Source organism: Clostridium sp. D43t1_170807_H7 (genome assembly GCF_015555905.1).
GTDB lineage: Bacteria > Bacillota > Clostridia > Clostridiales > Clostridiaceae > Clostridium.
The window spans coordinates 179,645-237,315 of record NZ_JADNLK010000001.1; the positions used below are offsets into that span (position 1 = coordinate 179,645).

The window sequence follows — 57,671 nt, forward strand, 5'->3', positions numbered from 1 at the left end:
TAAATTAAATTTATTTTAACATGTCTTTATTAATTAGATTTCTATTTTAATTCTACCCTAATATTATTTATTCTATTTCTATTATTAAAATCCTTTTTATTCTACAAAATTTATTATTCCCAATTCTTTGTATTATACAACTTTTTTTACTAATAAATTACAAACTTTGGTACATATATTTTATTAAATGTTGAGAGACAATAATCATCTGTCATTCCAGCAATATAATCTGCAACTCCTCTTTTTAATCCTTCTTCATTTACTATCTTTTGATATAGCTCTGGTAACTCTTCACTATGTTTATAATAATATTCTATTACATGAGTTAGAATAAACTTTGCTTTTTCTCTCTCCTCTTTTAATACATTGCCTAAATATATATTAGAAAACATATATTTTCTTAACTCTATCATGGCTTCCTTAACTTCATCACTTTGTTTTATATCATATATTCCATTTTTTAAATTTTTTTGTGTTTCCTCTATCATATCTGTAACCAAAATTTGAATTCTTTCAGAGTGACTATTTCCTAAAACACTAATAGCCTCTTTAGGTAAACATTCTTCCCTTAAAAGCCCTGCTCTAATGGAATCATCAATATCATGATTTAAATATGCTATTTTATCACTATATTTAACTATTCTACCTTCTAATGTTTTTGAATTATTATCCTTACTTCCCAATCCACTATGATTTAATATTCCATCAATAACTTCTCTTGTTAAATTTAATCCCTTTCCATTCCTTTCTAGCTTTTCAACAATTCTTACACTTTGTTCATTATGCCTAAATCCATTATCTAAAAAGCTATCAAGTACTTCTTCTCCATTATGAGCAAAAGCTACATGCCCCAAATCATGCCCTAAAGCTATCGCTTCTATTAACATCTCATTTAATCCTATTCCTACCCCAATGGTTCTTGCTATCTGCGCTACTTCTAGAGTGTGAGTAAGTCTAGTTCTATAATGATCTCCAAAAGTACGTATGTATACTTGGGTCTTATGTTTAAGCCTCCTGAAAGATTTACAGTGGATTATCCTATCTCTATCGACCATAAAACAAGTTCTAATATTATCAGCTTCCTCATATCGTAATCTTCCACTACTTTTATTACTATGAATAGCTTCTGGAATTAATGTCAAGTCTTCGTTTTTTTCTATTCTTTCTCTTATATTCACTTAACTCACCTCCAAATAACTTATTCTATATTTTTCTCAAAAACCCTCTATTTTATATCCTAATAATAAATTATTATATGGTAATTCATTTCTATGATATGTATATTTATATATTTTCCATAATATTATTATAATAAGAAATTTATACAAGGAGTTTTACAATGAGTAACGATAATAAGGTTATAGATATTGATAATATAAAAAAATATATATTGCCTAAATTTCTTTTACAAGATGCCACTATTACTATGGTAAAATTTAAAGATACTGAAAAACAAAGAGCCGTTTTTAAAGTAACTTCTAATAATAAAAATTATTGTTTAAAAAAAGTTTACTATGATGAAGAAAATTTACTTTTTGTTTACTCTGCAATGGAGTGGCTCTATAGAAATAATATAATGGTTCCTAAATTATTACCTTCTATAGATAATAGTAGATATATATATTACGAAGATATGCTATTTATATTAACCCCTTGGGTTGAAGGTGAAAAATGCAATTTTGACTCCCTTACTGATATAAGGCTTTCAATTAAAACTCTAGCTAAATTACATAAATGCTCTAAAAACTTTACACCAATTCCAGGAAGTACAAATAGAGTTGGATTAGAAAACTACTATTTATCTATAAATAAACATTTTAATGATCTCCTTCAAACTGCGAATTTAGCTTCAACATACAAGGATAAGTTTTCAAAACTTTATCTAAATAATTTAGATAGCAACTTATCTTTAGCAAAACTTTCACTTGAAATAGCTTCCTCAATAGATACCTCTAATTTAAATATATCTTTATGTCATGGTGACTATGTAAATAAAAATATATTAATAAATAATAATGATGTTTGGATAATAGATTTTGATAAATGTAAAATAGACTATTGCGCTCATGATTTGGCTTATTTTTTACGAAGACTTTTAAAAAGAGCAACTACAAATTGGAATGCTGCTCTAACTATAGATATAATTAATACTTATCTAAAAGTTAATAATTTAAATGATTGTGATCTAAAATATATTTTAGCTTATTTAGCATTTCCTCAAAAATTTTGGAAAATCTCTAAAGATTATTATAAAAATATAAATAAATGTAATAAAAATTCTTTTATTGCCTTATTTACTAAAGGTCTTGATAGATCAGCTGATCAGCTTGAGTATATTACTAACATGATTGAAATATTCCAAACCTACTACAACATCAAATTTTACTAAAGCGTTAATGCCGTGATGACGAAAATTAATGATATAACCTCCAGTAAGTCATATAATTTCGCTAAGAATTTATATAATACTTCCTTCCGGTAATATCATTAATTTTTCTCTATCACTGGCTTTAAAGCTTAGATCTACAAATTTCTGCATACCCCCTTAAAAGTTAGCTATAAAGGGGCACGTTATAAGCAGATACATGTAGAAAAAAAGGAACGCTTTCGCGTTCCTTTTTTATTATCTTGGATTTTTTACTTGTGCTTGTGCAGCTGCAAGTCTTGCAACTGGTACTCTAAATGGTGAACAAGATACATAGTTTAATCCAACATTATGGCAGAACTCAACTGATGATGGATCTCCACCATGTTCTCCACAAATACCTAACTTAATGTTTGGTCTTGTAGATCTACCCTTTTCTGCTGCAATTTTAACTAATTGTCCTACACCTGTTTGATCAAGCTTAGCAAATGGATCTTGTTCATATATCTTTCTTTCATAATAATCTGACAAGAATTTAGCAGCATCATCTCTTGAGAATCCAAATGTCATTTGTGTTAAGTCATTTGTTCCAAATGAGAAGAATTCAGCTTCTTTTGCTATCTCATCAGCTGTTATAGCTGCTCTAGGAATTTCAATCATTGTACCAACATGGTAGTCTAATTTAACTCCTTTTTCCTTCATAACTTCTTCTGCTGTTTTAACAACTATATCTTTAACAAACTTTAATTCTTTAACTTCACCAACTAATGGAATCATAATTTCAGGAACTATATCATACCCCTTAGAAGTTTTTACTTCTATAGCAGCTTCTATTACCGCTCTAGTTTGCATCTCTGCAATTTCAGGATAAGAAACAGCTAATCTACATCCTCTATGACCCATCATTGGATTGAACTCATGTAAGCTTTCAACTGTAGATTTTAGCTCTTCAAAAGCTAATCCCATAGTATTTGCAAGTTCTGCTATCTCATCATCTGTATGAGGTAGGAACTCATGTAGTGGTGGATCTAAGAATCTTATTGTAGCTGGCATTCCTTGAAGTGCTTCATAGATTCCAATAAAATCTTTCTTTTGCATTGGAAGTAATTTTTCAAGTGCTGCTCTTCTTTCCTCTTCATTCTTAGCTACTATCATTTCTCTCATAGCCATAATTCTATCTTCTTCAAAGAACATATGCTCTGTTCTACAAAGTCCTATACCTTCTGCTCCAAACTCAACAGCTTGCTTAGTATCTCTTGGATTATCAGCATTAGTTCTAACATTAAGTTTTCTTATTTCATCTGCCCATCCCATGAATGTTGCAAAATGACCAGAAATCTCTGGAGTAACAGTCTTAATAGCTTCTCCATATACACTTCCTGTAGAACCATCTATTGAAATATAATCATTAGTTGTATAAATTTTACCATTTGCTTCTAATGTTTTTTCTTCTTCGTTAACCTTTAAATCTCCACATCCAGCTACACAACAAGTACCCATACCTCTTGCTACAACTGCAGCATGAGAAGTCATACCTCCTCTAACTGTTAAGATACCTTCAGCAGCTATCATACCTTCAATATCTTCTGGAGAAGTTTCAAGTCTTACTAAAACAACCTTTTCTCCTTTTTCTGCTCTTTCCTTAGCTTCTTCTGCAGTAAATGCAACTTTACCACAAGCAGCTCCTGGAGATGCTGGAAGTCCTTTTGCTATTACAGTAGCTTTTTTCATTTCAGTTGCATCAAATGTTGGGTGTAATAAAGAATCTAATTGCTTAGGTTCAACCTTAAGAATAGCTTCTTCCTTTGTCAACATTCCTTCTTCAACTAAATCAACAGCAATTTTTAAAGCAGCTTGAGCTGTTCTCTTACCATTTCTTGTTTGTAAGAAATATAACTTACCTTCTTCAATAGTAAACTCCATATCTTGCATATCTCTATAATGATTTTCAAGCGTATTAACTATATCCATAAATTGTTTGTATATAGCTGGATTTTGCTCTTCTAGCTTAGCTATTGGAAGTGGTGTTCTAATACCAGCAACAACGTCTTCACCTTGTGCATTCATTAGATATTCACCATATATTTCCTTTTCTCCAGTTGCGGCATTTCTTGAGAATGCAACACCTGTTCCAGAAGTATTTCCTTTATTACCAAATACCATTTGTTGAACATTAACAGCTGTTCCCCATTCGCCTGGAATATCATTTAATCTTCTATAAACAATAGCTCTTGGGTTATCCCATGATCTAAATACAGCTGTAATAGCTTCAATCAATTGTACTGTTGGATTTTGTGGGAATTCTTCACCTTTTTCTTTTTTGTATAATTCTTTATACTTTACAACTAATTCCTTTAAATCATTTTCATCTAAATCAGTGTCATATTTAACACCTTTTGCTTCTTTTGCTTCATCTATTAAATTTTCAAATAATCTCTTTTCTATTCCCATAACAACATCTGAGAACATTTGAATAAATCTTCTATATGAATCATAAGCAAATCTTGGATTTCCTGTTGCTGTTGCAACAGCTTCTACTGCAACATCATTCAAACCAAGATTTAATATTGTATCCATCATACCTGGCATTGAAACTCTTGCCCCAGATCTTACAGAAACTAATAATGGATTTGTGTTGCTTCCGAATTCTTTTCCTGTTATTCTTTCTAATTCTTTAATATTTGCATGGATTTCTTCTACAACTGAATTTGTAATTTGCTTTCCATCCTCATAATACTTGTTACAAGCCTCAGTTGTAACTATAAATCCTTGAGGAACAGGAATCCCTATTCTAGTCATTTCTGCTAAATTTGCCCCTTTACCTCCAAGAAGGTTTCTCATTGAACCATCACCTTCACTAAAAAGGTAAACATACTTTTTCTTCTCCATCTCAATACTCCTCCGTTCATACAATAAATATATACTAACAAGACTTAGTCTCGTAGTTACCCTAGTTACCCTTTAAATTACCCTTAATTTGCTTCTCCAAGATTAACAAATAGTTTTGTTATGTTCGTCTTAGAAATTTTGCCAACTATTTTTAAATTAACTTTTCCATTGTCTGATTCGTAGGATTTTTCTACTATTGGTATACTATCAATTTCATGTTCTATTATTTTTTTAGCTAGTGAATAAGCACTATCCTCTGGATAGCCATAAATTATATTAGGCATTCTTGTCATGATGACACCAACTGGAACTTTATGTATATCTGTTCCTCCAATTGCTATCTTAAGAAAATCCTTTCTTGAGGCTGCTCCAACTAAATTACCATTGTTTTCAACAAATAATGTTCCTACATCATGTAAAAATAAATGAACAATTGCATCATATACAGTAGTATCATCGTTAACGGTTACAGGCTTTGACATGATATCCCCAACCTTTATTTTGGATAAATTCTCCAATATCTCCCCGTCAATCTTTTTCCCTAAATACACATAACCTACTTTAGGTCTAGCATCTAAAGTACCAGTCATTGTAAGTATTGCTAGGTCTGCTCTTAAAGCAGCTCTTGTAACTCCAAGTTTTTCCGCTATGGATTCACTTGTAATTGGCTGCCCATCTTTAACTATCTTAATTATTGCCTCTTGTCTTTTTGTAAACTTCAATGCTATCCCTCTCTTCGACTATTTAAGGAATATTCAGACAATTAAGAATGTTTTTTATTTACAGTATAATTATAACATTTTCTCATTTTTTGACTATGCTTAATTTTCTGAAAAATCACTCATTTTAACTGAATATCCCTATCCTTCCTAATTATTCTAGACTATATCATTGTTTTTCTTTTAATTTCTATTTTTTGCCATCTTCATCATTAAAATTTACAGTGTAAGTAAAAGTATTGCTTTCATCTTCTTCTTTTTCTTTAAATTTATTTGGCATCTTTATTCCATCTAAATTTACATCTTGAACTTTTTCCTTAACCTTATCTGCAAAATCATTTGCTTTATCTTTCGCTTCATTAACAGCAGCTGATATATACTTATTAACAACCTCTACTGTACCATCTGCTTTTGTTATTTCAATTGTAACTTGAGTCACTACTGCTGCTACTACAACAAATGCTAATATAGGTGGAATTATTATTGCTATAACGCCTGCAGCTATTCCTGCATTAACTGGAACATCAACTAACTTTTTCCCATCTTTAGTTATTTTAATTCTAGTAACATTTCCTTTATTTATTAAATCTTTTAACCATATCTTAAACTCATCAATAGTTTCAGATTTATTAGATTCATTTACATTATTATATTTTGATTTTTCTTCAAGTAATATAATTGCATTTAAAACATCTCCATTTGATATTTCTAATGCATTTTTTGCTTCTGCATAGCTTACTCCAGTTCTTTCTCTTACTTGATCAACTTTTTCCAATGTAATATCCATATTGCTCCCTACTCCTTTATATAATTTAGCATTTCTAAACTTTTTGGCTTTCTTGAATAATTTGAATTTATTATAAATGTTGTTACTTTTTCTATTTGCTTTTTTACATCTTTATTTATATTTAACCTATAAATTTTATCCATAGGTATATTATTTAAAAATCTTAAAGCATTATATCCTGCTCTTGAGATATAAAGTCCATGCTCTTTATTGCACTCTGTACATATACCTCCAAAATGAGACAATGAAATATAGTCACTAGTCCCTATTGTTTTTTTACAAATACTACATTTATCAAACTGCAATCCATATCCTGTTGCATTCAATAATCTCAACTCAAAGGCTCTTATTAATAACTCATAATCCATTGCATCAGTATTTAATAAATATAAACAAGTAATAAATTCTTTAAATAATGCTCTATTTACTTCCCCTTCTTGCACACATATATCTATTAATTCACAAATATATGATGAATAGGTAAGTTTATCTAAATTGTTTAGTAATCCTTGAAATGAATTTATAATTCGTCCTTCCTGAAGATTATATAAATTTCTTCCCTTAAAAAATATATAATCCCCAAAGCATAAGGGTAAAGTTAAGCTTAAATTTTTACTTTTGCTTTTCTTTGCCCCTCTAGCTATAAATGTTATTTTCCCTATTTCTTCACAATATGCCCATATAAGCTTATCATTTTCTTTATAATCTATAGCCTTAATTATTATAGCTTTAGTTTTTTCAATAGACAGAATACTCAACTCCTATCTACTTTGTCTTTTTATATCCTAGTTCCTTAAGTAAAAGTCCGTTATCTCTCCATTCTTTTCTTACTTTTACCCATATCTTTAAATTAACTTTAGCTTTTAAAAACCTTTCTATTTCGTATCTTGCAGTCTCTCCAATTTTCTTTAAAGATGCACCATTTTTTCCAATTATTATTCCTTTATGTGAGTCCTTTTCACATATTAGATCTACTTCTATATGATATGTTCCATTCTCCTTTTGTTTCATTTGAATAATATCAACAGCTATTCCATGAGGAATTTCATCTCTTAAATTCTTTAATGTTTTTTCTCTTACTATCTCTGCAACAATAAATCTTTCATTAACATCTGTAATCATATCTTCTGGATAGTATTGAGGTCCTTCTGGCATTTTTTCTACCATTAATCTCACAAGAGTATCTACGTTTTTTCCTTTTAATGCCGATATTGGTACTATCTCTGCAAAATCATACTCTTTTGAATACATATCAAGTGTTTTAGCAACCTTTTCATGGCTATTTTCATCAACCTTATTAACAACTAAAAATACAGGTGCTTTTTGTTGCTTTAATGCTTCTAATATAAACTTATCTCCTCTTCCAATTTCATCGCAAGGATTAATAATGAATACAACTAAATCCACTTCTTTTATAGAGCTAGTTGCTGCATTAACCATATAGTCTCCTAGCTTATTCTTTGGTTTATGTATTCCTGGAGTATCAACAAACACTAATTGATAATCATCTCCAGTTAATATTGTCTGTATGTTATTTCTTGTAGTTTGCGGTTTATTTGAAACTATTGATAATTTTTCTCCCATTATTTGATTAGTTAATGTTGATTTTCCTACATTTGGTCTTCCTACTATTGTTACAAATCCTGATTTATACATATTAGCCTCCTAGCCCTTTAAGTCTTTTTTTGAAAAAACACCTGGTAATATTTCTTCAAAAGTTTTCATTATATAGTCATTTTCATTTTTTATTATTATTACTGGAATTTTTTCATCCACTACAAATTCCGCAATTACTTGTCTGCATATTCCACATGGATAAGTATATGCACTAGTGTCTCCAACTACAGCCACAGCCTTTATCTCTCTATTCCCTTCATGTACGCCTTTAAAAATAGCTGTTCTTTCTGCACAGTTAGTTGCTCCAAAAGATGCATTTTCTATATTAGATCCTGTATATATTTTTCCATCTTCAAATAATATAGCTGCTCCAACTTTAAAATTAGAATATGGACAATAAGCTTTCTCTCTTGCTTCTAAAGCACTGTGTATTAATTCTTTATATTTCATTCTTAATTCCTCCATCTAAATAGTATATCACATATAAGCAAAATTCTAAATCTTCATTTATCTGAAACTCTCCATTTCTATTTAATTAAATTACTTCTACAAAGATTTAAATTCTAACTTAAATTTATAATTTAAATATGGTAAATATCAATAAAGTTAATAATATTCCCAATACGCCCCCCACTATAACCTCAAATACAGTATGAACCTCTGAATCAACTCTGCTCTGAGCGGTAATAAAAGCCATTAAATAAGCTAATATTATACAAATAGGCTTCTCTGTTATCAAAGCTATTGCTGTAGAAATAGAAAAGGCTAATGCACTATGTCCACTAGGCATTCCACCTTTCAAAGGTGTACCTTCTCCAAAAATAGCTTTTATTATAACAACAGCTAAAACAACTATAACTAATGCTATTAATATCATATATGGTTCTGAATGTTTAATCTTATAGATTACTTCAAAAGAAAAATTAGAAAGTTTATCCCAAAATACAATATACCCTACTAGCAATGCATTTATCGCTGTCACAAGTACTGCACCAGCTGCTGTATTTTTTGCAACCTTAGCTAATGGATGATAATAATTCGTATTTAAGTCTACTGCCGCTTCTACAGCTGTATTAACTAATTCAGCACTAATAACCATTGTAATTGTTATTGCTAATGCTAAAAACTCTGCCTTTGATACATTAAAGAAAAAACAAGCAATTAAAACACCAATTGATGATATTATATGAATTTTCATATTTCTCTGAGTTCTTACAGCATCAACTACTCCATTAATTGCATGATTAAAGCTCTCTAATAATTTTTTCATCTCCATAAATTACTCACCCTACCCTATATTTATCTAGTTATATTTAAATTTCCTAGAATTTCTTCTTCTCTTTCTCTCATTCTTTTCTTTTCTTCATCCTCCATATGATCATATCCTAATAAATGAAGAATTGAATGTACTACTAAATAGCATACTTCTCTATTAAATGAATGATTATACTCTATACTTTGCTCTTTTGCTCTCTCTAAAGATAAAACCATATCACCTAATACTAGTTCATCACCATCTAAATATATTTCATTAAATTTAGTATCTTTATAAACATCTTTAAAAACTTTATCTTTAGGATACTCTAACATCGGAAATGATAGCACATCAGTGGCCTTATCCATTCCCCTTGTATCTCTATTTATCTCTCTTATTTCTTCATTATCCACAAATAAAAGTGATATTTGATAAGGAACATTCATCTCTTCAGCCTTTAAAGACTGCTCGCAAACTTCATTTATAATATTAATAAGTTCATCATTTACTTCTATTTTATCCTGTCTATTATCAGTATATAACATAAGTTCTCCTTTCAATTTTTTCATAATTTAAATTATGTATATTTTAAATTAGCGTTTTTTATTATAATGCTTTTTTGTAAACTTCGCAATTTAGATAAAAAAGGAGGTAATCCTCCTTTTTTATTCTTTACCATTTTCTTTAGGATACTCTATTCTATGATGATAAATTCCCTTTAAAACCTTTAAGAAACAAGTCTTTATAGTTTCTAAATCTTTAAAAGTTAAATCACACTCATTTAGTTGATCCGAATTCAATTTATCTTTCACTATATTATTGACCATATTCTCAATCTTATCGAATGTAGGCTCCTGAATTGATCTTACAGCCGCTTCAACACTATCCGCCATCATAATTATAGCAGCTTCCTTAGTTTGAGGTTTAGGCCCTGGATACCTAAAATCCTCTTCCTTTATACTATCTGGATCATCACTATTATTTTTTAATGTATAATAAAAATATTTAACTAATGTTGTTCCATGATGCTGTATCATCATATCACTTACTACACTAGGGATATCATATTCTTTTGCTAACTCTAATCCATCTTTAACATGAGATATTATTATAGAGGTACTTAAACCTGGTGAAATCTTATCATGCGGATTTACTCCCCCTATCTGATTTTCTCCAAAGAAAAGTGGTCTTTTTATCTTACCTACATCATGATAATAAGCTCCAACCCTAACTAACATTGGATTAGCTCCAACCTCTTCTGCTGCAACCTCCGCTAAATTTGCAACCATAACACTATGGTGATATGTTCCTGGTGCCTCCATTAATAATCTTTTTAATAATGGACTATTCGGATTAGAAAGTTCTAATAACTTCATATTCGTAACTAAACTAAAACTCGATTCTAAGAATGGCAATAATCCCATAGCCAATATTCCTGAAATAAAAGCTCCTAATGCAGCCAATGCCATATCAAATAATATCTTTTTTATATTATTTGATAAAAGTATTCCACTTGATAAAACAACAACAGAAACAGAAATTGCAACATAAACAGTAGAATACAATATATCATTTCTTTGACTAACCTTCTTTAATGAAGTGGATGCCACAATGGTTCCTACTATCCCTACTAAAATAATCTGAGGATCAAAACCTGCTATAACTGCAATAAGCATTAAATTTAAAAAATTTATTATAACTGAGACTTTATAATCTAAAAATACAGTAATAAGTATTGGCGAACATGCTATTGGAATTAAAAACAACGACACAACTGCAAAAACTCTTGTTGTTACTAATGATAATAAGTTTAATAATAGTATTAAAAATACAAGCTTAGTATTAAGAAGAACTTCTTTTCTTTCTTTTTTCAGATACATATATTGCAAAGTCAATACAAATAATACGTAAAACGCTATTATTATACAAGTATATATATAATCATTACTTATTCCTTCACCAACTAACCCTAATTCCGTAAGTATAGTTATTTGCCTTTGTGTAATTGGTTCTCCCTCTTTTACTATGATTTGATTTTTCTTTATCATGACTTTCGAAACACTTTTTAAGGCTTCTTTAACTGCTTCATCTGTCTTGGTCTGATCAAAAAAGTAATTAGGTTGTACTTGGCTATCACAAATTTCTTTTAAAATAGCTTCAATATTACTATCTAAATTCTGACTTTCTAAATAATCTTCAACAGTTTTTTTTGCTGCTTCTATTTCCTCATTATTTCCTTCTTCTATTTGGTTTTCATAAGCCTTATCAATTGCTGCTAACGCTATCCATTGCAATTCTGTATCTTTATCAACAGTCAAATCTAACAATGTTTTATATTGACTATCTGAAAGTTTAACTGCCTCTATCTTTTTTAACTCACTAATTTTATCTTTTTCTTCTATTTCACTACTTTTCAAATTTATTAGCTTATCAAAAAAAGTCTTTATATTTTGACTGGCTTCAATTTTGACTTCATTTTTTAAGGTAAATTTTTTCTCCACTTTCGCTGTTACTTCCTGCTCTTTTGCATTAGTAGCTTCCTCATCAATAATATCTCTAGGAGCTTTTATATCAACGCTAGCAATATCACCTTCAATAAAATTATATCTCTTAGGCGTTACAGCCGTCATTATTATAAAATAAACCAAAATTGCTGTAACAGTAAATAAGAATATTCTTTTCCATTTATCTTTATGTATATTTTTACCTACATTATTTTTATCTTTCATTTTGTTCACCTTCTCATCTTACCCTAATAATTAATAGTTTACTGTATCCTCGCTTACTATGTTTTGTTCTACAACAAATACAACATTCACCAACAAATTTTCTTCATCCTTCATTTCTTTATCTACTAATTTATCTACTATCTTTGCATCTCTACTCAATTCATTTAACAAGGATTTTTCTAATTGGTTCACAGCACTTTCTATTGCATCATTTTCTGATAAATTTATATCTTCTTCTATTCTTTCATAATATAACACCTTATTAAATATTTTACCACTCAATTCTATTTTATCATAATGTGTAAAGTCTTTTATAGCCTTTTTTAGATAAATTTTTTTACCAAAAATATTTATAAATATATCGCTATCCTTTTCTCCACTTCTCTCAAGTTGAGTTCCACTAACCTTTACATTCATAGATTTTTCATAAAATGTATTTGCTATAACTATTCCTCTTGGTGGTAAAATATATTCTCCTCCTTCATTTCCATCTATGCCTTCTATTACAACATCTCCAGCTTTAACTAATTGTCCACTTTTAACTTTTGCTCTACCCGCAAAAGTGTAAACTCTCTTTATTTCACCATCCATAGTAGCAACTAAATTTCCATATTCATAACTTTGCTCTTGTGGCGGATTTATCTTTTCTTCTACTAAAACCTTTAAAGTAGATCCCTCAATTCTAACTCTTAACCATAATATTTCAGAACTCATATTTTCTAATTGCTTCTCTATTTCTTTTACATCAATAGAACTTTTAGCAATTCCCGGTTTAATACCTATACTATTTAATTGCTTTCTTATTTCAAATGGCGGTATATTCTGTTGAACATCTACTTCTACAGCCCATATGTAAGTAGATAAATAATATATAATACATAAAAACATTAGCCCACCAATAACCAATGATAACTTCTTTTTAATATTGCCTAAAAAGAATACGAATCCTTCACTTTTTATAATATTTATTCTACCACCTAAACTTTCTACACATTCCCTTACTTCTGAATAATTCAAATAATCAATCTCTAATATTAAGGTTGCAAAATCTTTTTTCTTAACTTTATAGACTCTTATGTTTTTTCTCCAAAATAAATTTAATATCCTTTCAGTATTTAATACCTTAATCTCAACTAATATTTTTCCCTTTTTCATCTTATCTAAAGCCATTTTCTATTCACCTCACATACTCAATTGAATCAAAATAACCCTTAATAGTTATAGTTGATGCGGCTATATATAATATTTCAAACTCATGGCCTTTTATTTCTATTGGTGACATATTTGTATTTATTTTTATTTTTTCTCTCTCAAATACCATAATCCCTTTATGATTTTCTATAGTTACTTCATTTCTTCCTATAACAATAATCTTAGGTACATCTAATAATACATCTTTAGGGAGATCAAGCTTTTCAACTAAAACTTCTTTACCTCTTTTAATTTTATTTTCCATCGTTTCTCTCCTTTAAATAATACTCTCTCAATGTACTTTATGATTTTATTTTAAAGAAAATCACAAAAATAAAAAAAGAACTCAATTTACATTGAGTTCTTTTAATTATTTACTATTTAAATACTCTTTAACAATCTGACTAACAAGTTTTCCGTCTGCTTTACCTACAACCTTTGGTCTAACTGCTGACATAAGCTTACCCATGTCTTTCATGTTATTGGCACCCACTTCTGTAGCTGTTTCTTTTACAATTTGTAAAATTTCTTCTTCACTTAATTGCTGAGGAAGGTAACCTAGCAAGATTTCAATCTCAGATTTATTCTGATTAACTAAATCCTGTCTATTTCCCTTTTCAAATTCAAGCATCGTCTCTTTACGTTGCTTGACTTCTTTTGCTAATATTTCTATAACCTTATCGTCCTCAAGCGTAACACCATCGGTTTTTTCTACTAGCAATACAGCAGACTTAGCACTGCTTAACACATTAGCTCTAAATTTATCTTTAGATTTTAATGCTTCTTTCCAGTCCTCTTGTAGCCTTTCCTTTATTGTTGGCATACTTAAATACCTTCTTTCAAAAATTAAAAACTACTTGAATTTTCTCTTTCTTGCAGCTTCTGATTTTTTCTTTCTCTTTACGCTTGGCTTTTCGTAATGTTCTCTCTTTCTAACTTCTGAAAGAACCCCAGCTCTTGCGCATTTTCTCTTAAATCTTCTTAATGCACTTTCTAGTGTTTCGTTTTCTCCAACTTTGATTTCTGACATCTATTATCCCTCCCTCCGCTAGCTCAAATTAGTATCTTTAAATCAGCTACGGGCTTAATAACACATATTGTATTATACAATAATGCTCACAAAAATGTCAATATTATTTATACTATTTTTCTATTAACCTGGTGGCCATTTTAATTCTCTTGAGCCTAATATATGAAAATGTATATGATTTACTGTTTGACCGCCATCAGCCCCGCAGTTATTTACAATTCTATAACCTGAATCAGCAATACCTAGTTCCTTTACTATTTTATTTATTACCATGAAGATATGTGAAACTATTTCACAATTTTCTTTAGTTAATTCATTTGCGCTAGAAATGTGCTCCTTTGGTATTACTAAAAAATGAACTGGTGCTTCTGGACTTATATCATAAAATGCAAGTACCTTATCATCTTCATATATCTTCTTAGATGGAATTTCTCCAGCTATAATTTTACAAAAAATACAATCTCCCATAAATTCACCTCCTTTATCTAGTGACAAATGGCAAGTTTTCAGTGACAAATTAAGGTTAAAACCCTAATAAGTTTCTTTAAAATATTCTTTTAACTCAGTTTACTAAATTTATAGATTAACTTGCCACTTGTCACTTATCACTTGTCACTCTCTAAACCATGCTTGCTATAGCATAATCTTCTACTGCTTCTTCAATCTTTACCTCTACTATTTTACCAGTAATATCAGCCGACATGCAATGCACTATTACTTTTATATAATTTCTCGTATATCCTTCATAGAAATCTGGTTTATCCTTTATTTCTTTTTCTATTAAAACATCCATTACTCTTCCAATAAACTTTTCAGTAAATGCATGCTCATTTTTATCATTTAACTCTATTAATGCCTTACTTCTTATATCTTTTATAGTTCCATCTAATTGGTTTGGCATATCTGCTGCCTTAGTTCCCTTTCTTGGACTGTACTTAAATACATGAGTTTTAGTTAAATGAATTCTTTTTAAATATTCATAAGTTTCATTGAATTCTTCTTCCGTTTCCCCCGGGAATCCAACAATTACATCTGTAGAAATTGATACATCTGGCAATGTTTCTCTTAACATATTGACAGCTGCTTCATATTCTTCAGCTGTATATCTTCTATTCATTCTTTTTAATGTTGCATCACAACCACTTTGAAGTGATAAATGGAAGTGTGGACATAGCTTTTTAAATCCCTTGATCTTTTCAACAACTTCTTCTGTAAAGAATGCTGGCTCAATTGATCCTATTCTAATTCTCTCTATTCCATCTATCTTTTCTATTTCTTCTATTATATTTATTAAATTTATATTACCTTCTAAATCTAGTCCGTATGAAGCCGTATGTATTCCTGAAAGTATAACTTCCTTAAATCCATGAGCTGCTAATTCTTTAACTTCTTCTAAAACCTTATTTGGATCCTTTGAACAAACTGATCCTCTAGCATAAGGTATTGTGCAGTATGTACAAAATCTATTACATCCATCTTGAATCTTTAAAAATGCTCTAGTTTTATCTTGATAATCTTCTATTTTTAAATCTTCAAACTTTTTATTTTGTAGTACAGGTTGAACATGCACTTGTGGCTGACCTTCATCCTTAGCCTTATTAACATAATAAACTACATCACCTTTATTTCTTGTACCTAGGACTACATCTACCCCTGGTATTTCAGAAACCTCTTTAGGCGCCATTTGAGAATAACATCCAACTGCTGCAATTATAGCATCGGGATTAGCTCTTCTTGCTCTACTTATTATTTGTCTTGATTTTTTATCTCCCATATTAGTAACTGTACAAGTATTTATTACATATACATCAGAAAACTCATTAAAATCCACTACTTCATATCCTTCTCTAATGAATTTTTCCGCCATGGCTTCTGATTCATATACATTAACTCTACATCCTAATGTAGCAAATGCAACTTTCATTAATCATTTCCTCCTAAATCACTAAGCTCATATTGTATTAAAGATGTTGCAACAAACCCAGCTGTTTCAGTCCTTAATATTCTTTTTCCAAGAGTAACTATATGAGCACCTTTATCTTTAAGTCTTTCAATTTCGTATTCTTCAATTCCGCCCTCTGGACCTACAAATATTCCAATATTTTTAATATTATCAATAGTATTACCTTTTCTTAATTCATTAATCAATGTCTTTATACCAAAATTATTTGCATTTTCATATGGAACTATTAATAAATCTAAAGAATTCATTTTTTCCAAAACTTCATCAAATTCAATAGGCTCTAAAACTTTTGGAATTATACTTCTCTTACTTTGCTTTGCAGCTTCTAAAGCTATTCTATTTAATCTATCTAGCTTTTTAAACTCACCTTTCAATTTAACATCTACTCTATGAGTTATTGTTGGAATAAATTCAGTAATTCCAAGTTCTGTTCCCTTCTGAACTATTAAATCCATCTTTTGAGATTTTGGTAGACCTTGAAATAAATATATCTTAACATCACTTTCATTGTTTGATTCCAATTTTTCTAATATTTCTATTAAAACCTCTTGTTTAGAAACAGATGTAACTTTTCCTAAATATTCAACACCTTCACAATTGTTTAATGTTACTTTCTCACCTTCAGAAATTCTAAGAACCTTATATATATGTTTTACATCATCACCAATTATTTTAGCTACATCTCCATTAATTAATTCTTTTGGAGTAAAAAATTTATGCATTACTTCATTCTCTCCTAAAAATTATTTTAATTTTGCAACTATGCAGTTCCATTCACCATCTCTATTTTTTTCTATAACTTCAAACCCAGTAGCTTCAAGTTTTTCACAAACCATATCAACTCTATCATGAATTATTCCTGATGTTATGAAAACTCCACCATCTTTTAATACTCTCTTGACATCATCTGTTAATATACAAATTATTTCTGCTAATATATTTGCAACAACTATATCAGCCTTTCCATCAATAACTTCTACAAGATTTCCATGAAGTATTTCAATGTTATTTAAATTATTATATCCAACATTTTCTATTGAAGATTCAACTGCAACTGGGTCTAAATCTACACCAACAGCTAATTTTGCTCCAAGTTTTGCTGCAGCTATAGCTAATATACCTGATCCACATCCAACATCAAATACTGTACTTTCTTCTTTAACATATCTTTCTAAAGCTTGAATACACATTCTTGTAGTTTCATGTGTTCCTGTTCCAAAAGCCATACCTGGATCTAAATCCACAACTAATTCTCCATCTTTAGCTTCATATTCTTCCCATATTGGTTTTACAACAATCTTTTCACCAACTTTTGATGGTTTATAATATTGTTTCCATGTATTAGCCCAGTCCTCTTCATGCATTTTTTCATGCTCAACTTTAGCTTCCCCTAAATCAAGTCCCATTTCCTTTAATTCTGACAATCTTTCCTTAACATATGCTAATACATCTTCAATATTATCTTCTTCTGCAAAATAAGCCTTTACAACTGCAACTTTTCCTTTATGCTCTAAAACATTTATATCTGCAAAATCCCATGTTAATGGTCCTTGCTCTCTTCCTAAAATATCCTCAGGATCCTCTATTGCGACACCTTTACAGTCTAAACTATAAAAAATTCCTGATATTGGTTCTAACGCCTCGCTTTTAGTTATTACTCTAACTTCTATCCATGTTCCATCCATTACTGAATCATCCTTTCACTTCTTTTCTCTTTGACTAATACTATATTTTACACGTATGTTTACATAAAGTCTAGAATAATTTATATACAAAAAGGATAACTATATTTTATATCTAGTTATCCTCAAATAACAAATTTAAATTGCTATATCTTTATTATCATTTTCTTTTTTCTTGTATTTACTAAACCTAACTTTTCTAATCATTTTATTATTAGCCATATTATAAGTAATTGTTCCTATAAAAACAAATATTATACCCAACTGTGGAGCATACAAAGTACAATCTACAATTCCCTGAATAATTACCATTGTATTTATAGCTGCAATTAAAGGTAACATTTTATTATGTCTCTTATATAACTTTATCATATCTTTATATAAGTTAAACTTGATATATAAATATATTAAAAGTCCTATAACTCCTAAAGTTACTAAAAATGTTAACCATAAATTATGAGGATGAATTAAAAAAGTAATTATTTTATTATGTAAATTCGGCTCATCACTATAAACAAAATTTGATCCATGCTGCATCATACCCAACATTCCCCATCCAGTGATAGGTTTTTTTAACACCATGTTTATAGCCCCAATCCATATACGATATCTAGAATTGAAAGATGTTACTAACTCGCCGATAGGTGTTGTATTAGCAACTTTATTTTGAACTATAAAAAATAAAATAGAGCTTAATCCTACAGTAATAGAAATTGCTATTAGACCTTTTATATCTTTTTTTTCTTTTAATATATAATATATAAATATTGATCCTACTAAAGCAATAAATGCTCCTGTTGATTCTGTCAATAACAAGGCTACAATTACTAGTACAATTGAAAGATTATAAATTATATAGTCTTTTCTCCCTTTATCAATACATTTTAAATAAAAAATCATTAATATTATGTTACCGAACCAGGCTCCTGCCATATTAGGATTTCCAAAAAAACTAAAAACCCTATGTTGTGGCATTCCTATTAAAATAAATACTATCTTTTCTATTACTCCTCCAATGGCTGCAATTACACTTAAGTATACTATATACTTAATAACTATATTTATTCTGCTCATTTTAACAAAATAATTTTGTGAAAATACATTTAAGGCAAAATATAAAAACAATACAAAAGAGGATAATAAAGATAATAAATCTTTATTTACAATACTACTAAATACAGAATATATAAACAATAAAAATAAACCTATATTCCAGTAATTTTTTTCTATTTTTAATTTTTTTCTAAATAATAAGTTCACTGCATATACAGCTGGAATTACAGCTGTAAAAGGTGAAAAAACAATCATAATAATAAAATATATCATAATTTACCACCAATATTTTTTTATTTACACCCTTTGGTGTAACCGCCTTAGTATACACACAATAAAAACTTTATTCAAAAACTGTAACTATCTTTTTATTAAATTTAGCATAAATATTTTAATATATACTTAGTATCTCCAATAAATATTTTTATTTATCTAATAACAAGACGTTTACATATATATATATACTAATAATGTTGCTATAAATTATATATATTTCTAACTTTTCTTTTTATTTGATATTCTTTTAAGTTTTTTTGTATTTATAGGCATTTTTATCAATACATATATAAAAAGATTGCAGTATGCAATCTTTTTATACCTAATTATATATAGCAATTAAAAATTTAGTTTTTATTCCTTGAGCTGTAAACATTTCTTCATGCTCAGTTGTAACATTTCCCTCAAATCCGCTATTATGTAAATCATATGTAATATACTTAATTTCTAAGTTACTTTCCTTAAAATACTCAAGTGATTCTTCAAATAGTTCATCATCATCAGTCTTGAACCAAATTTCTGAACCCTTTTTTAAGAACTTCTTATATTTTTCAAGTTGTCTTGTATGAGTTAATCTTCTCTTTTTATGACGCTCCTTAGGCCATGGATTACAGAAATTAATATATATTCTCTCTATAACATCATCTTCACTTAACATATCATCTATTAATAATATCTCCTGAGACATAAGAGCAACATTATCCACTTCGTGGCCTACTTTCTTATATGCCTCTTCAATATTTCTTTTAGCTAAAACTAACACTTCATCCTTTATATCTACTGTTATATAGTTTATATTAGGATTTTCAGATCCATGAACAGCCATAAATGTTCCTTTTCCACATCCTAATTCCATGTATATTGGATTATCATTTCCAAAGAACTCTTTCCATCTACCTTTGTACTCACTTGGTTTTTGTATGAAAAATTTACAACTTTCTAATTCAGGTCTTGCCCACGGCTTTCTTCTCATTCTCATAACTTTTGTTCACTCCAAATCATTTCTTTAAGTTTATAGATTAATTATACTGATTATTTCTTTTATTTCAACTCTCTATAGAGCTTTCTATTAACTTTAAGTCTTATAATAATAAATCCACAATATACAATCTCTACTTCAAAAGATAGTATATTGTGGATAATATAAAGGATTATTAGTTATTATTAACAATTATATTTTTCAACTAAAGCCTTAAATTCACTTTCATTGTTCTTTATATAATCAATAAAGTTTTTATTAGCAGAATTTAACTTATTAGCTAATTCACAAATAAACATTGGAATATCTTTTCTAGCAATATCCCCATAGCACTTTCCTAATCTAGCCTCACCCTCTACAAAACTTCCATCAACATGAATTTCATAAGCTTCTTCTATAACATCATTAATTCTCTTTTTCTTTCCTGTAAATCCTATTTCAGCTATTTCATGTACACCACAAGAGTTACCACAGCCTGAGAAATATAATCTAGGTAATAAATCAATATTTGAAACATTTTCTTTAACATAATTTAATGTTTCTCTTAAAGCTTCTTGGCTTTCACATATACCTATTTGACATGTTGGAACCCCTATACATGCTACACTATAATCAAATGAAGTTGTTCCGCCCATTGCTTTTGTAACATCTAATAACTCTTCTGCTTCTTTTCCATTTAAGTTTCTAAAGTATACACCTTCTGTCATTGATAATCTAATTTCAGGATCATCAAATTTTTCTAATGTTGATATAATAACTTTTAAATCACTTAGCTTCATTTGGCCACCTACTGGATGTACATAAACACTATATAATCCTAGTTGCTTTTGTGCTACTAATCTTGAATTAATTATATTTGTTTCTATACCAGCTTTAGTATACTTTTTAGGCTCAACTGACAATTTATAATTTTCTTCATTTTTAACTATTTCAACATATTTTTTATATTCATTTATAAAGCCTTCTTCTCCTAATTTATCAACTATATATCTTATACGAGCTTTAGCTTTATTTTCATAATTTCCTTCAGCCTTAAATAATCTAACCATTGCTTCAACATAGTTTAATACTTCACTAGGTTCAATAAGTTCTGGATATATTAATGCAAGCTTAGGATTTCTTCCTAATCCTCCACCAATATATACTTTAAAGTATTCTTTACCATCTTTATTTACTGCTAAGAACCCTAAATCTTGAACTGTACAATGTGCTGTATCACTTGAAGCATTAGAGAAAGATACCTTTAATTTTCTTGGCAATTTGTACGTAGTTATTCTCTCCATAAAATACTCACCAGTAGCTAATGCATATGGTGTTGGATCAAATGCTTCTTCTTTATCAACACCTGATAATGGTGATAAAGCAACATTTCTTGGAAAGTTACCACCTGCTCCTCTTGTATATATATCCTTATCTAAAGCTTCCTTCATCAAATCACATACTTCATCTATTGATAATCCATGATATTGAATTGCTTGACGAGTAGTAAAGTGTACTCTTTCTAATTTATATTTTTCTGTCCAATCACATATCATCTTTAGTTGTGGCATAGTTATTATACCTGAAGGTATTCTAAGTCTTAACATAAACTCTTTTCCACCACGATGAGCATATAATCCCATGCCACCTGATGCATGTTTAAAATCAGCAACAGATATTTCCCCATTCATAAATTTATGTCCAACTTTTCTAAACTCTTCGATTTCTGGTAAAAGTATTTCTTTTAAATTTTCCATCTTATCACCTCATATTATTGCTACTCTTTTTAATATTCCTACTTATCATAACAAATATTCACTTCTCTATTATATCTACAATCCACTCCCTTTTCTATTATTTAACTATTTAAATATTTAATTATAACCATTAACTTCTTAAATGTTTACTAATTTTTAAAATTTATATCAATTGCTTTTTTCAGTTTTTTCTATAAAATGAACATAAATATACATAGTTATAAGAAGTCATTATATTTATGTATAGCCATTAATTTAAATAGACATGAAGAAGTTACTAAAGTATTAAATGAACTTAATTAAGAAAAAAAGATGTTGCAAATTTGCAACATCTTTTTTATTTCTTATTAAATAAATCCTTTAAGCCTTTCTTATGTGTTACTTCTCCATCAACACTTTCTCCACAGGCTTCCATAAACGCTTCTAAAGCTTCTTTTTGTTTAGAATTTAAATTCTTAGGAATATCAACTATTACCTTTACGTATTGATCTCCTCTAGCGTTTGAGTGAACTTTAGGCACACCTTTCCCCTTTAATCTGAACATAGTTCCTGATTGAGTTCCAGCTGGAATAGTATACTTAACATCTCCATCTACTGTTGGAACTGTTATTTCAACACCTAAAGCTGCTCTACCCATTGATATATGAGTTTCTATATAAATATCATTTCCTCTTCTATCAAACTGTTTAGACTTAGCCACATTTATTCTAATATATAAATCTCCTGGAGGCCCATCATTAGAACCATGTTCTCCTTGACCTCTAAGCGGCATTACATTACCTGTATCAACACCAGCTGGTACATTTACTTTAATCTTTCTAGTCTTTCTTACTTTACCTCTACCGCTACAGCTTGAACATGGAGTTTCAACTATTGTTCCTTTTCCTCCACATCTATCACATGTAGAAGTACTTACAAAGCTTCCAAGTGGAGTTTGTCTTTGAACTCTAACTTGCCCACTTCCATTACATGTTGGACATGTCTTTCTTGAAGTTCCCGGTTGTGCACCAGTTCCTCTACATGATTCACAATTTTCATGTCTGTTTATAGTGATTTCTTTTTCTACTCCAAATATAGCTTCTTCAAAAGTTAAATTTAAAGTATATTCTATATCTGAACCTTTTACTGGGCCATTTCTTCTTCTTGAAGAACCGCCACCACCGCCTCCAAAGAAGCTTTCAAATATATCTCCAAATCCTCCCATATCTGAGAAGTCAAAGCCACCAAATCCACCTGCTCCAAATCCACTTCCATCAAAGTCAGCAGTACCAAATTGATCATATCTAGCTTTCTTTTCTGGGTCAGAAAGTACTTGATATGCTTCATTTATATCTTTAAATTTTTCTTCTGCTTCCTTATTACCTTGATTTTTATCAGGATGGTATTTAATAGCTAGCTTTCTAAAGGCTCTTTTTATTTCATCATCACTTGCACCTTTTTCAAGACCAAGAACAGCATAATAGTCTTTATTTGCCATCTATATACTCACCACCTATTTATATTTAACTTAGTCTATATTAACATTTATAAAAATATTCGTAAACACCTAAACTTTTAAAAAGGGAAGACGACTTTTGTCTTCCCTATTCATATTAATTATATTATTTATCTTCTTTTACTTCAAAATCAGCATCTACTACATTATCATCATGAGCTGGTCCATGATTAGCATTTCCACCCATATTGTTTGGATCAAATCCTGCACCTTGCGCTCCTGCCGCACCTTGAGCATCAGCATACATCTTTGAAGATATAGCATAGAATTCTTGAGTTAATTCCTCTGTAGCCTTCTTAATAGCTTCTAAATCTTCTCCATCTTTAACAGCTTTTAATGCATCTAATTTAGCAGTTATTTTAGCTTTATCATCAGCAGAAATCTTATCACCAAGTTCTTCTAATTGTTTTTCAGTTTGGTAAGTTAATTGATCTGCATTATTCTTAGTTTCTATTGATTCTTTTCTCTTCTTATCTTCTTCAGCAAATCTTTCAGCTTCTTTTACAGCTCTATCTACTTCTTCATCACTTAAGTTAGTTGAAGCAGTAATTGTGATGTTTGCTTCTTTACCAGTTCCTTTATCCATAGCAGATACTTTAACAATACCATTAGCATCTATATCAAAAGTAACTTCGATTTGTGGAATTCCTCTTGGAGCTGGAGCAATACCTGATAAAGTAAATCTACCTAAAGTCTTGTTATCAGCTGCCATTTGTCTTTCACCTTGTACTACGTGAATTTCAACTGATGTTTGACCATCTGCTGCAGTTGAGAATACTTGGCTCTTCTTAGCTGGTATAGTTGTATTTCTTTCGATTAATGGAGTAGCAACTCCTCCTAAAGTTTCAATACCTAATGTTAATGGTGTAACATCTAGTAATAATACGTCTTTAACTTCTCCAGTTAAAACACCTGCTTGAATTGCAGCACCCATAGCTACACATTCGTCTGGATTAACTCCCTTTGAAGGTTCTTTTCCAGTAAAGTTCTTAACAGCTTCTTGAACTGCTGGAATTCTTGTTGATCCACCAACTAATATAACTTTATCTATTTGACTAATTGAAAGTCCTGCATCAGATAATGCTTTCTTCATTGGTTCAATTGATCTTTGAACTAAATCATGAGTTAATTCGTTGAATTTTGCTCTAGTTAAGTTCATATCAATATGTTTTGGACCTGTTGCATCAGCTGTAATAAATGGTAAGTTGATGTTAGTTTGCATTGATGAAGATAATTCAATCTTAGCTTTTTCAGCAGCTTCTTTTAATCTTTGAACTGCACTCTTATCGTTTCTTAAATCAATTCCATATTGAGCTTTAAAGTCATTTGCTATATAATCGATAATCTTTTGGTCAAAGTCATCTCCACCTAAGTGAGTATCTCCATTTGTTGATAATACTTCGAATACTCCATCACCTAATTCAAGGATAGATACGTCGAATGTACCTCCACCTAAGTCATAAACAAATATCTTTTCGTTTTGTTCAGTTTTATCTAATCCATAAGCTAATGAAGCAGCTGTTGGTTCGTTTATTATTCTTAATACTTCTAATCCTGCTATTCTACCAGCATCTTTAGTTGCTTGTCTTTCAGCATCATTAAAGTAAGCTGGAACTGTAATAACAGCTTGAGTTACAGTTTCACCTAAGTAAGCTTCTGCATCAGCTTTTATCTTTTGAAGTATCATTGCTGATATTTCTTGTGGTGAATAAGTTTTATCATCAATCTTAGTTTTGTGATCTGTTCCCATTTCTCTCTTAATTGAGATTATAGTGTGTTCTGGATTTGTAATTGCTTGTCTTTTAGCTATTTGTCCTACTAATCTTTCACCGTTAGCTTGGAATGAAACTACTGATGGAGTAGTTCTAGCACCTTCTGAGTTAGTGATAACTACTGGTTCTCCACCTTCCATAACAGCTACACATGAATTTGTTGTACCTAAATCAATACCTATAATTTTTCCCATAATTTTTTCCTCCTCGAATCACATATCTATTTAAAGATTTTCCTTGATTTGCTATTTTGCTACTGTAACCATTGAGTATCTGATTACTTTTTCGCCTTTTTTGTATCCTTTTTGGTATACTTGAGCAACATCATTAGTATTTAAATTTGCATCTTCAACCACTGAAATTGCTTGATGTACATTAGGGTCAAAACCATTAGTTGTATCTATTTCTTCAACACCTAATTTTTCTAAAGCGTTTAAGAATCCTTTTATTGTCATCTCAACACCTTTTTTAATATCTTCTACATTACCATCTACAGCTAAAGCTCTTTCTAAGTTATCTGCTACAGGCAGCACTTCTTTTAATACATCTGTGCAAGCATCTGTATAAATACCTTCTTTTTCTTTTGCTGTTCTTTTTCTATAATTGTCATACTCAGCAGTTAATCTAAGTAATCTATCTTTTAATGCATCTAATTCATTAGAAAGTTTTTTATTTTCATCTTTTAACTTTCTTATCATTGATAAATCATCAGTTTCAGAATACTCTTCTATTATTTCTTCTACTTCTTCATTTTCTGTAGCCTCTGTATTCTCTTCTACTGTATTACCTTCTTCTAGTATTTCTTCATCTCTTAAATCCTTGTTTTCCTCCATCTTTACACCTCATCTCTATTTATTCAATACTCTTGGTCCTTAAGACTTTTATTTAATTCTTTCATTACTTGTGCCATTATAGAAATAACTTTCGAGTAGTTAATTCTCTGTGGACCAATAAGGCCGATACTTCCAATTGGTCTTCCTCCTAAGGAGTACTCTGCTGTTATTACTGAACAGTCCTTAGCTTCTGGAATATAATTTTCATCACCAATTTTAATTGAAATATCACCACTACCTTCTAGTAGCTCTATTACACAATCTTTATTACTTATTAATTGAAGTACTTCCTTAGCCTTTTCAATATCGTTATACTCAGGATAATTGAAAAGATTAGTGGCTCCCTCAACAACTAACTCTGATTTTGAACTATTATTTAGACTTTCATATAAAGCTGGAAGCATTGCATTAAATAAATCATCAAATCCTACTAAGTCATTTTTAAGCCTATTAATAACTTCTAAATTAATAGCTTCAATTGTTAAGTTTTTAAGTTTAGAATTTAATACCTCATTAATTCTAATAAGTTCCTCATTACTTGGTACAGCCTTAACTTTAATTCTATGATTTTTTATAACACCACTATCTGTAACTATTAAAGCAATTAAATTCAATTCATCTATTTTTATTAATTGCAATGATCTTATATAACTTCTTTTCATAGAAGGCGTTTGAACTATACAAGTTAAATTTGTTAATTCAGATAATAAAACACAAGCTTCCTTTAAGATAGTATCAACTTCATGCATTGCTGAATTAATTAAATACTCTTTAATTCTTAGTTCTTCATCTTTACTTAGCTTTGGTGTTTCCATTAACTTATCAACATATAATCTGTATCCCTTACTAGATGGTATTCTACCTGCTGATGTGTGAGGCTGTTCTAAATATCCCATTTCCTCTAAATCTGCCATTTCATTTCTTATAGTTGCAGATCCCACACCTAAATCATACTTCTTAGCTATTGTTCTTGAACCAACAGGTTCTCCTGTTACTATATAGTCATTAATAATGGCTTGAAGTATTCTTATTTTTCTTTCATCAATAGCCATTTCATCACCCCTATTGTTAGCACTCATTAAAGTCGAGTGCTAATGACTACATTATCAATATATTCTTATTTGTTTTTTTTGTCAATTTCATATTTCTTTAAATTTTCAACTATTTTTTTATATAATTTGATTCTTTCAGGATTATCTCTTTGCATCTCTAAATTTCTCCTTATTACTTTACTTTTCATTTTTATGATTTATCTAATATAAAATCTGACATTACACTGTTTGATAACTCCATCCCTTTAGCTGTTAAAAACATTTTATTTTCCTCAACAACAAGTAATCCATCCTTTATATTCTTCTCAATGACTTCTTTATATATACTATTTATATCTACACCAAATTTTTTCTTAAACTTTAATAAATCTATGCCTGAAACCATTCTTAATCCCATAAAAACAAACTCTTCCATTTCATCCTCAATGGTATTTTCATACTTATCTATTACTACACTTATATTATTATTTATCTTTTCTATATAATCATTTATATTACTTGTATTTACCAATCTATATCCATCAATATAAGAGCTACTTGCACTTCCAACACCAATATATTCTTCTAATGACCAGTAAACCTTATTATGCTCACATTCCTTTCCAGGCAAAGCAAAATTAGAAATTTCATACTGATGATATCCATTAGATTTTAATATATCCTTAGTTAATTTATCCATTACTCTTTCATCATCTTCACTTGGAAGTTCAAGCTTATCTTTTTCGTATAATTTATAAAAAGCGGTCCCTTCTTCAATTATTAGACTATATGCTGAAATATGCTCTGGTCTTAATTCAGATATTTTTTCTAAAGTATCCTTCCAGTCCTGTATAGTTAAATTTGGAAGACCATACATTAAATCTATATTGATATTGTTGAATCCTATTTTTCTTGCTAAGTTGTAGTTTTCTAAAAACTCTTTAAATGTATGTATACGACCAATTTTTTTTAATAACTGATTATTACAAGATTGAAGCCCAAAGCTTATTCTATTTATTCCGTATTTCTTCATTATTTTTAATTTATCTTCATTTACCGTCCCTGGATTACACTCTATAGAATATTCTAACTTATCTGATAAATTCAATTTAGATACTGCTATAAGAAGTTTTTCAAGCTCCTTTTCTTCAAGATATGAAGGTGTTCCACCTCCAATAAAAATAGTTTTTATTAAATAATTAGAACATTTATCTTCTATTTCCTTAATTAAAGCCTCAACATAATCTTCTCTGAATCTTTCTTTTCCTGCGAATGTTGGGAAATCACAATAAAAACATCTTTGCTTACAAAATGGTATATGTATATATAAACTAACTTCTTTCATTATTTTTCCTCCAAGTTTATTTTTTAATTATGAAAAAAGACATTGCAAAAGCAATGTCTTTTTATTAGTCTACTTTAAGAACAGCCATGAATGCTTCTTGTGGTACTTCTACAGATCCCACTTGTCTCATTCTCTTCTTACCTTCTTTTTGCTTTTCAAGAAGCTTCTTCTTTCTTGAAATATCTCCACCGTAACACTTAGCAAGTACGTCTTTTCTCATAGCCTTAACTGTTTCTCTAGCTATAACTTTAGATCCTACTGCTGCTTGAATTGGAACTTCAAACATTTGTCTTGGAATAATTTCTTTAAGCTTTTCAGCAATTCCTCTACCTTTATGGTAAGCTCTTTCCTTAGGAACTATCATTGATAAAGCATCAACTACATCTCCATTTAATAATATATCAAGCTTAACAAGTTCAGTCTTAGTATATCCTTTAAATTCATAATCAAAAGATGCATATCCTCTTGTTCTTGATTTTAAAGTATCAAAGAAGTCATATACAATTTCATTTAATGGCATATCATAGTTAATACAAACTCTTGTAGTTTCTAGATATTCCATATCGATAAATGTTCCTCTTCTCTCTTGGCATAAATCCATTATAGCTCCAACATAATCAGTTGGTGAAATAATAGAAGCTTTAACGACTGGCTCTTCCATATAATCTATTTCAGTTGCTTCTGGTAAATTTGTTGGATTTGTTAAATCTAAAACTTCTCCATTAGTCTTTGTTACTTTATATACAACCGAAGGAGCTGTTGTTATAATATCTAAATTAAATTCTCTTTCTATTCTTTCTTGAATTATTTCCATGTGAAGTAATCCTAAGAATCCACATCTGAAACCAAATCCTAAAGCTATAGATGTTTCAGGTTCAAAATCTAAAGCTGCATCATTTATTTGTAATTTTTCTAATGCTTCTTTTAATTCATCATATTTAGCTCCATCTACTGGATAAATACCTGAGTAAACCATCGGTACTGCCTTTTTGTATCCTGGAAGCGCCTCTGCTGTTGGTCTATCAGACTCTGTTATAGTATCACCAACTCTAGCATCTGCAACATTTTTTATAGATGCAGTTATATATCCAACATCACCAGCTCTTAATTCACTTATAGGCATTAATTTTGGTGTGAAAACTCCAACTTCTGTTACATCATACACTTTATTTGTTGCCATAAGCTTAATTTTAGTTCCTGGCTTAACAATACCATCTTTAATTCTTACATAACAAACAACACCTTTATAACTATCGTAGTAAGAATCAAATATTAAAGCTTTTAACGGAGCTTCTTCATCTCCAGTTGGAGCAGGAACCCTTTCCACTATAGTTTCTAACACTTGTTCTACATTCAATCCAGTTTTAGCTGATATCATAGGTGCATCTTCAGCCTCTATTCCTATAACATCTTCAATTTCTTGTTTTACTTCATCTGGTCTTGCTGAAGCTAAATCTACTTTATTAATTACTGGAGCGATTTCTAAATCGTTATCTAATGCTAAATAACAGTTTGCTAAAGTTTGAGCTTGAATACCTTGTGTAGCATCAACTACTAGTAATGCACCTTCACAAGCAGCTAAACTTCTTGATACCTCATATGTAAAGTCTACGTGTCCTGGTGTATCAATTAAGTTTAATATATATTCTTCTCCATCTTGGCGTCTATATATTAATCTAGCAGCCTGAGACTTAATTGTTATACCTCTTTCTTTTTCGATCTCCATATTATCAAGAACTTGCTCTTCCATTTCTCTTTGTGTAAGAGTCCCTGTAATTTCTAATAATCTATCCGCTAGGGTTGACTTACCGTGGTCTATATGTGCTACGATTGAAAAGTTTCTAATCTTTGATTGTCTATTACTTTGCATATATCTTAACTGCTATTTTATTAAGCAGCTTCTTCACCCCCATATTGTTAAATCAAGCTAAATTATAACATAGAGTATAGAGTAAGTGTCAAGAATATTAACATGGAAATCACATTAAGATTACTAGGATTTTATTAATTATTAATATTTTCAATAAAATCATCTACACTTTTATCAAAATCATTCTTGTCATCCTCATCTGTTTTTACGCTATCTTCATTATATTCACTATTAGTTTTTGTACTTTTATTTATTTTATCCTTTATATTTATAAAAGCATTATTTATATATTCTCCAGCAGTCTTTATAGTATTCATAAATAAATTATCACTAGTCAATTTAATTTCCTTATTATATATCTTTACAGTTGCTAAACCATCCTTCTTTTCTCCAACATAAATTTTCACTGTACTATTATCTTTAATGAATTCTTGAAAATCTTCTCCAAACTCCTCACTTACAACTTTAAAGTTATCATCAGTATTCCCCAATGGTGATAAAGATTCTGTATTTATTATATTTATCTTTACAAAGCCTACAATAAGTAAAATCACTGCAAATATAGGTATAAGAATTTTTTTAATAATTTTCAACCTAAAACCTCCTTCTTAGCTAACTTTATAACATATATAGTAATAAAAAAATGAGCTCCTTAGTTATTAGCTATAAGGATGCTCACTTTTCAAACTTTTATTCAATTATTCTTTACCATTTAAATGTTCTGCAATTAACCTAGCTAAATATTTTGCACTTAACTTTGCTTCTTGCGCTGTATTAAGATCTGTTCCAAACTCTGTCAATATACATGCTGGACTTAAATCTTGATTAAAGTTGTTTGATCCACGATTGTATTCATAAAGACCAACTCCATTATTTCCATCTGCAAGCAATCCTGGGAAAAGCTCTTCTGAAGTAGAAATCATGTCACTTACTGCCTCCATCATTTCCGTATAATATGGTGAAGCCTTTGAAGTAACAAACATAATTCTTGCTAAACTTTGCCCATTAATTTCTACCGTGGTTCTATCCTTACTAGGACCACTATTTCTATGCAAATCTATTACTAATTTTAAATTAGGAAATTGATTTAAATAACTTTGCACCGTTGGTCCTGATCTATAATAAGATTGATTATAAGGACTAGTATCGTGTATTGTTTTATCATGAACTGCTGATATTCCATATCCTTCTTCTAACTCTTGTGCCAATACATCACCTACACCAACAACACTAAAATCTTCTTCTTCAGTATCTGCTCCAGCTTCCGCATAGCCTTCATGAGTATGAGTATGATAAATTAATACTTCTACATTTGAAGCATCTAATGTTTTCTTAAGTGAAGGATCATAAGCAGCACTAGTTTTATTAAGCTCTGCTAAATCTTCTTCTGTAACTCTAGCAATACTTTCTTCCTTAACAACGTAGGGCTCAAATAAATTAAAGGTTGATTTTGCGCTATTATCTAAATTACCGTTACTATTAACGTTATTTATATTGCTAAAAAAAGCTACTTCATTACCTATTATTCCATAAGTAGTTATCTTATTTAATCCTAAAGCTTCAACTATTACTCTTTTAATAGTAACTTTATTTTCTCTATATGCTGTACTATCATATATTTGTGTTTCAACCACTGGCATGGAGTAATTAAGCAATTGTACATACGCCAATCCACCACGCTCTCTATAATTATTAAGAATACTACCAGCTCTTATAAAAAATATAATCATAAGAGCTAATAGAACTATATATCCTATGCTAATACCACTTTTCTTTCTCTTAACATTATTAGTTTCATTAATCCACTGCATTTTATATACCTCCTCATTCTTTATAAATATATGGGAGGTTTTACATAATTATTAATAAATAATTTTAATTCATAAATTTATTTATCTCTTCCATATCCATATTAGGCTGAACTGCGATATTAATTCCGTTTGCTATTATTTTTGATAAAGATTCAATAACTGTATCAACATCTTTTGGAGTAACCATTAAATCTCCAAATGATGGATTTAATATTTCTCTAATAAGCATATTCTTCTCATTTCTATCTACGCTTTTTAGCATATTATAAAAGTCTTTTCCTTGTTGTGCTTTACTACATAAATCATCTAATAACAAATCCATAGTATCATTTGCTATAGTTGCAGCATCAACAACAGTTGGAACTCCTACAGCTAATACTTTAACCCCTAAACTTTTTTCATTTATTTGCATTCTATGATTTCCAACTCCAGCACCTGGTGAAATTCCTGTATCTCCAATTTGAATAGTTCTGTTTACTCTTTCTAATCTTCTAGATCCTAATGCATCTACGCATATTACTAAATCTGGTTTAATTTTATCAACTAATGATTTTATAACTTCTCCAGTCTCTATTCCTGTAATACCTAAAACTCCAGGTGCTATTGCACATACTGGTCTTACAGAATCATCTATTGCCTCTGGCATTACTTGTTTTAAATGCCTTGTTATCATAATTTTCTCTGTGACCTTTGGTCCAAGTGCATCTGGCGTAACATTCCAATTTCCAAGTCCTACAACTAATACAAGTTTATCCTCAGAAATATCTACAAGTTTTTTCATAACTCTTCCTACTACTAATGATAATTCATCCATTGATTCGCCATCATAAGGGGTAAATTCAGGAAAATCTATAGTTATATAATGACCTTTTGGCTTACCCAATTCTTTTCCGGCCTCATCACTTTCAATAGTTACAGTAGTAATTTTAACCTCGCCTTCCATTTCTTCATCAACTTTAACACCATCAAGCTCTCTTTTATTCTCCTCTGTATATGCCTGCTTTGCTTCAATTGCAAGGTCTGTTCTAACACTTATCATAATATTCCTCCTAAAATTTATTACTCCTCAAATGTATTTTCCCAAATAAGTTTTAATTTCATACTTGAACTTAAAAACTTTAGGTGTTATAATATGATTTGTTGAAAATGAACTCGTACGCAGATTTCCCCAAAAACTGCAGAGGCCCTATAAAATATCAAGGGGGTGAATTGAATGGCAAATATTAAATCAGCACAAAAAAGAATTAAAGTTACTGAAAAGAAAACTTTACAAAACAAAATGGTTAAATCAGCTTTAAAAACTGCTATAAAGAAGTTTGAAGCTGCTGTAGCTGCTAACAATGCTGAAGAAGCTAAAGCTTTATTCGTTAAAGCTACTAAGTCTTTAGACATGGCTGCTCAAAAAGGTGTAGTTCACCAAAACATGGCTGCTAGAAAGAAATCAAGATTAGCTGCAAAATTAAACGCTATGGCGTAATAAATAAGAAGCCGGTGATTTTTCACCGGCTATTATTTTACACTTTTTAAATTATGAAATATTGTTATATTTTTTTATCTATTTTTATTTAATTAAACTTTATTTAAAAATATATCTATTTAACCATAAATGTTTTAAATAACATAAGCTCCATTTCCATTTGCTTTTCTGAAGCAGAAGATTTTAACTTTAATTCAGTCTCTACACAAACTCGAATAAGTTCACTTAATTGTTTCACAGTAAATTTAGCTGCTTGATTCATTAATTTTTCACAAACAAATTGAGGTAATCTATATTTAGACATAAAAAAATCTATTCTTTTTCCTTGTACTAAATATACTTTAATTTCATATAATCGTCTAAAATGATTTCCTATAGATGATATTATCAACATATGCTGATCCGCTTTAAACAATAATTCATCTAGCAAATCTAATGCCTTTTCAACCTTTCTAATAGAAATATATTCTACAAGGTCAAATATATCATCTTCACTTTTATTTTGAATTAATTTATCAATATCTTCCTTAGTTATTTCTCTTCCAAGAGCATAACAATCTAATTTATCAATTTCTCTTTTTATAATATCAAAATTATTTTGTACCTTATCTGCAAAGTATCTTAATTGTATCTTTCCTATAGTTCTACCCTTCTCTTTAAATAAATCATCAATCTTCTTATAATATCTATCCTTCTTTAATTTATCACAATGAACTACTTTAACATACTTATCTAGAGTTGTTAACTTTTTATTTTTCTTAGGAGTATCTCTCTTATCATTAAACAAATAATACATAATAAGAATTGTATAAGATGGTAAATCCTTGATATATTTTAAGATTTCAGTATAAGTTTTAGTTCCTTCTTTATCTGGTTTTTCTTTTAAGAAATTAGCTCTATATACTACTACAACTTTTTTATCTCCAAAAAAAGGTAATGTTTCACAAGCATTTTCTATCTCATCAAATGTGGTTGTTAGTCCATCTAATTTGATAAGATTTAAATCTAAAAAGTCCCTTTCAACAACCTTATTTATTATAGAGTTAACACTTATTTTTATAAGTTCCTCATCTAAACCACAAAATATATAGCCATTTGCTATATTATTGTTCTTTATTTCACCCTCTAGTATATCTATATTAATCAATTGTTTTATTCACTCCTAGCTAATTGTTTATTATTTTATCATTAAAAAACATAACTTCTTTTATATCACCTTTTCTAAAATCTATTATATCATATTCATTATTTAGATTTTCATAATTTACAAATAATAAATATTTATTATTTTTTGTATGTAAAATATAGTTTTCACCGTATTTTTTTATCTTAATTTTTCCTTTAATATTAACTTCATTAAAGTCTTCATATATATTATTTGCTAAAGAAACTGCCATAAGCTTTTCCTCATCAATTTCATCTTTTGTTTGAATAAGCACTCTATCTCCCTTATAGCTTATTAAAAGTCCTCCTTCGTTATAATACCTTATTTTAGGCAATGGTGAATATATTAATACTAGTATATAGAAAAATATAATTAAAGGGTAATATATAAATCTTTTAAATCCTTTTTTATAAAAATAATATGTTATTAATAAAGATATATAAAAATACGCTACAGTATAATGAAAATATATCAAATCAAATGACATATTATCTATTTTATACATAATTATATCAATATATTTAATTATATAATGGCATACATACATAATGTAATTAAAGACACTTGAAATCTCTACTATGAATATTAATATATTTCCTAAAACCACTAGAACATTTATAAAAGGAATTACAACGATATTTCCTACTATAAAATTCAATGATACTTCATTGAAATATAATATTATAATGGGTAATGTTAATATTTGTGCACTTAATGAAATTGCAATAGTATTTCTAATAGAATTCGGTAATTTATATAATTTTTTATTCAAATCTTTATTAAATAATATTATTCCTAAAGTAGCTAAAAATGAAAGTACATATCCAATATTATAAATATAATATGGTTTAATCAGTAGTAATATTATCCCTGCTAAAGATAATGATGCTAAAGGGTTATAATTACGCTTGACAATTTTTCCAAAGGTTAATATAACTATCATTATATATGCCCTTACAGCAGGCGCTGAGGCACCAGAAAACAATACATATACCAATGCCAATATTAAACTCAGTTTTACTCCTAATAACTTGCGTAATACGTTATATACTAAAACTAAATGTAGACCTGAAATTGAAATAACATGTGATATACCTAAACTCTTCATTAACTCCTTATGATCATCATTTAATTCACCTTTATATCCAAATGATACTGATGTTATTAAAGCAGCTTTTCTTTCTCCTAACTTACTTTCAATACTTTCAAATACATATTTTCTTCTTTTATAAAGCTTATCAATAAAATCAGATTTTAAAACTTTATAATCTTCTATTTTATAATCTCCAATTACTCCATTGCTTATATTCTTATTTTCAGTAAATTTACCTTTAACTAATATTTTATTTCCTACTTCTATATTTTCATTAATATTGGATAAGCTAACTATTCTTCCATTAACTTCTCCTTTCCCATAATAATTTTTAACTTCAGTTATTCTTACCTCTTCAACTTCTTTGGGAGTATAATTATAAAAACATATAGTATTATTTAATGCTGCAACAAAAAATAAAACTAATATGAACATTATATACTTACCTTTAAAATACATTATAAAAATAAAAAAACTGACAACATAAAAACTTGCCAGAATAATATTTTTGCTATATATTTCATAACTGAAATATGATAATATAAACACAATAAATATATATGGTAATGGGTTATTAAAGCCCTTATTATTCATACTATCCACCTTGGCAACACCTCATTAAATAAGCATTACCAAATTTCTAATATATAAATCACAAACATAAAAAAAAGACTTTACTTAGTTAGTAAAGCCTACAATAACTTATTATATTTTATATAATTAATTATAAAAATTTAATAGCTATAGGTAAATATACAAAAAATCCTATAGTGAATATAATATGAAGCTTCCTATAAAGCTTATAATCTTTCTTCATTATCATTCCAGTTATTGCAATAGCTATCATAATAACTGAAAAACCTATATACTTTATAAGTCCTTCTTGTCCAATTCTATTAATTAATTCTCCTATCATTGCTACTACTGAGATAGATCCTAAAATTATATGTGTTTTTAGATACACTTTCCTTTTTACCTTTAATAATTTTAATACATAATAAACTATTAATGATAAACAAAAAAACATAGATGATATTCTTTCCATTATAATTTCCTCCTACTTTATCTTTTGTAAATTAATAATTTTCATTAAGCCATTTCTCTTCTGGCAGTTTCCATGGCTCTCTTTTCTTCTGGAGTAATTGTCTTAACTCTAAATATAAAATAATATAATTTAATTATTATTAATACTATAATAGTTATTCTCATAGGTAATACATCAACTAATATTAAAGGAAAAGCTAACATAAAATTAACGAAACTTAGTAATACAACTTTTTGTTTTAGTGTCATAGCCCTTTCTTTAACAAAGCTCTCTAAGTGCTTTTTATAAATATTTGTGTTTGTAAACCAGCTATGAAATCTCTCAGATCCCTTTGCAAAACAAAATGATGTCACTAATAAAAATGGTGTTGTTGGTAATATAGGCAATATTACTCCTATAAGGCCTAATCCAAGTGTTATAAAGCCTAAAGTTATATAAAAATATTTTTTTACTTTATTCATGTTTTACTCCCCTTTTAATTAATACTTTTTATATTTCCTAATATCTATCCCTTATTTATTTAACGCATGTCTAACAAGTTCAACTGGATTATAAATAATAAGTCTTGGCCCAGAAAACTTCATTACTTCCTTTACCTTTTCCTTCATATCCTTTTTGTAACAATGAATTGGACATCTTGAACAAGTGGATTTATTTTCGCCGAACTTACAAAAACTAAGTCTTTTATGTGCATATTCTAATAGTTCTGCACACTCTTCACATAGTTCCCCCTTATTATTACCATGCTTTTTGCGACAATATATATCTATCATTAGTTTTATAGTCTTTTTTTCCCTATCTATTCTTCCCATCCTAATTTCCTTTTCAATCTATCAATGATAATCATTATCATATATTTTTTCTTATAAAAGACTGTATCAAAATTCATAATTATATTATGATACAGCCTTTAATTAATTAATTTAACACTAACTTGCTATTTTCAAGCTTATAAGTTTTATTGCAAACAGCTGTTGTTGACTTTCTATGTGAAATAAGTACTATTGTCTTATCTTCACAATTCTCTTTTATTGATTTTAGTATTTCACCTTCATTTAATGTATCTAAATTACTTGTAGGCTCATCTAAAATTAAAACATCTCCATTACTTAAGAAGGCTCTTGCTAATCCTATTCTTTGCTTTTCTCCAGAAGAAAGATTGCCTCCAAGTTCTCCAACCTTTGTATCGTATCCTTTAGGTAAAGTTTCTATAAACTCATGTATAGATGCCATCTTAGCAGCCTTTATTACCTCTTCTTTAGTTGCATTTGCATTACCTATTTTTATATTATCCATTATAGTTTCATTGAATAAATATGTTTCCTGACTAACTAAAGTTTGGCTATTTCTAAGAGATGCAGTATTAACCTCTTTAATATTTTTATTATCTAAGTTAATTTTACCTTCATTTACATCCCAAAATCTCATCATAAGCTTAACAAATGTACTCTTACCAATTCCACTTTCACCTATAAGGGCTATCTTATCCCCTCTTTTTATATGAACTGATGTATTATCAAAAATCTTTTCTTTTCTATTTGGGTAAGAGAATGTTACATTATCATACGCTATTGATTCACCATTTACTAAGTGTCCATCTGAAACTTCCTCTACATGTGGCTCTTCATCAATTAAATCAAATAATCTTTCTGCACAAGCAAAAGTTTGAAGTAATGTATTTGAAAGGTTACTTAAAGCAACTACTGGTCCAAAAGATGAAGCAATTATTACTATAGCTACAAGCATCCATGTAAATGAAATATTCCCTATTGAATATTGTGCAAATCCAACTCCAACAAAAGTTAATATAGCAATCATTATGGTTAAATCTGTGATAGCTCTTATTATACCTTCATGCTCTTTAATTTTATCAAGACTTTCATTTATTCTATGTGACTTTGAGTTAATTTCATTTAATCTCTCATCACCTGATTTAAATAATAATACTTCCTTAAGTCCTCTTAAAGAATCAAGTATATAGTTGTTACATTCACCAAACATATTTCTATAAGCAACCCCTGCTTCTTTACCTAAACTAGAAGAAGCATAAGGAATTACAAATCCAACTATTAAGAAGAATATTACTGATAAAACTCCAAACCAAGGATTTATTATAAATAATATTATAGAAATAATGCTATTAGTTATTATTGCAATTGATATTGGAGCTATTGTATGAGCATAAAATACCTCTAAAAGCTCAATATCTGAAGTTATTAACGAAATAAGATTTCCCTTTTCTTGCCCCTCTAATTTAGCAGGTGCTAATTTTCTAAGCTTAGCAAATATCTTATCTCTTAATATATATAGTATTTTAAAAGCAATATAGTGGCCAGATAATTGTTCACCATATCTTAGAAATCCTCTTAAAAGTGCACTTATAGCCATAACTATCATTGCACCAGTAAAGCTAATAAATGTAATATCACCTATAAATGCGCCTATAGCTATTGCTCCAAAACTAGCTATAGCTATTGCAGCTAAAAATCCTATAACACCCATACTTATAGTAATTGCCATAATTGGAGCTAATGGCTTTAGCTCTACTATTAATCTCTTCATTATTTGGAAGCCTGATCTTCTTTTCATACTAGCAAACCTCCCTTATCATTTCTAATTCATTTTGCTTATTAACCATATCATAATAATACTTTTCTTTACTCATTAACTCATCATGAGATCCACTTTCTACTAAATGACCTTTATTCATAACATAAATCTTCTTAGCATCTTTTACATTAGCTAATCTATGAGAAATTACTAATATAGTCTTATTTTTAGAAAGTTCATAAATTGCTTCCCAAATACTTTCTTCACTTTCAACATCTATATTTGAAGTTGCTTCATCAAAAATTATCATTGATCTATCTGCCAATATAACTCTAGCTAAAGCTAATCTTTGCTTTTGCCCCCCTGATAATGCACTACCTGCTTGACCAACATCAGTTAATAGTCCATCTTTTAATTCCTTAACAAAATCATATAATCTTGCAGTTTTTAATGCCTCATTAATTTCTTCCTCTGATGCATCTCTCTTGGCCATTAGTAAATTATCTAGAATAGTTCCATTAAATATATAACTATTAGTAGAAACTAAAGCTATATTTCCATAAATATTATCTAAAGATATATTTTCTATATTAGTATTATTTACTTTTATTTCACCTTTAGTAACTTTATTATTATTTAATATAAGTGATGCAATTGTACTCTTACCTGAACCACTTTCCCCTACTATGGCAACTAATCCACCTGGTGTAATTTCCATACTTATGTTATTTAATACTTTTCTTTCACCATCATAACTAAAATCAACATTTTCTAATGTTACATTTATATCACTAAATTTAATTTCTTCTTTAGTTATTACATCTTTCTCTCTTTCTTCAGCATCTAAAATACCAAACATTCTATCACTTGCTGCCATACCATTCATAGCTATATGGAAGTAAGAACCTAAAAGTCTAAGTGGTATAAAGAATTCTGATGAAAGTAATATTATAATAAGTAGACTTCCTACAGGAATCTCTCCGTTTTTAAATTGAATTAATGCAACAATTGTACCTGCTGCAGCACCACCAAAAGCTACTAAATCCATTATTGTTATTGAATTTAGCTGCATACTTAAAACCTTCATAGTTATTTTTCTGAATTTTTCAGCTTCTTTATTCATTTTCTCATGTCTTTTTTCATCAATGTTAAATACTTTTAATGTAGTTAATCCTTGAAGGTTTTCTAAGAAAGTTCCACCTAAATCTGAATAAGACTTCCAATAATCCTTTAATATTCTTTTAGCAATTTTCATAATTGCAATTATTGATATAGGTATAAGAGGTACACAAAGTATAAATACAAGTGCTGCTTTAAATGAAATAAAACTCATAAAAGCAAATAATGTAACTGGAACTAAAAGTGCATAGAAAAATTGTGATAAATATTTTCCAAAATAAATCTCTAACTGCTCTATTCCCTCAACAGATACTTGAACCACCGCTGATGTACTTTCAACATTAGTATATCCAGTACCTAATTTTAATAGTTTTTTGTAAATAAGTTCTCTTAATGTCACCCTTGCATTTGCAGAAGCTGCATTTGAAAATTTAGCATATAAAATATTGCATAAATATCTCGTAGCTAATAAAATTGCTATAATTATAATTCCTGATAATAACGAAATATTTCCCCATATTTTAAAATTCATCATAGCTCCAAAAACACTTTGTCCATCAAGGTCTAATGTTTTACCTATATAAATCTTATTAATAAATTGACCAATTAGTATTATAGTAACTATATTACATAAAACTGCAATCCAATTAACCAATATAGTTAATGCTATGTACTTTTTAGAATCTTTACATAGGTTTATTAACCTTTTATTTATCATCATAATATATATTCCTCCTTTGAATCTTTTAATCATTTGAAATAAACTCTCAATTGATATTTATTATTGCTTAATATAATATACCCTAATTGATAATTATTTTCAATACTTTCATTAATAAATTTTCTATTTTTGTATTATAATTAACTTATAGTACATATTTTAGGAGTAATATATGAGTAAATTTTCAAGTAAAAATAAGTTAATTGAAAAACAATTAAAACAACTTAATAAAAAGGAAGAAAAATTAATACTTGAAAAAGAGCCTGGTATTATAAAAAATAAATTAGACCCTTTAAAAATAAAAATTGAGGAGAAAATTCCTGAAAAACTTCAATCTACTTTAAATATAGCTTTTGAAATGGGATTTAAAACAGTATTTGATAAAGCTCTAGGTATAATCGAGAAAACTTATAATAAGGATAATATAAGCATGGAATTTGATATAAACTCTTATGCAATAAATAAATATCCAACAAAAAGAAATCTAAAAAAAATTGATAAATCTGCAAATAAAAAAACATTGATAAATAAGTCTGTTAGTGCTATTGAAGGTGGTGCTCTAGGACTATTAGGAGTAGGTCTTCCTGATATACCTATATATATTGGGATAATTTTAAAGTCTATTTATGAAATTAGCTTAAGCTATGGATTTGATTATAATTCTCCTGAAGAGAGAATTTATATTTTAAATATAATTTCTGCTTCAGTTACTTCTGGCATTGAAAGAAAAATGTATTTTTATAGACTAGATACTATAGCTAATGAAATAAATAATAATAAATATCCTAATTATAATATTGATGAAACCTTAAAGGAAACTTCTGATAAAATTTCTACTTATATGTTAACTTCAAAATTTATACAAGGTCTTCCCCTAGTGGGAGTTATTGGTGGAATCACTAACTTTAAAACATTACAAGATATAAGTACTATAGCTAAGCTCAAATATAAACAAAGATATTTAAATAAACTTTTACTATAATAACAAAAGCGTCTAGATATAATCCTAAATTATAACTAGCCGCTTTTTTAACTTTAACTTTTTCATATACTCACACTTTTAGTTTAATACTATTTCCTTAATAAGTGATTCAACTGCATTTAATGTACTTTTATGATTTCTTATAACTCTTATATTTTTCTTATCTGCTTCTCTCTTAGCTGTCAATACAAGCTTATGAGATACTACATCTGTTAATAATATAACTGCATCTGGCATTCCAATCTTATCCTTTAATCCTGTTTCCATTTGGGTAAAAACTTTTGCCTTACAATTATATTTTTTACATACTCTAATATAATCTTTAGTCATTTTATCATGGCCACCAACTATTACTACACTCATTTATTTTCTCTCCTTTTAATCACTTGTTGTCCTTAATTCTTATTAATTAGAATTATTCTTTTATGCACTAGCCCCTTTATATTCTTCAAATAAATTTCTTATAGAGCATGCCACATTATGAGATGAATCTCCTTTTAAAATATAATTTACAGTATGCTCCTTAACTTTATCGTATCTACTGAAAGTTTCTTTTGCTTCTTTTAAATTATTATATACAAGCCAATATCCACAACTTAAACATTTCTTATTTTTACAATTCATAAAATCCATAACATCATTTAATGGAAAACCTAAAAATATACCTAATTCATGTGGACAATTAAATTCCTTATATCTATTCTTTAGCATATATAAATAATTATTTATATCATTCTTATCTGAATATCCTAATTGCATTAAGAATTTCTTGTTTTCTTTTCTAAATATGTAGTTTGATAATTGCTTCTCATTATATATCAATATAATTAATGCATTACTACATTCTCTTAAATCTATATATTGAATATCAATAGTTTCTAAAAAATCGATTCCGTACTTTATCCATTTGTCATATAAATTTTCTTTATCTTTTTTTATTGTAATGGTTGCTGATGGTTTAACGCCTGAAATTACCAGAGAGGCATTGTAAATTAAAAACTTTTCAATGCACTCTCTTTCCTCCATATTAGCAAGACTTTTATAAAATTCAACTTGCTTCAATTTACTTCTATGCCTTTGCTATAGTCATTCCTAATTCAATACACTCTGGTGAGTTATCCTCAGGCTCATTTTGAATTATTAATCCATCAGCAATTAAAGTACAACCTAAAGACTCCATTCTTTCTTGCCAATCTCTTATCCATTGACCATCTCCCCATCCATATGATCCAAATAAAGCAACTTTTTTTCCTGAAATTTTAGATGATATTTCTTCTACAAAAGGTTCAAATTCATTTTCCTCTAATACTTCATCTCCCATAGCTGGACACCCAAGTATAACTATTTCTTCATTATCAAAAATATCAGCATTTGCATTTGATACATTAATTACCTCTGCAGTTTTTCCTCCATTAGCTATTCCCTCTGCAATTAAATTCGCCATTTTTTCAGTATTACCTGAAGCTGAATAATAAACTATTTTCATATTCTCTCCTCCTAAACAATATTGATATTCATTCTCAATTACTTATTATAATATAATATTACCTTAACCCTGTCAATATATAACTTGAATTTTTTTGAAATTTTTTGAAATTATTTTATGCTTATTCATATTCTCATTAAAAAAATAGAAGATACTAAAATTTCTCCTAGTATCTCCTAAAATATAAAAGTATTTACTTGTGCTTAAATTTAATTTCACTATTGCATGATTTTTTGCTGGAGCAACCAGAACAGCCACATCCACAACCACCCTTATTATTTTTACTCTTCTTAAACATACTAAATACAGCTAAAAATAGCAAGCCAAATACTATAGCTCCAATAATAAATGTTGCCATTTATATCACTTCCTCGCTCATTACAATAATTTTATGCACTTATTTCTCTACTTTCTTTATTAGTCTTTATATTTCTTCCTGATCCGATAGCTATTAAAATTGCTAGTATTGCAATTAATATTGAGCCTACAGCTCCAATTACACTACCTTCACCTAATAATAAACTACCTACTTGATTTATTATTAATGCTACTATATAAGCAGTTAATGTTTGGAAGCCAATTGTTATCCACATCCATTTCCAAGATCCCATTTCTCTTCTAATTGCACCTATAGCTGCAAAACAAGGTGCGTTAAGCATATTAAAGGCTATGAATGCTAATCCACTTGCTGATGTAAACATTGTTCCAATTTGAGTTAATAATGCTGGTGTATCTTCTGCTGCTTCCGCTATACCAAATAATACTCCAAATGTTCCTACAACATTTTCTTTAGCTACTAATCCACTTACTGTTGCTACTGCTGATTGCCAATTACCAAATCCAAGTGGTGCAAATATCGGTGCTATTACTTTACCTATACTTGCTAATATACTATCTTGAGCATCAACCATTTGTAATGTCCAATTAAATGAGCTAGTAAACCAAATTACAGCACAAGCAACAAATATAATAGTTCCAGCTTTTATAATAAATGCTTTTCCTCTATCCCACATATGAATCAAAACACCTTTCATACTTGGAATATGGTATTGTGGAAGTTCCATAACAAATGGTGCTGCTTCCCCTTTAAATGCCTTAGTTTTATTTAAAATAATTCCACAAATTATAATCATAAAAATTCCTAAGAAATAAATCACTGGTGCTACCCAAGATGCTCCACCAAAAATAGCTCCTGCAAACAATGCTATTATAGGTAATTTAGCTCCACAAGGAATAAATGTAGTAATCATTATTGTAAGTTTTCTATCTTTATCATTTTCCATAGTACGTGTTGCCATTATGCCAGGAACCCCACACCCTGAACTTATAAGTACAGGTATAAATGATTTTCCTGATAATCCAAATTTGCGTAGAATTCTATCCATAATAAATGCTATTCTAGCCATGTATCCACAGTCCTCTAATAATGCTAATAAAAAGAATAATAACATTATTTGTGGGACAAATCCTAAAACAGCTCCAACACCACCAATTATTCCATCATTTATCAATCCTTGTAACCATGGAGCTGTACCCACACTTTCTAAAAATACGGCAACATTTTCTCCAATTATTTCTCCAAATAAAGTGTCATTTGTCCAATCTCTTAATATTGAACCTAATGAACTAACAGCTATATAGTATACCCCCCACATAATTAAAGCAAATATAGGTAATGCTAATATACGGTTAGTAACTATTTTATCAATCTTATCTGATAATGTATGTTTTGAAGTATTTTTTTTCTTAATAACTTTTGAAACTATACTGCCAATAAATTCATATCTTTCTCCAGTAATTATTCCTTCTGCATCATCATCAAATTCTTTTTCACATTTTGTAATAATAGCCTCTACTTTTTCCTTAACATTATTATCCAAAGATACTTTTTCCATGAATTTACTATCACGTTCAAAAATCTTAATAGCCATCCATTGTTCACTTAAACCTATATTAGTAATATTATCACTCTTAATTAAATTTTTGATATCTTCCAACGCATCCTTTACTTCAGATGAGAAGTTCATATTGAAATTAGTATCCTTTTTACTTTTAGCTATTTCGATTGCCTTCATAGCAACATCTTTAGTTCCATTTCCTTTTAAGGCACTTGTCTTAACTACTGGGCATCCAAGAATCTTAGATAACTTGTCAATATCAATGACATCGCCCCTTTTTTCTACAATATCAATCATATTTAATGCTATTACCGTTGGAATACCTAGTTCTAATATTTGAGTTGTTAAATAAAGATTTCTTTCAATATTGGATGCATCAATTATATTAATGATTGCATCTGGTTTATCATCTATCATAAAATTTCTAGTTACGACCTCTTCCAATGTATATGGTGATAAGGAATATACTCCTGGCAAATCAACTAATTCAACATCTTTATATCCTTTAATTTTCCCACTTTTTTTCTCTACAGTTACTCCTGGCCAATTTCCAACATATTGCTTTGCACCTGTAAGGTTGTTAAACATAGTTGTCTTACCACTATTTGGGTTTCCTGCTAACCCTATTTTTATTGCCATCTTTCTCTCCTCCTATCTATTTTTAACTTATCTTCACTCAACTACTATCATTTCAGCATCATATTTACGTAATGTTAATTCATAGCCCCTTATATTTATTTCTATAGGATCACCTAGTGGAGCTACCTTACGAACGTAAATTTCACTACCTTTAGTAATTCCCATGTCCATTATTCTTCTACGAATAGCACCAGTACCTTCTACTTTTTTAACCTTCACAGTTTGTCCACATTTTATTTCTTTTAAGGTTGCCATTTATTTACTCTCCTTACACCATTATTCTACTTGCCATACTTTTATCTAAGGCTATTCTAGTACCTTTAATATTTACTATTAAATTTCCACCTAAATCTGAAACTATTGTAATTCCTTCACCAATAACAAATCCTAAACTATTTAAAAATTTCTTTGTTTCAGTATTTCCTGTTATTTTTTTAATTTTAACCTCTTCTCCTACTTGTGATAATATTAATGACATTTCTTTCACCTCTCATACTGATAATGATTATCATTATTTATATTTTCATTATACTCCTTTATTTGCAAAAGTAAATATTTTTTTCTATTAATTCTTTATTTTGTATAAATTAAAAATTTATTTTAAAATGTTTTTTATAATAAAAAATAAGTAACTTAGTATAGAAAATATTTTTCTTTACTAAGTTACTTACTAATTTTTACTTTAAATTTAGCCTATTTTAACACAAATGATTGGCAATCTGTACATTCAACAACTGTTGGATTAGCTTCATGAGTACCAACTTGTATTGCATCTAAAGTACAATAATTTTCAGAACAGGCATGGTGTTTACATTGTTGTACACTACATTTAATACTTGAATTCTTTTGCATAACTTTCACCTCCACATCTTTAGTACTCTATTATTTTGCCCATAAGAGGTGTTATTATTCTAAATATCAATACGAAAACTTTACCTATTTTCTTTGTATATTAAGATTTTTATATTTTTCTTAATTATTCATTATATTATTGTTTTGTTTTTGGATTAAAAATAAGAGCCATTAAATATCCGAAAAATATTGATGCTGTAATTCCTCCTGCAGCACCTTCGATTCCCCCTATAAATACTCCTATTAATCCATTTTCTTTTACTCCTTTTATAGCTGCTTTAGCCAGACCGTTACCAAAACTAGGTAGAGGGATTGTTGCTCCTGCACCTCCGATTTCAACTAGTTTATCATAAAGCCCAAAACCTCCAAGAATTGCTCCAAGAGTAACAAACATAACTAATATTCTAGCTGGAGTTAATTTTGTTGTGTCCATTAATATTTGTGCAACAACACATATTAATCCACCAACAATAAATGCACTTACATAATCCATAATAAACTCTCACCAACTTTCTATTTATATTCAATAGCCACTGCATGTGCTATTCCTGGTATACTTTCTCCTTGAAGAGATGAGGTTGTGCTCATTAATGCCCCAGTAGAAACTAATAATAAACTCTTTATTTCTTTTTTCATTAACTTTTTATAAAAGTATCCACAGGTAACAACTGCAGAACATCCACAACCACTACCACCTGAATCAGTCTTTTGCCTTTCATCATCAAATATTAAATCACCGCAATCAACATAATTATCCTTTACATCATATCCATAATCTAATAATAATTTAGTTGTTATTTCTTTTCCTACCTTCCCCAAATCTCCAGTTGCAATTACATCATAATCCTTAGGTGTTCTTCCTGTATCCTTAAAATGATTATATATTGTATCTACTGCTGCCGGAGCCATTGCTGCTCCCATATTATTAGGATCTTTAATTCCATAATCCTTAACTAATCCTGTAGTAACGTATGTTACTTTAGGAAAATCTCCACTTTTACCTAAAACCATTGCTCCTGATCCTGTAACTGTCCATTGACATGTTGGACATCTTTGACATCCATATTCTAATGGAAATCTAAATTGTCTTTCTGCTGAACTAAAATGAGAGGAAGTAGATGCTACAACATAATTACCAAATCCTCCATCTAGAAATAATGATGCCATACTTAAAGACTCTGACATTGTAGAACAAGCTCCATACAATCCTATAAATGGTATATTTAACTCTCTTGCAGCAAAACTAGATGATGTTATTTGATTTAATAAGTCACCTGCAAATAAGTAATCTATATTTTCTTCTCTTAAATTTGCATTGCTTATAGCACTTTTTATTGCCGTATACATCATTTCAGACTCAGCTTTTTCAAAACTGTCCTTACCTAAAGTATCATCATTTAATATTTGATGAAAATAATCCTTTAAAGGCCCATCACCTTCCTTAGGTCCAACTATAGAATAAGTTGAAATTATTTTAGGAGGATTTTCAAGTTTAATAGTTTGCTTTCCTACCTTTTTATTTTTTACACTCATCTATACTCACTCTCCCATTTAGACAATTCCCATAAGTCCTAAAACATAATATACTAATCCTATTATTACTGATGTTCCTATTCCATAAACTAATACTGGGCCTGCAATAGTAAACATTTTAGCCGCCACACCAAAAACAAAGCCTTCTTTTTTAAACTCTATTGCTGGAGATACCACTGCATTAGAAAATCCTGTAATAGGAACTATAGTACCAGCACCGGCAAAACTTGCTATCTTATCATAAATTCCTATTCCTGTTAATAATGCTCCAATAAATATCATTATTATTGGCAACCACAGTTTAGCAGCTTCTTCATCTATACCAAATTTTATCAACATATTTAATATAAACTGCCCTATAGTACATATAGCTCCACCAACTAGAAAGGCTAATAAAATATTCTTAAAATATTTTGGTTTAGGAACCATTTCTTTTGAAATATTTTCAAAGTCTTTAATTATTTTCTTTTCTTCTTTAGCCATTTTTCCCATATATTTGTGTCTCCTTTCTTTCATAAATTTATTATTCCTCTTAATTTAAAATTAACTCATATTATTACAATTTTAATAACTATTTTACTTTTATAAAAAAATCTGCTCCGCAGACTATGTGTTTCTGATATTTTTAAAGGTTATCCACAATTATTTAGAAAATATAATTTCCTAAATAATAAATAAATCTACATTAAATAATCTTTATTATTTAATGTAGATTTATTTAAAAAATTTATTATTTTTTAATTTATACATTTTCTTATGTTCATCCCTCATCTAATTGTTTTCTCATCTCAGAAAGTACTTTCTTTTCTATTCTAGATACTTGCACTTGGCTTATACCTAACATTTTAGCAACCTGTATCTGTGTTTTATCTTTAAAATATCTTAAAACAATGATTTGTCTAGATTTAACATCTAAACTATTTAACGCTTCTTTTAAAGCTATCTTTTCAGTTAAATTCTTATCTTCTGCTGCATTTTCACTTAACTTATCAATAAGCAATACTGGTGCACCATCATCTTGGTGAATTACCTCATAAAGATACTGCATACTTGCAGAGGATTCTAAAGCAAATAATATTTCTTCTTTATCTATTCCTGAAAATTCAGCTAATTCTTCTATACTTGGATCTCTATTTAACTTTTTAGTTAATGCCTCTTTATCAAAATGAAGTTTTTTAGCTAAGCTCTTAACATTTCTACTTACCTTTATAATTCCATCATCTCTAAGGAATCTTTTTATTTCTCCAATTATCATTGGAACAGCATAAGTTGAGAACTTAACATTATAATTATCATCAAAATTATTAATTGCCTTAACAAGACCCATACATCCTATTTGATAAATATCTTCATAATCATACCCTCTATTTATAAACTTTTTACTTATAGAAGTTACTAAAGGTAAATTTGCTTCTATGAGCCTGTTCATAGCCTCTGCATCACCAGCTTTAGCTAGGGGTAATAATTGTGAGTTATCCTCATAGCTTAACTTTTCTTTTTTTACTTTACCCTTTTCCATAAATCTCCCCTAACACGTTAACTAAATTTCTTTGTCATAATAATTCTGGTACCTTTATCTTTTTGACTTTCTACTTCTAAACTATCCATAAAACTTTCCATAACTGTAAATCCCATTCCTGATCTTTCAAGGTCTGGTCTTGAAGTATAAAGAGGCTCTCTAGCTTTATTAACATCATCTATTCCCTTACCATAATCTGTGATAATAATTGACACCTCTTTTCCACAAATTGTAGATTCTATTTTAATTATACCCTTTTCATAATTTTCATAACCATGAATTATAGAATTTGTTACTGCTTCAGAAACAGCCGTTTTAACATCTGCAATCTCTTCAATAGTTGGATCTAGTTGAGAAACAAAAGCTGAAACTGCAACTCTAGCAAATCCTTCATTTTGAGATCTACTTTCAAATTCTATACATATTCTATTTTCTTCCATGTTATTAATCCCTCCATTAAATGTTTGCAAGTGCTTCATTAACATTATTATAAACAGTAATTATTTTATAAAGTCCTGATAATGTAAATACTTTATCTACTCTTTTATTAATATTAGTAATACAAACTTTTCCCTCTCTGTTTTTAACCTTCTTCAATCTTCCTATAACAACACCTATTCCTGAACTGTCCATAAATGTTACTTCTTTGAAATCCATTATAACTTTTTTTATATTATCTCGTTCTATTCTATCATCTATTTTGACTCTAACTTCTTCTGCGCTATGATGATCTAATTCTCCAACAAGAGTAACAACTAATTTATCATCAACTTTATTAAACTTCAAAAACATAATAATCAACTCTAAAACAAATAATTAGAGCACCCTCCTATCTTCCTTCTTTTTCCATAATTTTAACATAACATTTATTTTGTAGTCAATGTATTTTTACCTTTTTATGGATATTGTTTTAATTCAGCTACTTTTTAATATAAAATAATGAAGATGCTGCATCTTTTATTTTTACTACAACATCTTCATCAAACTTTTCTTTTAATTTTAACTCTCTATATTTTATGATACTAAGATTTAATTTCCTTTGGTTTTTCTTTATATTTGTCTAGTTCATTTTGTAGATTTTTATAAAAATCATCTATATTATTTTCTTCCTCCAATAAAAGTACTTCAATAGCATCATTCAGACTATTCATTGTATAGATATGAAATTTACCTTCTTCAATTGCTTTTTCTACCTCTGCCTTTAATATTATTTCATCCTTATTTCCTTCAGGTATTAATACACCCTTTCCTTCTATAGTATCTAACATACTACAAACTTTGAAAAATCCTTCAATCTTTTCATTTACTCCTCCAATAGGCTGAACATCGCCAAATTGATTAATAGATCCAGTTACTGCAATATTTTGATTTATTCCCTTCTTGCTTAAAGCTGAAAGAACACATATAATCTCTGCTACTGAAGCACTATCTCCCTCTACTATTCCATAAGTCTGCTCAAAACTTAAATGAAAATCTACAGGTATATTCTCATAAGGATTTAATAGATTTGTCAATAATCCTCTAAGTATACTTATTGATTTTTCATGAATTTTTCCACTTAAATTGCTTTCCTTTTGTATATCAACTATTCTGCCTGACCCCTTGCATGCAACACAACTAATTCTCATTGGCTTTCCAAAAGTACAATATCCACTATCAAGTACGGCTAATGCATTTATTGCGCCTACTTTTCTGCCTTTAACACTAATTAATATTTTATTTTCTTCATACATGTTCATTATTTCACTTTCTATTAATTCTTCTTCATAGGCAACTTCTAAAATATCTTGTTCGGTTATTATCATACTCTTTCTTTCTTTAGCTGAATTATTAGCCAATACTAATAATTTATCTATAGTATCTTCTTCTGCAAGTATTCTATTTCTACTACTACTTTTCCTACATAAGTATTTTAAAATTTCACTCATGGCTTCATTATTAATATTAAATAATTCATTCTTTTTAATTCTATTTTCAATCTTATTTTTTAATTCCACTACTGAATCATTATTAACCTTTACTACAGATGAAAATTCCGCTCTTAAAGGAAATAACTTTTTAAAGTCTTCATCAGAATTATATAAAAAATCATAAGTTTCATAATCACCTATTAATATTACCTTAAATTTTACAGGAATAGGCTTTGGCTTTAATCCATTTATATTTATAAACTCTAAATAACTTTTATTAGTATCAAAAGAAACCACATTAGAAAGTAAAATCTTCTTTAAATAATAATAACTTAATGTATTTGCAGCTAAAGAGCTTAATCTTAAAATAAGACATCCTTCATTTGCCTTTAAAATTGATCCTGCACTTATCAATGAAATGTTAGTTGTATACATTCCATTATGATTTTCATATTCTATTAATCCTATTAAATTATTTAAATTAGGATCTTCCTCAAATATTACAGGTGGTGAAGAATTATTTGTATTATCTACAATTACTCTAACATCATATTTATTTAATACTTCATATATTTCACTTTCATCATCTTCTATACTCATTGTATAACACTCTATTAAATCCTCTTCTATACAGGTAAATAATCTTTCTAAATATTCATAGGAATCATCATCTGTTATAAATTCTAAAAGAGCACTATCTTTTTCTTCTTCCATTTGAGTTGCTAAAAATTTTGAGTATATTTTTTTTAATTTCTTTATAGATTTAACTTCAATATCCTTTAATTCTTCTAAAATGGTTTCAGCCTTCTTTTTCAAAGTTCCTGCTTTTGCTACTATAACATTTTTGTTTTCATCTTCTAAATCATCATACTCCTTTTCTGTCATAGCCTCATTACCACTCAAAGGTATAAATGCAAATCCTTTACTAGTTGCTTTGACTTCAAATCCTTCCTCTTTTGCCATTTTAGTTAATTCATTTATATAACTATTTCTTTTATTTTGAATATCTTCTACTAGATAATCCTTTTCAGCATTGCTAGAATCTCCATAAAAATCATCTACTGCTTCCAAATAGCAATTTTTTATGTCATCAACAGTTTCTTTTAATTTTTTTCCTTTTCCATTAGCAACAAAAATTGCTTCTGGTCTGTTAACATCCTCTAATGTTACATAACATATATCCCTTGGTGCTTCTAAATCTTTGTACTTTTTTTCTATGAAAGTAGTTAGTTCCTTTAATTTATCCTTTGAGAAGGTATCTATTAAATAAAGATTATAGCCTTCTTTATCTATATTGATCGCCCTCTCAACTTTTTTATAGGCATCATTAAACTCTTTAATACCATTTGTACCCCTGTCGACATCAGTATCTGTTACCTCTAGTTTAAACGTTATTTCTGATGGAGTTAACTCTCTTTTCATAACCCTCCTATCTAAGGCTAGAAACTACTAATGTAATTCGTCTCCCCTTTTTTACAATCATATATATTATATTAATATTCTTATATTATGAATTTAGGCAATATTTTTTTAAAATATGATATATTATTAAATATAATAAAAAGGAAGCACATATATGCTTCCTTTTAGTATATTTATTTTAATAATTTGAATTAGATTTAGTTCCTTCACAAATAGCAATTGAAGCTGATGCTCCTATTCTAGTTGCTCCATTTTCAATCATAGCTAAAGCATCTTCTCTACTTCTAACCCCACCTGATGCTTTTACTCCCATATCTGGACCAACAGTTTCTCTCATTAATTTAATATCAGCTGCCGTTGCCCCACCTGTTGAGAACCCAGTTGATGTCTTAACAAAATCAGCACCAGCTTCTTTTGATAATTGGCAAGCTATAACTTTTTCTTCATATGTTAGAAGACAAGTTTCTATTATTACTTTTGTTAAAGCTTTATTTTTAGCTGCTTCAACAACTGCTTTTATATCATTTTTAACGTATTCTAAGTCTCTTTCCTTTAACTTACCTACATTAATAACCATATCAACTTCTGTAGCGCCCTTTTCAATAACATCTTTTGTTTCAAAGGCTTTAACTTCCGTAGTAGTTGCTCCTAAAGGAAATCCTATTACAGTACAAACTTCAACATTAGTTCCTTCTAATGCAGTAGCTGCAACTGGAACCATTGATGGATTTATGCAAACTGAGGCAAAGTTATATTCTACAGCTTCTTTACAAAGCTTTAAAATTTCCTTCTCAGTTGCTTCTGGTTTTAATATTGTGTGGTCAATCATTTTAGCTATTTGTGCCTTATCCATTATAATACCTCCATTTATTTTTAAAATTTTTCTTAAGTAGTCCTTATTCATTATAATTGATGTCTCATATATTAGAAAGGTTTTTCTAAACTATTTCATATATTATATTTTAATTTTTTATCTAAAATAATTTTAATTGTTCTACTCTTTCTTCCTTTATACTAGATACAGTAATTCCAATTAACCTTATAGGTCCTATAAAATTCTCATCATTAACGATTTCTTCAGCTACCTTATAGATAGTTGTAAAATCATTAGTATAATAATTTAAACTTCTACTTCTAGTATGATTTTCAAAATTACTAGTTTTATATTTAAAAGTTATAGTTTTTATATACACATTTTTTCTTTTTAAATCTTCACATATCTCTAAGCAAAAGTTCTTTACATAATAAAGAATATCTTCAATATCTTCAGTATCAAACTTTAATGTATTTTCTCTACCATAGGATTTTCTATCTCTATTAACTGTAACTTCTCTATTGTCAATTCCTCGTATTCTTTCATATATATCTATTCCATACTTTCCAAAATACTCTATAAAAAACTCCCTTGACAATTCATATAAGTCTTCTATTTTAAACATTCCCATGTTATTTAACTTTCTAACAGACTTTTCTCCTAACCCATAAATTTTAGATATTGGTAATGGCTTTAATATGTCTGGAATCATGTTCTCTGTAATTATCATTATTCCATTTGGCTTATTCCAATCAGATGCTAATTTTGCTAAAAACTTATTATAAGATATACCAATAGATAAAGTTAATCCAACTTCTTCAAAAACTCTCTTTTTTATATAATTTGCAGCTTCCAAACCATCATTAAACCTTCCTTCAGTTAAATCTAAATATGCTTCATCTATGGAAAGTGGTTCAATAATTGGAGTAACCTCTCTGAAAATCTCAAAGACTCTATTGGAAATTTCCTTATATCTATAATATCTTACTTTTAAGTATATTCCATGTGGACAAAGTCTTTGTGCAATAAAAATAGGCATTGCTGATCTAACTCCAAATTTTCTAGCCTCATAAGAACAAGTTGATACAACACCTCTTTCACTAACTCCACCAACAATTACAGGCTTTCCTTTAAACTTTGGATTATCCGCTTGTTCAACTGATGCAAAAAATGCATCCATATCCACATGTAAAATTATTTTTTTCATTATTTCACCTAATATAATACTTCCTCAAAAATACCTTTGTTCTTACTATTAATAAAAGATAGTATTCCTTGAGCTAATAGCTCATCAATATATCTTTTCTTATCAGTCATTGTACAAAAAGCTATAATTACTATAGCAATTATAGTTCTAAAACCTTTATCTATATAATATTCATATTCTCCCTCTTCATCACATAAATATTCAATAACGCCTTCAACTATATCTACATTTCTTCTTGGATTATAATTCGTAACCACTCCAAGTAATGGTAAAAACTGATTGGCTATTTTTATATTTCTTTTTTGAAGCTGTAGCATAAATTCCATGGTCCTGTACATTTCTCCAGAGGAACCATTTAATATAATTGCATTAGCTAATCCTTGTACACCATTCTTAGATCTTATATGAGAGTCTGCAATATGGTCAAATATATTTTCTATAAAATCATCTATAGTATCTGCTTGAATATTATTAATAACCCACAACGTACAAAGTAAATAATCATCATCACTAGTTATATTACTATACTTTTCTTTAAGTATTATATATAATTCTTTTATTTTTTTTATTATTTCTTTCTTATCTTTATATTTACAATATTTACTGATTGTAAATGCTGTTAAAGCTAAATATGAACCTGATAAAAAACCTTGTTCTTCTAACATTTCCATAGTTTCATACATATCTTCTATCAGTTCTTGTTCATTATCATTATCAACTGTTCCTATTAATAATGAAAGTATATTTAGAGTATCACCCCTAAAAGGTGACATCATTGTTGTTGCTGATTTAATATTTTTCCTAATTTCTTTAATTCTTTCAACTGGTATTTCCTTTTCATAATGCGAAAAAACTAATGCTGCAAAATGATTTATTATATCACCATCATTTCTTAGCTCTTCTTTTGCTAATCTGTAGTTGTCAACTGTCATTTGTATTCTGTCAACCAGAAACTTGTCCATTTATTTACCTCTCCCCATAAATTTTAAATATATTTAAAATTGTGTATTAAAATTTAACTATAAATAATTAAAAGTTATCTCAAAGCAACTCTTCTCTTTATTTTTACATAGCTAAATAATTATATAATTTAGTTAATTATTAATACTAAATTATAATTCTACACACTTATTATACTATGAATTTATGTCATTTTAATAACATTTTATATGTTATTTTCTAGTAAATATCCCTTTTATATTCCACTATACAGTTGAGTTTTTTGTCAATTCTTGCTAATATAATTATTAAGGTTAATTTTTAACTTTTACATTAAGGGGGCAAAAAAATGAAAACTATTGTAACAAAATTTGGTGGTAGTTCTTTAGCGGACTCTATACACTTCAAAAAAGTAAAAAATATTATAGAAAGTGATTCTGATAGAAAATATGTGATTCCATCAGCACCTGGAAAAAGATTTTCTAAAGACTTTAAAGTAACAGATTTACTTTATCTATGTCATGCACACGTAAATTCAAGTATTCCTTTAGATGATGTATTTAAATTAATATCAGATAGATATCATTCTATAGTTACTGAATTAAACTTAAATTTAGATTTGGATTATTATTTAAACATAATAAAGAATGATATAGAAAATGGGGCATCTGCAGATTATACTGCAAGTAGAGGAGAATATCTTAACGGGATAATTCTTGCTAATTATCTAGATATTGATTTTATTGATGCAAAAGATGTAATTAAATTTAATAAATATGGAACTTTAAATATTGAAGAAACTTATAGCTTACTTAAAGACAAGCTTTCTCAACATGAGCGTGCTGTTATTCCTGGATTCTACGGTTCTGATG

General features: G+C 28.7%; 59 protein-coding genes (1 of these 59 cut by a window edge). 4 read left to right on the top strand and 55 right to left on the bottom strand.

Annotated features, from left to right (window positions below; genetic code table 11):
• Positions 1–149 precede the first annotated feature (149 nt).
• On the bottom strand, positions 150–1,178 hold the full coding sequence (locus I2E98_RS00860; RefSeq protein ID WP_195467094.1) for a deoxyguanosinetriphosphate triphosphohydrolase: 1,029 nt from the start codon (positions 1,176–1,178) through the stop codon (positions 150–152).
• A 161-nt stretch (positions 1,179–1,339) separates the two neighbouring features.
• Here I2E98_RS00860 and I2E98_RS00865 point away from each other — a divergent pair, with 161 nt between their 5' ends.
• A complete protein-coding gene (locus I2E98_RS00865) occupies positions 1,340–2,389 on the top strand; it encodes a CotS family spore coat protein (protein WP_195467095.1) in 1,050 nt (349 codons plus the stop codon).
• Positions 2,390–2,623: 234 nt separating this feature from the next.
• On the opposite strand, the gene ppdK is transcribed toward I2E98_RS00865, so the two are convergent.
• From ppdK to gpr, 29 genes are all read right to left on the bottom strand, one after another.
• The gene (ppdK, locus tag I2E98_RS00870) at positions 2,624–5,254 is read right to left on the bottom strand and encodes a pyruvate, phosphate dikinase (protein WP_195467096.1); all 2,631 of its coding nucleotides are present in this window, start codon (positions 5,252–5,254) and stop codon (positions 2,624–2,626) included.
• An 83-nt stretch (positions 5,255–5,337) separates the two neighbouring features.
• Positions 5,338–5,976 carry a helix-turn-helix transcriptional regulator gene (locus I2E98_RS00875; protein WP_195467097.1) on the bottom strand — a complete coding sequence of 213 codons (639 nt, stop codon included), beginning with the start codon at positions 5,974–5,976 and terminating at the stop codon, positions 5,338–5,340.
• A gap of 187 nt (positions 5,977–6,163) precedes the next feature.
• Positions 6,164–6,760 carry a DUF4342 domain-containing protein gene (locus tag I2E98_RS00880; protein WP_195467098.1) on the bottom strand — a complete coding sequence of 199 codons (597 nt, stop codon included), beginning with the start codon at positions 6,758–6,760 and terminating at the stop codon, positions 6,164–6,166.
• Between the two features lie 8 nt (positions 6,761–6,768).
• Positions 6,769–7,518 (bottom strand): DNA repair protein RecO, encoded by a 750-nt coding sequence (gene recO / locus I2E98_RS00885; RefSeq protein WP_195467099.1) that lies wholly within the window; start codon positions 7,516–7,518, stop codon positions 6,769–6,771.
• Between the two features lie 7 nt (positions 7,519–7,525).
• Positions 7,526–8,416 (bottom strand): GTPase Era, encoded by an 891-nt coding sequence (gene era / locus I2E98_RS00890; RefSeq protein WP_195467100.1) that lies wholly within the window; start codon positions 8,414–8,416, stop codon positions 7,526–7,528.
• Between the two features lie 9 nt (positions 8,417–8,425).
• The gene (locus tag I2E98_RS00895) at positions 8,426–8,827 is read right to left on the bottom strand and encodes a cytidine deaminase (protein ID WP_195467101.1); all 402 of its coding nucleotides are present in this window, start codon (positions 8,825–8,827) and stop codon (positions 8,426–8,428) included.
• A 124-nt stretch (positions 8,828–8,951) separates the two neighbouring features.
• Positions 8,952–9,653: a diacylglycerol kinase gene (locus tag I2E98_RS00900; protein WP_195467102.1), complete on the bottom strand. Its 702-nt coding sequence runs from the start codon at positions 9,651–9,653 to the stop codon at positions 8,952–8,954.
• Positions 9,654–9,676: 23 nt separating this feature from the next.
• The gene (gene ybeY / locus I2E98_RS00905) at positions 9,677–10,177 is read right to left on the bottom strand and encodes an rRNA maturation RNase YbeY (RefSeq protein WP_195467103.1); all 501 of its coding nucleotides are present in this window, start codon (positions 10,175–10,177) and stop codon (positions 9,677–9,679) included.
• A gap of 120 nt (positions 10,178–10,297) precedes the next feature.
• Positions 10,298–12,361 carry an HDIG domain-containing metalloprotein gene (locus I2E98_RS00910; RefSeq protein WP_195467104.1) on the bottom strand — a complete coding sequence of 688 codons (2,064 nt, stop codon included), beginning with the start codon at positions 12,359–12,361 and terminating at the stop codon, positions 10,298–10,300.
• A gap of 30 nt (positions 12,362–12,391) precedes the next feature.
• Entirely contained in the window at positions 12,392–13,531 is a 1,140-nt protein-coding gene (yqfD, locus tag I2E98_RS00915; RefSeq protein ID WP_195467105.1) for a sporulation protein YqfD, read from the bottom strand.
• A gap of 7 nt (positions 13,532–13,538) precedes the next feature.
• Positions 13,539–13,817, bottom strand: a complete 279-nt coding sequence (gene yqfC, locus I2E98_RS00920; RefSeq protein ID WP_195467106.1) for a sporulation protein YqfC — start codon at positions 13,815–13,817, stop codon at positions 13,539–13,541.
• Between the two features lie 105 nt (positions 13,818–13,922).
• Entirely contained in the window at positions 13,923–14,375 is a 453-nt protein-coding gene (locus I2E98_RS00925; RefSeq protein WP_195467107.1) for a GatB/YqeY domain-containing protein, read from the bottom strand.
• A 30-nt stretch (positions 14,376–14,405) separates the two neighbouring features.
• Complete coding sequence (rpsU, locus tag I2E98_RS00930) at positions 14,406–14,582, bottom strand: 30S ribosomal protein S21 (protein ID WP_003441547.1); 177 nt, start codon at positions 14,580–14,582, stop codon at positions 14,406–14,408.
• A 123-nt stretch (positions 14,583–14,705) separates the two neighbouring features.
• On the bottom strand, positions 14,706–15,050 hold the full coding sequence (locus tag I2E98_RS00935; RefSeq protein ID WP_195467108.1) for a histidine triad nucleotide-binding protein: 345 nt from the start codon (positions 15,048–15,050) through the stop codon (positions 14,706–14,708).
• A 151-nt stretch (positions 15,051–15,201) separates the two neighbouring features.
• Positions 15,202–16,506 (bottom strand): tRNA (N(6)-L-threonylcarbamoyladenosine(37)-C(2))-methylthiotransferase MtaB, encoded by a 1,305-nt coding sequence (mtaB, locus tag I2E98_RS00940; RefSeq protein ID WP_195467109.1) that lies wholly within the window; start codon positions 16,504–16,506, stop codon positions 15,202–15,204.
• On the bottom strand, positions 16,506–17,267 hold the full coding sequence (locus I2E98_RS00945) for an RsmE family RNA methyltransferase (protein ID WP_195467110.1): 762 nt from the start codon (positions 17,265–17,267) through the stop codon (positions 16,506–16,508). The genes mtaB and I2E98_RS00945 overlap by 1 nt, the downstream gene beginning before the upstream one ends.
• A 21-nt stretch (positions 17,268–17,288) precedes the next feature.
• Positions 17,289–18,230: a 50S ribosomal protein L11 methyltransferase gene (prmA, locus tag I2E98_RS00950; protein ID WP_195467111.1), complete on the bottom strand. Its 942-nt coding sequence runs from the start codon at positions 18,228–18,230 to the stop codon at positions 17,289–17,291.
• A gap of 135 nt (positions 18,231–18,365) precedes the next feature.
• Positions 18,366–19,553, bottom strand: a complete 1,188-nt coding sequence (locus I2E98_RS00955; RefSeq protein ID WP_195467112.1) for an O-antigen ligase family protein — start codon at positions 19,551–19,553, stop codon at positions 18,366–18,368.
• A gap of 325 nt (positions 19,554–19,878) precedes the next feature.
• Entirely contained in the window at positions 19,879–20,535 is a 657-nt protein-coding gene (gene trmB, locus I2E98_RS00960) for a tRNA (guanosine(46)-N7)-methyltransferase TrmB (RefSeq protein WP_195467113.1), read from the bottom strand.
• Positions 20,536–20,720: 185 nt separating this feature from the next.
• Positions 20,721–22,271, bottom strand: coding sequence for a nitrite/sulfite reductase (locus I2E98_RS00965; protein WP_195467114.1), 1,551 nt, complete (start codon positions 22,269–22,271; stop codon positions 20,721–20,723).
• Positions 22,272–22,608: 337 nt separating this feature from the next.
• Positions 22,609–23,748 carry a molecular chaperone DnaJ gene (dnaJ, locus tag I2E98_RS00970; RefSeq protein WP_195467115.1) on the bottom strand — a complete coding sequence of 380 codons (1,140 nt, stop codon included), beginning with the start codon at positions 23,746–23,748 and terminating at the stop codon, positions 22,609–22,611.
• Positions 23,749–23,872: 124 nt separating this feature from the next.
• The gene (gene dnaK / locus I2E98_RS00975) at positions 23,873–25,732 is read right to left on the bottom strand and encodes a molecular chaperone DnaK (protein WP_195467116.1); all 1,860 of its coding nucleotides are present in this window, start codon (positions 25,730–25,732) and stop codon (positions 23,873–23,875) included.
• Positions 25,733–25,783: 51 nt separating this feature from the next.
• Positions 25,784–26,371, bottom strand: a complete 588-nt coding sequence (grpE, locus tag I2E98_RS00980; RefSeq protein ID WP_133014778.1) for a nucleotide exchange factor GrpE — start codon at positions 26,369–26,371, stop codon at positions 25,784–25,786.
• 23 nt (positions 26,372–26,394) lie between these two features.
• Positions 26,395–27,423, bottom strand: a complete 1,029-nt coding sequence (gene hrcA / locus I2E98_RS00985) for a heat-inducible transcriptional repressor HrcA (protein WP_148322071.1) — start codon at positions 27,421–27,423, stop codon at positions 26,395–26,397.
• 190 nt (positions 27,424–27,613) lie between these two features.
• Positions 27,614–28,747, bottom strand: coding sequence for a radical SAM family heme chaperone HemW (gene hemW, locus I2E98_RS00990; RefSeq protein WP_195467117.1), 1,134 nt, complete (start codon positions 28,745–28,747; stop codon positions 27,614–27,616).
• A 64-nt stretch (positions 28,748–28,811) separates the two neighbouring features.
• Positions 28,812–30,617 (bottom strand): translation elongation factor 4, encoded by a 1,806-nt coding sequence (lepA, locus tag I2E98_RS00995; RefSeq protein WP_195467118.1) that lies wholly within the window; start codon positions 30,615–30,617, stop codon positions 28,812–28,814.
• A 134-nt stretch (positions 30,618–30,751) separates the two neighbouring features.
• Complete coding sequence (locus tag I2E98_RS01000; RefSeq protein WP_195467119.1) at positions 30,752–31,210, bottom strand: hypothetical protein; 459 nt, start codon at positions 31,208–31,210, stop codon at positions 30,752–30,754.
• 105 nt (positions 31,211–31,315) lie between these two features.
• Positions 31,316–32,428: a stage II sporulation protein P gene (locus I2E98_RS01005; RefSeq protein WP_195467120.1), complete on the bottom strand. Its 1,113-nt coding sequence runs from the start codon at positions 32,426–32,428 to the stop codon at positions 31,316–31,318.
• 64 nt (positions 32,429–32,492) lie between these two features.
• Complete coding sequence (gene gpr / locus I2E98_RS01010) at positions 32,493–33,467, bottom strand: GPR endopeptidase (RefSeq protein WP_148322079.1); 975 nt, start codon at positions 33,465–33,467, stop codon at positions 32,493–32,495.
• Between the two features lie 174 nt (positions 33,468–33,641).
• Here gpr and rpsT point away from each other — a divergent pair, with 174 nt between their 5' ends.
• Positions 33,642–33,905, top strand: coding sequence for a 30S ribosomal protein S20 (rpsT, locus tag I2E98_RS01015; RefSeq protein ID WP_133014421.1), 264 nt, complete (start codon positions 33,642–33,644; stop codon positions 33,903–33,905).
• A 115-nt stretch (positions 33,906–34,020) separates the two neighbouring features.
• Here rpsT and holA read toward each other — a convergent pair whose 3' ends face one another.
• The 7 genes from holA to I2E98_RS01050 all read right to left on the bottom strand — a co-directional run bounded on the left by holA (position 34,021) and on the right by I2E98_RS01050 (position 41,598).
• Positions 34,021–35,052 (bottom strand): DNA polymerase III subunit delta, encoded by a 1,032-nt coding sequence (gene holA / locus I2E98_RS01020; RefSeq protein WP_195467121.1) that lies wholly within the window; start codon positions 35,050–35,052, stop codon positions 34,021–34,023.
• 19 nt (positions 35,053–35,071) lie between these two features.
• Complete coding sequence (locus I2E98_RS01025; RefSeq protein ID WP_195467122.1) at positions 35,072–36,598, bottom strand: ComEC/Rec2 family competence protein; 1,527 nt, start codon at positions 36,596–36,598, stop codon at positions 35,072–35,074.
• Positions 36,599–36,887: 289 nt separating this feature from the next.
• A complete protein-coding gene (locus I2E98_RS01030) occupies positions 36,888–37,208 on the bottom strand; it encodes a hypothetical protein (RefSeq protein ID WP_195467123.1) in 321 nt (106 codons plus the stop codon).
• Positions 37,209–37,252: 44 nt separating this feature from the next.
• Positions 37,253–37,669 carry a YbaN family protein gene (locus I2E98_RS01035; RefSeq protein WP_195467124.1) on the bottom strand — a complete coding sequence of 139 codons (417 nt, stop codon included), beginning with the start codon at positions 37,667–37,669 and terminating at the stop codon, positions 37,253–37,255.
• A gap of 51 nt (positions 37,670–37,720) precedes the next feature.
• The gene (locus I2E98_RS01040) at positions 37,721–38,020 is read right to left on the bottom strand and encodes a nitrous oxide-stimulated promoter family protein (RefSeq protein WP_195467125.1); all 300 of its coding nucleotides are present in this window, start codon (positions 38,018–38,020) and stop codon (positions 37,721–37,723) included.
• 106 nt (positions 38,021–38,126) lie between these two features.
• A complete protein-coding gene (locus tag I2E98_RS01045) occupies positions 38,127–39,797 on the bottom strand; it encodes an ABC transporter ATP-binding protein (protein WP_195467126.1) in 1,671 nt (556 codons plus the stop codon).
• Position 39,798: 1 nt separating this feature from the next.
• Positions 39,799–41,598, bottom strand: a complete 1,800-nt coding sequence (locus tag I2E98_RS01050; RefSeq protein WP_195467127.1) for an ABC transporter ATP-binding protein/permease — start codon at positions 41,596–41,598, stop codon at positions 39,799–39,801.
• Between the two features lie 172 nt (positions 41,599–41,770).
• Here I2E98_RS01050 and I2E98_RS01055 point away from each other — a divergent pair, with 172 nt between their 5' ends.
• Complete coding sequence (locus I2E98_RS01055) at positions 41,771–42,580, top strand: EcsC family protein (protein ID WP_195467128.1); 810 nt, start codon at positions 41,771–41,773, stop codon at positions 42,578–42,580.
• Positions 42,581–42,658: 78 nt separating this feature from the next.
• Here the strand turns inward: I2E98_RS01055 and I2E98_RS01060 are convergent, their stop codons facing one another.
• The 18 genes from I2E98_RS01060 to I2E98_RS01145 all read right to left on the bottom strand — a co-directional run bounded on the left by I2E98_RS01060 (position 42,659) and on the right by I2E98_RS01145 (position 56,822).
• A complete protein-coding gene (locus tag I2E98_RS01060; protein WP_133014435.1) occupies positions 42,659–42,943 on the bottom strand; it encodes a DUF2325 domain-containing protein in 285 nt (94 codons plus the stop codon).
• Positions 42,944–43,003: 60 nt separating this feature from the next.
• Positions 43,004–43,642 (bottom strand): DUF3793 family protein, encoded by a 639-nt coding sequence (locus tag I2E98_RS01065; protein WP_195467129.1) that lies wholly within the window; start codon positions 43,640–43,642, stop codon positions 43,004–43,006.
• 7 nt (positions 43,643–43,649) lie between these two features.
• Entirely contained in the window at positions 43,650–44,066 is a 417-nt protein-coding gene (locus tag I2E98_RS01070; RefSeq protein ID WP_195467130.1) for a flavodoxin, read from the bottom strand.
• Between the two features lie 193 nt (positions 44,067–44,259).
• A complete protein-coding gene (locus tag I2E98_RS01075; RefSeq protein WP_195467131.1) occupies positions 44,260–44,424 on the bottom strand; it encodes a FeoB-associated Cys-rich membrane protein in 165 nt (54 codons plus the stop codon).
• 31 nt (positions 44,425–44,455) lie between these two features.
• Positions 44,456–46,603 (bottom strand): ferrous iron transport protein B, encoded by a 2,148-nt coding sequence (feoB, locus tag I2E98_RS01080; RefSeq protein WP_195467132.1) that lies wholly within the window; start codon positions 46,601–46,603, stop codon positions 44,456–44,458.
• A gap of 33 nt (positions 46,604–46,636) precedes the next feature.
• The gene (locus tag I2E98_RS01085) at positions 46,637–46,858 is read right to left on the bottom strand and encodes a ferrous iron transport protein A (RefSeq protein WP_195467133.1); all 222 of its coding nucleotides are present in this window, start codon (positions 46,856–46,858) and stop codon (positions 46,637–46,639) included.
• Positions 46,859–46,871: 13 nt separating this feature from the next.
• Complete coding sequence (locus I2E98_RS01090; RefSeq protein WP_195467134.1) at positions 46,872–47,081, bottom strand: FeoA family protein; 210 nt, start codon at positions 47,079–47,081, stop codon at positions 46,872–46,874.
• A gap of 215 nt (positions 47,082–47,296) precedes the next feature.
• Positions 47,297–47,455: a DUF1540 domain-containing protein gene (locus I2E98_RS01095; RefSeq protein ID WP_195467135.1), complete on the bottom strand. Its 159-nt coding sequence runs from the start codon at positions 47,453–47,455 to the stop codon at positions 47,297–47,299.
• 136 nt (positions 47,456–47,591) lie between these two features.
• Entirely contained in the window at positions 47,592–47,948 is a 357-nt protein-coding gene (gene spoVAE / locus I2E98_RS01100; RefSeq protein ID WP_195467136.1) for a stage V sporulation protein AE, read from the bottom strand.
• Between the two features lie 20 nt (positions 47,949–47,968).
• Complete coding sequence (spoVAD, locus tag I2E98_RS01105; protein ID WP_195467137.1) at positions 47,969–48,988, bottom strand: stage V sporulation protein AD; 1,020 nt, start codon at positions 48,986–48,988, stop codon at positions 47,969–47,971.
• Positions 48,989–49,006: 18 nt separating this feature from the next.
• A complete protein-coding gene (gene spoVAC, locus I2E98_RS01110; RefSeq protein WP_195467181.1) occupies positions 49,007–49,471 on the bottom strand; it encodes a stage V sporulation protein AC in 465 nt (154 codons plus the stop codon).
• Positions 49,472–49,748: 277 nt separating this feature from the next.
• A complete protein-coding gene (gene sigF / locus I2E98_RS01115; protein ID WP_195467138.1) occupies positions 49,749–50,507 on the bottom strand; it encodes an RNA polymerase sporulation sigma factor SigF in 759 nt (252 codons plus the stop codon).
• 17 nt (positions 50,508–50,524) lie between these two features.
• A complete protein-coding gene (gene spoIIAB / locus I2E98_RS01120) occupies positions 50,525–50,947 on the bottom strand; it encodes an anti-sigma F factor (RefSeq protein WP_195467139.1) in 423 nt (140 codons plus the stop codon).
• A 16-nt stretch (positions 50,948–50,963) separates the two neighbouring features.
• Positions 50,964–51,299: an anti-sigma F factor antagonist gene (gene spoIIAA / locus I2E98_RS01125; protein ID WP_195467140.1), complete on the bottom strand. Its 336-nt coding sequence runs from the start codon at positions 51,297–51,299 to the stop codon at positions 50,964–50,966.
• A gap of 230 nt (positions 51,300–51,529) precedes the next feature.
• A complete protein-coding gene (locus tag I2E98_RS01130) occupies positions 51,530–53,839 on the bottom strand; it encodes an AAA family ATPase (protein WP_195467141.1) in 2,310 nt (769 codons plus the stop codon).
• Positions 53,840–54,017: 178 nt separating this feature from the next.
• Complete coding sequence (gene deoC, locus I2E98_RS01135) at positions 54,018–54,692, bottom strand: deoxyribose-phosphate aldolase (protein WP_195467142.1); 675 nt, start codon at positions 54,690–54,692, stop codon at positions 54,018–54,020.
• Between the two features lie 121 nt (positions 54,693–54,813).
• Positions 54,814–55,860: a DNA polymerase IV gene (locus tag I2E98_RS01140; RefSeq protein WP_195467143.1), complete on the bottom strand. Its 1,047-nt coding sequence runs from the start codon at positions 55,858–55,860 to the stop codon at positions 54,814–54,816.
• A gap of 8 nt (positions 55,861–55,868) precedes the next feature.
• A complete protein-coding gene (locus tag I2E98_RS01145; protein ID WP_195467144.1) occupies positions 55,869–56,822 on the bottom strand; it encodes a DUF4003 family protein in 954 nt (317 codons plus the stop codon).
• Positions 56,823–57,148: 326 nt separating this feature from the next.
• On the opposite strand from I2E98_RS01145, the gene I2E98_RS01150 reads away from it, so the two are divergent.
• Positions 57,149–57,671: the 5' portion of an aspartate kinase gene (locus I2E98_RS01150; protein ID WP_195467145.1), read on the top strand. Its footprint extends 785 nt past the window's final position; 523 of the gene's 1,308 nt are visible here — the first part of the coding sequence; its start codon is at positions 57,149–57,151; its stop codon lies beyond the right edge, outside the window.

What these genes read in the sequence shown, in the direction of transcription:
- I2E98_RS00865 (WP_195467095.1), top strand. Translation starts at nt 1,340, where the DNA reads ATGAGTAACGATAATAAGGTTATAGATATTGATAATATAAAAAAATAT.
- ppdK (WP_195467096.1), bottom strand. Translation starts at nt 5,254, where the DNA reads ATGGAGAAGAAAAAGTATGTTTACCTTTTTAGTGAAGGTGATGGTTCA.
- I2E98_RS00880 (WP_195467098.1), bottom strand. Translation starts at nt 6,760, where the DNA reads ATGGATATTACATTGGAAAAAGTTGATCAAGTAAGAGAAAGAACTGGA.
- era (WP_195467100.1), bottom strand. Translation starts at nt 8,416, where the DNA reads ATGTATAAATCAGGATTTGTAACAATAGTAGGAAGACCAAATGTAGGA.
- I2E98_RS00895 (WP_195467101.1), bottom strand. Translation starts at nt 8,827, where the DNA reads ATGAAATATAAAGAATTAATACACAGTGCTTTAGAAGCAAGAGAGAAA.
- I2E98_RS00900 (WP_195467102.1), bottom strand. Translation starts at nt 9,653, where the DNA reads ATGGAGATGAAAAAATTATTAGAGAGCTTTAATCATGCAATTAATGGA.
- ybeY (WP_195467103.1), bottom strand. Translation starts at nt 10,177, where the DNA reads ATGTTATATACTGATAATAGACAGGATAAAATAGAAGTAAATGATGAA.
- I2E98_RS00910 (WP_195467104.1), bottom strand. Translation starts at nt 12,361, where the DNA reads ATGAAAGATAAAAATAATGTAGGTAAAAATATACATAAAGATAAATGG.
- yqfD (WP_195467105.1), bottom strand. Translation starts at nt 13,531, where the DNA reads ATGGCTTTAGATAAGATGAAAAAGGGAAAAATATTAGTTGAGATTAAG.
- yqfC (WP_195467106.1), bottom strand. Translation starts at nt 13,817, where the DNA reads ATGGAAAATAAAATTAAAAGAGGTAAAGAAGTTTTAGTTGAAAAGCTT.
- I2E98_RS00925 (WP_195467107.1), bottom strand. Translation starts at nt 14,375, where the DNA reads ATGCCAACAATAAAGGAAAGGCTACAAGAGGACTGGAAAGAAGCATTA.
- rpsU (WP_003441547.1), bottom strand. Translation starts at nt 14,582, where the DNA reads ATGTCAGAAATCAAAGTTGGAGAAAACGAAACACTAGAAAGTGCATTA.
- I2E98_RS00935 (WP_195467108.1), bottom strand. Translation starts at nt 15,050, where the DNA reads ATGGGAGATTGTATTTTTTGTAAAATTATAGCTGGAGAAATTCCATCT.
- mtaB (WP_195467109.1), bottom strand. Translation starts at nt 16,506, where the DNA reads ATGAAAGTTGCATTTGCTACATTAGGATGTAGAGTTAATGTATATGAA.
- I2E98_RS00945 (WP_195467110.1), bottom strand. Translation starts at nt 17,267, where the DNA reads ATGCATAAATTTTTTACTCCAAAAGAATTAATTAATGGAGATGTAGCT.
- prmA (WP_195467111.1), bottom strand. Translation starts at nt 18,230, where the DNA reads ATGGATGGAACATGGATAGAAGTTAGAGTAATAACTAAAAGCGAGGCG.
- I2E98_RS00955 (WP_195467112.1), bottom strand. Translation starts at nt 19,553, where the DNA reads ATGATATATTTTATTATTATGATTGTTTTTTCACCTTTTACAGCTGTA.
- trmB (WP_195467113.1), bottom strand. Translation starts at nt 20,535, where the DNA reads ATGAGAATGAGAAGAAAGCCGTGGGCAAGACCTGAATTAGAAAGTTGT.
- I2E98_RS00965 (WP_195467114.1), bottom strand. Translation starts at nt 22,271, where the DNA reads ATGGAAAATTTAAAAGAAATACTTTTACCAGAAATCGAAGAGTTTAGA.
- dnaJ (WP_195467115.1), bottom strand. Translation starts at nt 23,748, where the DNA reads ATGGCAAATAAAGACTATTATGCTGTTCTTGGTCTTGAAAAAGGTGCA.
- dnaK (WP_195467116.1), bottom strand. Translation starts at nt 25,732, where the DNA reads ATGGGAAAAATTATAGGTATTGATTTAGGTACAACAAATTCATGTGTA.
- grpE (WP_133014778.1), bottom strand. Translation starts at nt 26,371, where the DNA reads ATGGAGGAAAACAAGGATTTAAGAGATGAAGAAATACTAGAAGAAGGT.
- hrcA (WP_148322071.1), bottom strand. Translation starts at nt 27,423, where the DNA reads ATGGCTATTGATGAAAGAAAAATAAGAATACTTCAAGCCATTATTAAT.
- hemW (WP_195467117.1), bottom strand. Translation starts at nt 28,747, where the DNA reads ATGAAAGAAGTTAGTTTATATATACATATACCATTTTGTAAGCAAAGA.
- lepA (WP_195467118.1), bottom strand. Translation starts at nt 30,617, where the DNA reads ATGCAAAGTAATAGACAATCAAAGATTAGAAACTTTTCAATCGTAGCA.
- I2E98_RS01005 (WP_195467120.1), bottom strand. Translation starts at nt 32,428, where the DNA reads ATGCAGTGGATTAATGAAACTAATAATGTTAAGAGAAAGAAAAGTGGT.
- gpr (WP_148322079.1), bottom strand. Translation starts at nt 33,467, where the DNA reads ATGATAAGTGTTAGAACAGACCTTGCAATTGAAGCAAAGCAGGCATAT.
- rpsT (WP_133014421.1), top strand. Translation starts at nt 33,642, where the DNA reads ATGGCAAATATTAAATCAGCACAAAAAAGAATTAAAGTTACTGAAAAG.
- I2E98_RS01025 (WP_195467122.1), bottom strand. Translation starts at nt 36,598, where the DNA reads ATGTTCATATTAGTTTTATTTTTTGTTGCAGCATTAAATAATACTATA.
- I2E98_RS01030 (WP_195467123.1), bottom strand. Translation starts at nt 37,208, where the DNA reads ATGGAAAGAATATCATCTATGTTTTTTTGTTTATCATTAATAGTTTAT.
- I2E98_RS01035 (WP_195467124.1), bottom strand. Translation starts at nt 37,669, where the DNA reads ATGAATAAAGTAAAAAAATATTTTTATATAACTTTAGGCTTTATAACA.
- I2E98_RS01040 (WP_195467125.1), bottom strand. Translation starts at nt 38,020, where the DNA reads ATGGGAAGAATAGATAGGGAAAAAAAGACTATAAAACTAATGATAGAT.
- I2E98_RS01045 (WP_195467126.1), bottom strand. Translation starts at nt 39,797, where the DNA reads ATGAAAAGAAGATCAGGCTTCCAAATAATGAAGAGATTAATAGTAGAG.
- I2E98_RS01050 (WP_195467127.1), bottom strand. Translation starts at nt 41,598, where the DNA reads ATGATGATAAATAAAAGGTTAATAAACCTATGTAAAGATTCTAAAAAG.
- I2E98_RS01055 (WP_195467128.1), top strand. Translation starts at nt 41,771, where the DNA reads ATGAGTAAATTTTCAAGTAAAAATAAGTTAATTGAAAAACAATTAAAA.
- I2E98_RS01060 (WP_133014435.1), bottom strand. Translation starts at nt 42,943, where the DNA reads ATGAGTGTAGTAATAGTTGGTGGCCATGATAAAATGACTAAAGATTAT.
- I2E98_RS01070 (WP_195467130.1), bottom strand. Translation starts at nt 44,066, where the DNA reads ATGAAAATAGTTTATTATTCAGCTTCAGGTAATACTGAAAAAATGGCG.
- I2E98_RS01075 (WP_195467131.1), bottom strand. Translation starts at nt 44,424, where the DNA reads ATGGCAACATTTATTATTGGAGCTATAGTATTTGGCTTGCTATTTTTA.
- feoB (WP_195467132.1), bottom strand. Translation starts at nt 46,603, where the DNA reads ATGGCAATAAAAATAGGGTTAGCAGGAAACCCAAATAGTGGTAAGACA.
- I2E98_RS01085 (WP_195467133.1), bottom strand. Translation starts at nt 46,858, where the DNA reads ATGGCAACCTTAAAAGAAATAAAATGTGGACAAACTGTGAAGGTTAAA.
- I2E98_RS01090 (WP_195467134.1), bottom strand. Translation starts at nt 47,081, where the DNA reads ATGTCATTAATATTATCACAAGTAGGAGAAGAGGTTAAAATTAAAAAA.
- I2E98_RS01095 (WP_195467135.1), bottom strand. Translation starts at nt 47,455, where the DNA reads ATGCAAAAGAATTCAAGTATTAAATGTAGTGTACAACAATGTAAACAC.
- spoVAE (WP_195467136.1), bottom strand. Translation starts at nt 47,948, where the DNA reads ATGGATTATGTAAGTGCATTTATTGTTGGTGGATTAATATGTGTTGTT.
- spoVAD (WP_195467137.1), bottom strand. Translation starts at nt 48,988, where the DNA reads ATGAGTGTAAAAAATAAAAAGGTAGGAAAGCAAACTATTAAACTTGAA.
- spoVAC (WP_195467181.1), bottom strand. Translation starts at nt 49,471, where the DNA reads ATGGCTAAAGAAGAAAAGAAAATAATTAAAGACTTTGAAAATATTTCA.
- sigF (WP_195467138.1), bottom strand. Translation starts at nt 50,507, where the DNA reads ATGGAAAAGGGTAAAGTAAAAAAAGAAAAGTTAAGCTATGAGGATAAC.
- spoIIAB (WP_195467139.1), bottom strand. Translation starts at nt 50,947, where the DNA reads ATGGAAGAAAATAGAATATGTATAGAATTTGAAAGTAGATCTCAAAAT.
- spoIIAA (WP_195467140.1), bottom strand. Translation starts at nt 51,299, where the DNA reads ATGTTTTTGAAGTTTAATAAAGTTGATGATAAATTAGTTGTTACTCTT.
- I2E98_RS01130 (WP_195467141.1), bottom strand. Translation starts at nt 53,839, where the DNA reads ATGAAAAGAGAGTTAACTCCATCAGAAATAACGTTTAAACTAGAGGTA.
- deoC (WP_195467142.1), bottom strand. Translation starts at nt 54,692, where the DNA reads ATGGATAAGGCACAAATAGCTAAAATGATTGACCACACAATATTAAAA.
- I2E98_RS01140 (WP_195467143.1), bottom strand. Translation starts at nt 55,860, where the DNA reads ATGAAAAAAATAATTTTACATGTGGATATGGATGCATTTTTTGCATCA.
- I2E98_RS01145 (WP_195467144.1), bottom strand. Translation starts at nt 56,822, where the DNA reads ATGGACAAGTTTCTGGTTGACAGAATACAAATGACAGTTGACAACTAC.